This is a genomic window from Sagittula sp., from assembly GCF_052825245.1.
This window is the reverse complement of record NZ_JBRBWD010000029.1, coordinates 1-57,671: the sequence shown is the minus strand read 5'-3', so window position 1 is coordinate 57,671 and position 57,671 is coordinate 1. Positions and strand designations below refer to the sequence as shown.

Genomic DNA, 57,671 nt, shown 5'->3' with positions numbered 1-57,671 from the left:
GCGGCCATGGCCGTGAACCACATCACCAAGACCACCACGGCCGAAGTGCACGCCGCCACCGTCACCTCCGCCGCCTTCACGACCGAGGCGCTGTCGACCTCCGAGATCGACGCCTTTACCTTCGCCGTTTCGGGGTCGCTGTCGTCCGGCAGTGGCACGCTGGCCCTGTCCGGCGCCGGGTCGGGTTCCGGCAACGAGGTCACGTCCTCCGTGCTGGCCTCCGTCCGGCAGAGCAGCATCACCGCCACCGGTCCGGTCACGATCAACGCGGCCGAGGCGGGGCGCATCGACGCGACCACCGGCTCTCTCGGCATTGCGCTGAACGTGGGCAGCGGCACCGGTGCCAAGGTGGGCGTCGGCCTCGGGATCGCGGTCACGCTGAACGACGTGATGGCATCCGCCATAGCGGAATCCGAAGATACCTCGATCAACGCAGGCACGCAGGACGTGTCGATCACCGCGGACAACACCGCCTCCATCGACTCCACGGCCTTCGGCGTCTCGCTGAGTGTCTCGACCTCCCAGAGCGGCGCATCGGTCGGTGTGAGCGCTAACGTCGCGGTCTCCCTCAACGATATCAACCTGGAGACCCGCGCCCTCGTGACCGACACGGCCGGGGGAGACTCGGACTCCGTCCTGGCGGGCGACCTGACGGTCAGCGCCACGGACAGCGGCAACATCACGGCGGATGCGACATCGGTTGGCCTGGCCGTCTCGTCGTCGAGCAGCAGCGTTTCCGTCTCGGGCGCGGTGAACGTGTCGGTCGCCGACAACACCATCACCTCCACGACCGAAGCGCTGATCGACTCCGTCGATGCGACACTGAGCGGCGCGGTCGACATGGATGCGTCGTCCGAGAAGGTCATCACCGCGATCGTCACCGCGGCGTCGGTCGGTGTCAGCCTTGGCAGCGGCAGCGGGGCGTCGGCCTCCCTGACCGGGGCGGGCTCCCGATCCTACAACGAAACGACCAATTCCGTGTTGGCGGTGATCCGCAATGCCGACGTGACGGCCACAGGCGATGTCACGCTCGACGCCGTGGATTCGACCGAGATTTCCGCCACGCTGGTGGCGGTGGCAGCGTCGGTTTCCGTGGGCGGCGGCAGCGGCGCATCCGCCTCCCTGACCGTTGCGGTGAGCGACGCGCAGAACGTCATCCAGAACACCACGCGCGCGGTGATCGAGGGCGGCTCCGAAGTCCGGTCCACGGGCGGTGCGATGCGGCTCGACGCTTCTTCCGACGGGTCGATCACGGCAACCGCCGTTGCGGCCTCGCTCGGGGTCAGCACCGGCGGCGGCAGCGTGTCACTGAGCGGGGCGGGTGCCGGTGCCAACGCCGACAACAGCATCACCAACACGGTCGAGGCCGGCGTTCTGGGCGCGTCCGACGCCATCGTGGACGGTGCGCTGGACATCACTGCAACGGACGCGGCCAGCGTCACGGCGACCGTCGTCACGGCGGCAATTTCGGCCGACCTGGGCGGTTCCGGCTCCGCCAACATCACGCTGTCCGCCGCGGTGTCCCTTGCGGACAACAGCATCTCGAACACGGTGTCGGCGCATGTCGTCTCGTCCGGGATCGACGCGGGCGGTGCGGTGACGATCAAGGCGGACTCGACCAAGGCCATCGACGCGGTGCAGGTCGCCGCGGCCGTTGCGGTCTCCATCGGGTCGGGCACCGTGTCGTTTGCCGGGGCCTTCGGTGTCGCGCAGGCGCAGAACACGATCGGCGGATCGACCACCGCGGGCATTTTCGGCGCGGACATTGCCAGCATCGGCGGCGCGCTCGACATCGACGCGGACAGCGGCAGCACGATCAACGCCACGCTGGTGGCCGCGACGGCCTCCGTCTCGGCAGGGTCCGGCACGGTGTCGCTCGCCATGTCGGCGGCCATCGCGCTGGCCACGAACGAGATTTCCAGCGTCGTCCTTGCGGGCATCGACGACACCCCGGTGATGACAACCGGCGGCGCCGTGACGGTGGACGCCACCAACAGCAGCCAGATCGACGCGACCTCTGTCGGGGTGGCCATCGCGGTCAGCGCGACCAGCGGCAGCGTGTCGCTTGCGGCGGCGCTGGCGCTGGCACAGGCGAACAACACCATTCTCGGCAGCACCGATGCCATCGTCTCCGACAGCGGTGTGACGGCGGGCGGTGCGGTAGGCATCGGCCTGACCGACAGCGCGCAGATCAACGCGGACGTGATCGCGGCCTCGGTCTCCGTCTCCCTGAGCAGCGGCGGCGTGGCGGGCAGCCTTTCGGTTGCAGTGGCGCTGAGCGAGAACGTGATAGGCGGTACCGGCCGCGCGGCCATCGACACGGCGAGCGTCGTGGCGCAGAGCGGCGGCATCACGCTGGATGCCGTCAGCACGAAGTCGATCACCGCGACCGGCGTCGCGGCGGCAATCAGCGTATCGGGTAGCGGCAGCGTTGCGGTGTCCGGCGCAGGCGCGGGTGTCGATGTCAGCAACACCATCACCAACACCTTCGGCGCCGAGATCCTGAACGCGCCTCAGGTGCAGGCATCCGGTGCAATCGGCGTCACCGCTTCGGATACGTCGACGATCACGGCGACCATCGTATCGGGCGCGGCAGCCGTCGCGGTAGGCGGCTCGGCCTCCGTCGCGGGGGCCGTGGCGGTCACGCTGGCAGAGAACACCCTGTCCGGCGCGCTGGTGGCGCGGATCTCCGGATCCGATGTGGATGCGCTTGGCGGTGGCGTAAACGTGGCGGCCACGGCGAACAACACCATCGATGCGACCGCCGTCGCGGCCAGCCTGTCGGTGTCGGCGTCGGGCAGCTTCGGTGCCGCCGGTGCCGGGGCCGGGGCCAGTGCGACCAACACCATGACGAACAGCGTCAAGGCGCTGATCGAGAACGGCAGCGACGTGGATGCGGCGGGCGCGGTCACCGTCTCGGCCACCGACAGTTCGTCCATCGAGGCGGAGGTCGCTTCTGTCGCGGCGTCCATCTCGGGCAGCTCGACCGCCGCGATCTCCATCTCCATCGCGGTGCCGATTGCAACGAACTCGATTTCCACCGTCACGCTGGCCAGCATCGACGCCAGCGACGTGGATGCGACCAGCGTCTCCGTCACCTCTCTGCGCGACGGGTCGATCACCGCCGTCAGCGCGGCGGTCTCCGTATCGATCTCGGTCTCCGGCTCGTTCAGCCTGTCGGCGGCAGGTGCGGGCGCCGTGGCGGACAACTTCATCGGTGGCGGGGGCGAGGCGTCGATCCGCGGCAGCAACGTCACAACGACAGCGGGCGGCGTGACGGTCGAAGCCGACGACACCAATTCCATCAGCGCCACGCTGGTGGCCGCATCGGTCGGCGTCGCGGGCAGCGGTGGCGCATCCATCAGCCTCGCCATCGCGGCGACGGTCACGACCAACGAACTGACCGGCACGACGCTCGCCACCATCCAGGGATCCGACGTGGATGCGGCGGGTCAGATCACGGTCGACGCGCGCAATGAGAACACCATCGACGCGACAGCCGTGGCGGCGGCGATTTCCGTTGCGGGTGGCTACGTGGGCATTGCCGGGGCCGGGGCAGGGGCGAAGTCCGTCTCGTCCATGTCGAACACAGTCGAGGCGTCGATCATCGACTCGCCCGACGTGGATGCGGATACCGGCGTGACGATCAACGCCGAGGACGCCTCCACCATCACCAACGCCACCGCCGCAGCGGCAATGGCCGTGGGCGTCGGCGCGGGCGGCGGTGCGGTCTCTGTTGCCGTGACCCTTGTGGAGGTCAACTACGACACCGCCGTCAAGGCGCACATCGGCGGGTCCGACGTGCGCACCACAGGCGGCGACGTGACACTGACGGCCCTCGCATCGGGCACCATCGACGTGGAAGGCTACGGCATCGGCGTAGCAGTCTCCGGCGGTGCGGTCGGTATTTCCGGCGCGGGCACCGGCGTCGTGACGCGGGTCAACGCGGGCAGCCTGGTCGAGGCCTCGATCTTCGGCGGCTCCGATGTGCGGGCCCTGGGCGGCGCAGTGATCCTCGACGCGCAGGACCAGACCGGGATCGACGTGGACGCGCTTGGCGTCACGCTGGCGGCCTCCGGCGGCTCTGTCGCGCTGTCGATCTCGGCCACGGTGATCGTGGCAGAGACCGAGATCGAAGGCACCGTCCGCGCAGAGATCGACGACAGCAATGTGGTCGCCGGCAACGGCAATGTCGACGTTCTGGCCTCGTCCACCACCTCCTCCGACCTCGAGGCGACGGGCATCGCGCTTTCGGCTGCGGGCGGCACCTTCGGCGGCAGCATCGCGCTGGCGGCGGGCGTGGTCCACAACACCATCGCGCAGGTCGTCGAAGCGGTAATCGACAATGCCGATACCGCAGACGGCCAGGCGGTCACGGCCAGCGGCGCGGTCAACGTCTCGGCCGAGGACTCGGTCATGATGACGGCGATCTCGCGTGCGATTTCCATCGCAGTGTCGGGCGGTTACGTCGGTCTGGCGGTCTCTGTGTCTGCTGCCGTCGCGACCAACACGCTTGCCGGATCGACGATCGCCCGGGTTCAGAATTCGCGCGTCGACGCAAACGGCGGTCCCGTGACCGTCACCGCGCAGACGTCGAGCCAACTGGACACCCAGCCCATCGCCTTCGCCTTCTCGGCGTCGGTGGCCTTTGCCTCGCTGGCGGCCGCCGGTGCGGGGGCGTCAGGCATCAACACGGTCACACGCGAAGTGTCCTCCACCATCGAGGCGGCGTCCAACGTGACCGCCAACGGCGCGGTGACGGTCGAGGCGCATGATGTGCTGGAGGCCAACGCCCAGGTCGGTTCCGCCGCGGTCAGCCTTGGCCTTGTCGGTTTTGCGATCAGTGTCGCCATCGGCAAGAATCTGATCGCGACACAGGTGCTTGCGGCGATCGACGACAGCACCGTGACGGCGGAGGCGGGCAACATCCTCGTCGATGCCGACGCGACGCATGAGGACGGGGATATCGTCACCGAGGTCAGCATGGTCAGCGTCAACGGCGTGCTGGGCGGCGCCGGTGCGGGGGGCGAAGCCATCTCGCAATTGGAGACCGACGTGACCGCGCGGGTGCGCGGATCGCAACTGACGGCGCAGGGCGTTGGATCGACCGTGGACGTGGACGCGGACAGCATCGACTGGGCGCGGGCAGAGATCATCGGCGTGGCGGTGTCGCCCGTGGGGCTGGCGATCTCCGCGCTTGTCTCCACCGGCATCGTCGAGGGTGCGACGCGCGCCGTGGTCGATGGCAACACCCAGATCACCGCGGACGGGGCGCTGGACGTCACGGCGGACAGCGTGGCCAAGGGCCTGCCGGAAGGCGACGCCATCGCGGTCGGCGGCATCGGCGGCGCGATCACCATCATGGACGCGCAGGTGAACCGCGTGACCGAGGCCTATGTCGGCGGCCAGGTGGCACCAGGCACGCTTGTGGACACGCGGCTGGACCGCATTTCACTGCCCGGGCAGGATGTGTCCTTCGTGGATGGCGAGATCGTCACTTACAGTTCCAACGGTGGCACCGCCATCGGCGGGCTGGTGAGCGGCCAGCAGTATTACGTGCTGGCAGGTGAGACCGGGACCATCCAGCTTGCCGCGCTGCGGACCGGCGAGAGCCTTGTGAACCTCGGCGACAACACCATCCGCGTGGGCGATCAGTCAGAGCCGCTCGTGACCAATGACGAGGTGCGCTACCAGGCCAACGGCAACGATGTCATCGGTGGGCTGACCGACAACGCCACCTATTACGTCAACGTCCTGTCCGGCGGCCGCATCCAGCTGATGGACGCGCCGAACGGTAACGTGATCGACCTGACCTCCACCGGGGGTGCGGGCACGCACACCATCGAGCGTGTGAACCCGAGCGAGGCGGACATCAACTTCGACCCCATTACCGTGACGGAGGATCAGGATTTCCTGGCCCGCGAGGTGGTGGACCTGACCTCGACCGGAACCGGCGGCAACCACACCTTCACCCGTGACACGGTGGCAGGGATCACCGGCGTGGATACGGACGATACCGAGGATTCGCTGACCCTCGATACCGGCGGCATCGCGTTCGAGACCGGGGAAACCGTGGTCTACACCACCACCGGCAGCGCCATCGGCGGGCTGGTGAACGGCGGCACATACCTCGTGCAGGCCATCGACGACGGCACGGTGAAGCTGGCGGCGCTGGCCCCGACGGGTGCCGCGGTGAACACCGGCGGCGACACCATCTTCGTCGGCGACCCAGCGTCGCCCTTCTTCACCGGCGAGGTCGTTCAGTACGACAGCAACGGCAATGCCGCCATCGGCGGGCTGGTGGACGGCGCGTTCTACACCGTGATCGCGGGCGAGGACGGCACCATCCGCCTCGTGAACGACCTGGATGGCTATGTCGACACGACCAACGACACGATCAACGTAGGCACACCCGCAACCGCCTTCACCACCGGCGAGGAAGTCACCTACGTCAAGGGCTCGGGCAGCCTGATCGACGGGTTGAGCGACGGCGGCACCTACTACGTCATCGACATGGGCAGCGGGCTGATCCGCCTCGCGGATTCGCTGGCGAATGCCAACAACGGCATCGGGGTGGATCTGACGTCGGGCGGTTCCGGCTTCGGCCATGCGATCCAGCGGACGGGCGAGCCGGATGTGCTCTTCGATCCGGATCTGGACATCGTGAACCTGACCTCGGCCGGCGGCGGTGCGGAACACATCCTGCATCGTTCGACCAGCGATGACGTGATCATCGACATCACGCTGGACCTGCCGGAGGACTTCTACCTTCAGCGCGGCACCTTCATCGACCTGAGCAGCGCGGGCAGCGGCGTCCAGAGCCTGCAGCGGCAGGACATCGGCACCGTCAGCTTCGACCCCTCGGCCCTGACCGGGACGGCGGGCACGGCGCCTGCGGCGACGGTCCTGAACATCGGCGGCCACAAGCTGAACGTCGAGGCGACCTCTGCCTACGAGGCGACGGCGGACAGCGTTGCGGGCGGTTTCGGCCTGCTCGCCGGTGCCACGGTGACGAAGTCGGTGGCCAGCGTGGTCGGCGATACGCTGGCCTATGTGGGCGAGGGCACGCAGGTCGTGGCGGGTGCGCTGGACGTGATCGCAACGTCTAACGACGCAGCCAATTCGCTGAACGAGTTCTACGCCATCGGCGGTGCGCTCTCGGTGAATGTGACCATCGCGGATGCGACCATCGACAGCCGGACGGAGGCCTTTACCGGCACAATGGCAGGCGCCACCCCCACCGCGAACAGCGTGACATCCATCACGCTGACGCAGGGTGCCAATGGCAATGGCCGGGCCTTCATCGACGCGAACGGCAGCCAGACGGCAAACGCCGAGGCGGAGGGCATCGGTGCCTCCTTCGGCATCTCGGTCAACGTGCTGGTGCCGACGGCGGATGTCTCCGGGGCCGTGCGTGCCTACGTGGGCGAAACCACCGTGCTCGACGCGGACCGCCTGGACGTGACGGCGGACGGCGATGTCATGGACGCGACCGCCAAGGTCCGTTCCGGCACGATTTCGGGCTTTGCCTCGATCAGCGTGCTGCAATCCTCGGCGCTCGTCAGCGGTGAGGTCGAGGCCTTCATCGGCGCGCAGAACGACACGGGCTCCAGCCTGACCGCCGCTCCGCAGGTGACGATCACGCCCACCGGGGCCGATGTGGGCGACGGTGCCGTGGTCGTGGCAGCGGATGCCACCATGGACGCGGCCGCGGATACCGTGCTGGTCGGCGCAAGCTTCGGCCTGACGGTCAGCGCCGCGCGGCCCAAGGCCGAGGTCAGCGGTGCGACCCGTGCCTACGTCCGCGACGGCGTGGCGATGAGTGCGGCGACCCTCGACATCAATGCCGGCAACTCGGCGCTGGACGCGATCCAGTACAACGCCACGACGCAGACGATCCTCGCGAGCCTCGCAGGCCTTGCGTCGGTGTCCTACCTCGAAGGCGAGGCCACTGTGACGGGCGAGGTTTCCGCCTATCTCGGCGCGCCCTTCGACGGACCGGTGACGGGCGGTGCGGGCGTTGTCGACATCACGGGGGCGGTCACCATAGACGCATGGTCCGACATGAACGCCACCGCCGGTTTCGGTGACCTTGGCTTTACCGCGAACCTCGGCGGGCTTGCCGCGATCAGCATCTTCGACACCACGACGGACGTGGCGGGCACCACGCGCGCCTTCGTCGGGCAGGGCGGCACGCTGAACGCAGCCTCGCTCGCGGTGCATGCGCAGGGCGACTACGACGCGACCTCCACGACGCTCGGTGTGACGCTCTCGGGTGTCGTCGCCTTCACCGACATCACGGCGAACGCCACGGTGAGCGGCACGGTCGATGCGCATGTGGGCTCGGCCTACAACGCCACCCCGTCGAGCAACATCGGCATCGTCGACATCGACGGTGCCGTGACGATCACCGCCATCGGCAACATGTATGCGGCGCCGACCATCGGCAACCTGACCGCCTCCTCCATCGCCATCTCGCTGTTCGACCAGCGCGCGACGATCTCCGGCGCGGTGCGGGCCTATGTCGGGCAGGGCGTCGACCTTGAGGCCGACAGCCTGACGATCCTCGCCGACACGCCCTTCACGCAGGTCGGGGCCGCCGAAAACTACGGCGGGCACGAATACGGCATGGGGGCATATGCGCGCAGCGCCAGCCTGTCGCTCGGGCTGCTGGCCTCCGTCACCGACATCAAGTCGGTCGCGACGGTCAACGGCACGGTCGAAGCCTTCATCGGCGCGGGTCGTGCCCTGGTGGCCTCGGACGTGCAGACCGATGTGGACATTACCGGCGGCGCCGTCAGCGTCTCTGCCGACAGCGACATGCGGGCGGTGTCCGACATCGACTCCCTCAGCGCGAGCCTCGGGCTCAGCCTGAACCTGTTCCAGAATGACGCGAACGTCAGTGGCCGGACCTCCGCCTTTGTGCGCGACGGCGTCAACCTGACCGCCAGCTCGCTGGATGTGTCCGCCGGCAATGCCCTTGTCCCGAATGACAGGGTGATCAACCAGGCCGTTGCCCTCGCCTCCAGCTTCGGGATCGGCTTCATCGGCGAAGGCACGAGCCTGAAGCCCACCGCCACCGTCAGCAGCATCATCGAAGCCTTCGTGGGTGCGCCCGACGACGTGGCAGCGGGCGGCGCTCCGGGGGCGGTCGTCGCCGTCACCGGCGGCGTGGACTCCATGAATGTGACCGCCCTTGGCGACATCGACGCCATTTCCCGGACGGATTCCGTCTCGGCGGGCGGTCTTGTGCAGATCGGGAACTTCGAGCCGACCGCCATCGCAGGCGGCAAGACCCGCGCCTATGCGGGCAACGGCATCGAGCTTCACGTCAGCGACCTCAACCTGCTGGCGGACGGCGACGCTAAGGCGGATGCCGAACTTCTCAGTGTTGGCGTCACCGGCGGTGTGGCCGTGAACGGGCTGAAGCCCACGGCGATCACCTCGAACGACGTGGAGGCCTACGTGGGTCGCAACGACGACGCGACCGAGACGACGGACGTGGTGGTCAGGGTGCTGGGCCAGGATGGCGTGTCGCGCGGCACGGTGGATGCCGTGGCACTCGGTTCGACCATTGCCGATGCGGAGACGAGGGGCTTTGCCGCGGCGGGCATCGTCGGCGTCTCGCTGGCCACATCCGTCGCCGCGATGGAGGGCAAGACCCGCGCCTACGTCGGTCGCTACACCGACCTCACAGCAGGCGATGTGAACCTGACCGCGACCGAGGTCGCCGCCCAGGCGCTGTCCGAAGTCGCCAGCACCTCGGTCAGCGGTGCGGTGGACGTGGCCGTGCTGACCTCCGAAGCTTACGCGGCACGGATCACCGAAACCTTCGTCGGCGACCATTCGACCGTCAACCTCGGCGCCCACAACCTTACGGGTGTGGCCACCACCAAGGTTCTCGACAACGCCAACCAGCTTGTTCCCATGGCCAGCGCATCCATTGCATCTGTGGGCGGCGCGGGCCTCGTGGACGTGAACGACATGACCGTGATCGCGGTCGTGGGCCAGAAGGATCCCGCGAGCCAGGAATCCGCTACGCGGGCCTATGTCGGGTCCAACTCCGACGTGACGGCGAACAACGTGACCCTCGATGCCGTGTCCAGCACGACGGTCGAGGCGGACGCGTCGAACTTCAGCGCGGCGGGCCTTGTCGCGGTTTCGGTCTCGACCATCACGGCGCGCAACGCGCATGACGGGGCGGTATATATCGGCGACGATACCGACCTGACGCTGGACGGCACGCTGCATATGCTGGCGGACAACACCGTCACCGCCCGTCCGCAGTCGAAGAACACCGGGTTTGCGGGGGCGGTCTCCGTTGGCAGCGCCACGATCCGGACCGACCTCGACGCGGACACCGACGCGTGGATCGGCAAGAACGGCATCATCTCGGCGGACAGCATCGACGTTGAGGCCCGCGGCCTGCACACGGCAGAGGCCGCCGCGCTGAACACCGGCGTCGCCGGTCTGGTGGACGTGGCCCTGCTGGACGTGCAGGTGGTTGACAACGGTGGTGCCTCCGTCCGCATCGGTGCGGCCAACGGCGACGCCACACCGGGCACCACTTCGATCACCACCACCTCCGGCGGCATCGACCTCGACGCGGCGCTGACCTCGAACGTGACGGCCCTGACGTCCGCCACGTCGGTGTCCGGCCTCGGCTCCGGCATCGACACCGACACCAGCGCCATCAACAACGCGGCGGTGAAGGGGCATATCGGCAGCGGTGTGGACGTCGATGCGGCCACCGTCTTCCACATGCAGGGCAAGCTGCTGGGCAAGACCGACGCCTCCGCCACCTCCGTGCAACTGACCGGCGGCGTGTCGGTCAACGTCTCGGACACCGAATCCACCTTCAGCCCGGACGTGGTGATGACCACGGGGCAGGGCGGTTCCATCCACGCCGGGCAAAGCGTGACCGTCCTGGGTCTGCTGAACTACGACGAGGTCAACGACGAGTTCCTGCGGTTCTCTGATGGGTACGGCGCCTTCGGCAATGCCGAGGGAACCGGCGTCGCGTTGCTGGCCGCGGTGGATCACACCGTCATCGACGTGGACAACAACTCGCTGGTCGATGTGACCGTGGCAGAGAACATGTCGCTGACCTCCACCAGCGGTGACATCAACGTCGCCGCGCGGCATTCCAACGAGGCCTACGGCGCGGGCGCCACCGGCGGATTCGGCGGCTTTGCGCGGGTCGCGGACATCACCGCCGACATCAAGGCGACCGGGACGACCAACGTGTCCTTCCTCGGCGATGTGGGCGACGGCACCGCGGCTGCGGCCTCCGACATCAACTTCGACGCGGCGGCGCTGTCTGCGGCGACCTCGACCATGTCCTCGGGCGGCGGATCGATCTTCGGCGACTTTGCCGAGGGGCAGGCCAACGCCACCACCAACCACACCATCAACGCGACGTTCGGCGGCAGCGGCAGCACGATGAACGTGGCCAACAACATCAACGGCAAGGCCTTCCTGCTGGCCGACGCGGATGCAAGCGGCAGCACCAACGGCTTTGGCGGGTTCGTCAGCTCCGCCTCCGTCGGCACGGCTGCGGCGGCCACGGGCGTGGTGAACTTTACCGTCGGCGCCACCGACCACGTCGAAGCCGGCAACCTGATCGAGCTGGTGGCCGAGCAGGGCGGCGAAGGCAGCGACATCTCGGACGGCACCGTGCTGAACTCCAGCGCGGCCAACGACACCATCAACTTCGGCAACTTCCACAAGCTGAACGACGGCGCGACGATCACCTACAGCGGGACGACCGGCGGCGGCCTGACCTCGGGCAAGGACTATACCGTCGTCGTCTTCGACGACACGCAGATCCAGCTTGGCACCAGGTTCGCGCAGGGCAACGTCACGGTGAACCGCGACACGATCACCATTGCCAACCACGCCTTCGAGGACGGCGACCAGGTGATTTACAACTCGAACGGCGGCACGCCCATCACCGGGCTGTCGAACGGTTCGAAGTACCAGGTGAAGGTCGTCGACGAGAACACGATCAAGCTTCAGACCATCGGCTTCACCGAGGTCGAGGACAGCTTTACCCGCGCCATCGTGGACGCAGTCGACGACAAGATCCTCGACACCTCCACGCCATTCAACAACGGCGACGTGGTGACCTATCGCCCGGCAGAGCCGCGCATCTTCGTGTCGACCTTCGTGGATGCCATCGTCACGCTCGATAACGAGAACACGGAGGTCAACGAGTTCAGCAGCACGCAGGACGGCTCGAACGTCGGGCGCATCTTCCTGCCCGGCCACGGTTTCTCGAACGGCGACGCGGTGATCTATACCGCGCTGGACGGCTACGAGATCCCGGGCCTGAACAGCGGTCAGACCTACTATGTCGTCAACGGCGGCGCGGCGATCGGCGGCACGCCGCTCGGGGCGGCCTACCAGCCCGATGCCAACTTCATCCGGCTGGCTGCCAATCCGGAGGACGCCATCGGTCGCGATCTGGACCCCGATCCGGGCGTCTTCGATTACGATCCGGTGGCGATCATCAATCTGCCCTACCGTTCCGACAATGCAGACACCGGCTTCGGTTTCGAAGGCCATTCGCTGATCGGCGTCGGAGAAAGCCCGGTCGGCGACCTGAACCCGGGGCAGTCGTACTACGTGGTCGAAAAGGACGCCAACGGTTACAAGCTGGCGACCGATGCGGCGGGCACGAACATCGTCAACCTCTACCTCAGCGGAAACACCGAGGGTGGCTCGCACCGGTTCGTGCGTGAAGGCATCGACCTGCAATCCGCGGGGACCGGGTCCAACCAGACGCTGGTCTTCGACCTCACCTCGAACAGCCTGTCGGGCGTGTTCGACGGTGTGGGCGGTGCGGCGGGTTTTGCACTGCCGGAATCCGCAGACGGTATCGTGAACTCCTCGGCCGGCGGCTCGGGCGGCAGCCTCGGGTGGAGCAACCAGCGCGGCAAGACCTACGCCGCACAGGTGGCCAGCACGAACTTCACCATGGCGGCCAACGGGCACCTGAAGGCCGACGACATCACGATCCGGACCGACGGCGACGCGAACGCGGTCGCCAATGCGGATGGCGGCGGTGGCGGCAGCATCTCCATCGCCGGAGCCGAGGCCTACGCAACGGTGGTCAACACCAGCCTGATCGACATCGGCCAGAACGCCGTTCTGGACGCCTTCAACGACATCACCGTCAAGGGCATCCTGAAGTCCTACGCTGCCTCCGAGGCCGAAACCACCAGCGGCAGCCTTCTGGGCGCCGGTGCGGATGGCACAGCGGAGTCGCGGATCTATTACGGTGTCGACCAGCAGATCAACGGCGACCTGACCGCCGGTGACGCGATCCTGATCCAGAACCTCGTGGACAACAACGCGACCGCGAAGTCCGAAGCCTACGGCGGCGGCATCTTCGGGGTCAGCACCTCTGTCGACGCGGTGGCCGAGGTCCGCAAGGCCTCTCAACTCAACGCCAACAACGCCATCTGGGCCCGGCACAACGTCAGCCTGCTGGAAGACCCCGATGCCGCGGGCGACGCCGAGGCGCGCATCAACGCCTACTACGACCAGTTCCGCGGGGCCGAGATCACGCTGAACGGCGCGGCCGACCTCGTGGCGCAGACCATCACCATCACCTCGGACGTGACGCGCAACCGCGCGAACAGCAACACCAACACCGTGGCTGGCGCTGCCGGCGGGTCGGCCAAGTCCTACTCGACCTCGCGCATCGTGGCCGAGAACCGGGTGGTGCTGAACAACGGCTCCGAACTCACCGGCAACGCGTCGATCCTGGTCCAGGCGCAGAACCTGAACACCAACAACTTCGCCAAGTCCAAGGCGCGGCTTTACGCCATCGGCGGCTCGACCCGTGCCAATTCCACGAACGAGGTCACCAACGACGTCAAGATCGAAGGACACTGGGAATCCATCCTGCGCACCGCCGATCTGGACGTGAACGCCATAGACACCGGCGTGGACAACGACCGTTCGCGCAGCCCGGGCGGCGGCTACATCGGCCCGCGCCGTCGTGGCGGCGACAGCTCGACCGACCTGACGCGCGACATCTTCTGGGAAGCCCATGTCATCCTGCTGGGCGAGCCGAACCCCTACCTGCACATCGACCGCAACGGGGTCATCCAGTCGCTGTCCAACATCGACTTCCTCGGCGTGAACGCCGGCAAGACGGTGGGCGACACGCTCGACTTCATCAGCGCGAGCAACAAGCAGGTCGTGCTGGACGACATCATCTTCGACCAGGCGGGCAAGGCGACCTTCTACGCCAGCGCGGACTCGAGATACAATTCGCTTGGCCGCATCTGGGGCAACGAGGGCCTGATCGAAAGCCAGCGGAGCTGGGATTTCGTCACCCTCATCAATGAATCCGAATGGGATCTGGTCATCAACCACATCGACGCCATCGACGGCGGCGCGGTGGTCGACGTGATCGTGGACGACATCAAGTTCGACGGCTCGGGCGAGGGCAACAACACCTCGAACACCGCCGGGACAGTCGGCAATACCTTCGAGTTCCGCCTGAACCTGCTGTACCCGCAGACTGCGGTGCGCATCCTGAACATGGATCACGCGCTCGACAGCTTCGACTTCTACACCGGACCGGTGTTCGACAACACCGCACTGAACATCGCGGACAGCGACATCATCCTGCTGGGCGGGATCGAGAACACCTTCGGCCACACGCAGATCATCAACGAGCGCGGCAACATCCGCGCCGACCAGCCCGAACTGCGGATGAGCGATCCGAATGCGCCCTCCGTCGTGGTGACGCCGGTCTTCGAAGAGGCACTGATCCGCACCAACACTATCGAACTGGATGCCTCTGGCGACATCGGCAACCAGTCCGCGCTGACCGGCCGCAAGGCCGTGGCGGTGGAACTGCTGCGCATCGAACATGCCGTGGGCGAGGACGATCCGATCGAGCTGAAGGAAATCTCGCTGACCGCCGATGCCGGTGGCGATGCGGTGCTCGACATCACGCTGCACGACCGCACCACCGATGCCGGGCCGGTGACGGTCGAGATCGAGCGCATCCGGGCGGGTGACGACGTCGACGTCGTGATCAACGACAGCCTCGTGGGCAACGCGCCCTCGACGCTGACCGGCCTGTCTGTGCAGACCTTCAACCCGCCGGACCTTGTGACCACGCAGGCGCGCACCGGCAGCTACTTCCGTTACTGGAGCCCGGATGCGGACGGCGGCGCCTCTTACTACGACTTCATTGGCCGGTCGCTGAACACCACCGCCACCGAGGTCGATTCCACCTATGTCTTCGTCGAGGTGCGTGCCGGTGACGATATCGACATCGGCCATGTCACCACGAATGACGTCTACATCGATGGCGCGGGCAATCCGCTCCCGGGTGAGGAAAACCGCAGCTATCGCACGACCGACCTCTCCTACAGCCTGCCGAACCCGAACCCGCGGAAGATCACCGACATCGACGTAACACCCGCGGCGTCCTCGACCACCGTGAACTTCGTGGTCTTTAGCGACGCCGACTGGACCGGCGGCAGCAGCGACGACGGGGTCGAGCAGATCTGGCTGACGACCAACGGCAACATCCTTGCGCAGGAACTGTCCGGCGACATGCTGGTGGGCCACATCCATTCGACCGCCGGTGACGTGACCCTGTGGTCGGGCGGGCGGATCCTCGATGCGGACGGCACGGCGACGGTCGACGTGACCGCCGGGAATATCACGCTCTATTCCGGCGTGCCGACCGGCGCACAAAGCGGCAGCGCGGTGCTGACCCTGCTGCTGGGCCAGTCTGACGGCTTCACGGCTGGTGGCCTGACCGTGCTCAACGGCGTCGGATCGCCCGGCACCGGAGGCATCGGCGAAGGCGACGACTTCCTCGAGATCAACGTGGATCGCAACAACGCGGGCGGGGCGACCGGCCACAACCTCGACGCCTTCGACACCAACGCGGGCACCAACACCGGCATCTTCATCGACGAGATGACGGGCGACCTGCGCGTGGGCCAGGTGGAAACCGGCGGCGACGTGTCGCTCCGCACGGTGGCCGGGTCCATTGTCGACCGGCCCGAAGACGGCGCCGAGGACGTGACCGACGCGGATATCATCGCCCGCGCCGTCAACCTCGACGCCAACGGGCTGGGCGCCAGCATCGGCGAGATCGGCAACGACCTCGAGATCGACTCGCGCAACGGCAGCGCGGGCAGCGAGACCGTGGACGGCGTGTCGCTGGATGCGGCACAGGACGACGTGGCACTGGAGGCACTCCAGAACATCTTCGTCACCGAAACCGAGGGCGCGCTGCGTCTCGTCCTGGCGCACGCGCTCTACGGCACGATCCGCCTGACCGTCCGCGAAACCTCCGAGACCGAGGAGAACCTGCTGCTGGTCGACAGCGGCGTGGCGAACTTCGCGGAATCCGACGCCCGCTATCCGGGCCTGCAGGACGACCACAACCGCGTCGTGGCGCACGGCACGATCTTCGCCGAGCGCGGCGACGTGCTGCTGCTGGTCGCGGACGGTGTCGTGACGGATGCGAACTCCGACCTGCTTGCCGCCGGTGACATCACGATCTTCGGCGATGCCAACTATGTGGACGGCGTCGATCAGGCGAGCGATCCCGATGCAGGCTATGGCACGCGCATGACCCTGCGTGGCCGCATGATCGCCGGTGCGGACGTGACGCCGGGACAGGACGGCTTCAACGCCGGACAGCAGGGCGGGCCCGTCATGGGCTCGGCCATCGCGACCTTCACGACGCCGGTCTACGGCACGACCATCTTCGGCAACGACGACGTCGACCAGATCCAGTTCGGCGACACCAGTGGCGGCTCCGGCCAGACCACGCAGGGCAGCGACGGGTTCATCTACCTCGGCTCCCGCACGACGGTCTATGGCTCCGACACCGCGCCGACCGACGGCGCCGGCGTGAACGGCAAAGGGCTGAGCCTTGGCGATGACGGCGAGGACCGGTTCCGCGTCTATTTCCTGCAGGACACCGCGACGGTCACGTCGCCGTCGATGCTCGACGCGCTGCAGGCGCTGGGGCAGGCGGACGCGGGCCATACCCTGACGCTCGACGGGCAGGCCGACACGGACACCTACGAGATCTACCTGCTTGGCTCTGACGGGACGGACGAACGCAACTACGTCATCAACGCGCTGGACACCGGCGCCGAGGACGATGGCGTCGATGAGCTGCACGTGCTCGCGCCCTCCGCAACTCTGGCCGATCCCGATGGCACCGACGACATCTTCTTGATGCGGGCGATGCAGTACATCGGCGGCGAGGCGGCGGATCGTCCGGGCTTCGTGGCGCTGCTGCATGGCACGGTGTCCACCTACCAGGACGTGGTTCAGTTCAACGAGGACAGTGCCGAGGTCAGCCGCATCCAGTACGACAGCGGCATCAACGGCCGGATGATCGTCGAGGGCCGCGAGGGCGACGACCAGTTCTACTCCGACGACGTGACGGTCATCACGACGCTCGACGGCGGGGCAGGCGACGACACCTTCCAGGTCGGCCAGATCTTCGGGATGAACCGGACGCTCGACGCCAACATGCTGCCGACGGATATCTTCCCGGAACTGGTGGCGACCACGCGCGGCTGGCTCTCGCCGGGGTCAAGCGCGCCGCTGGTGGCACAGGGCGGCACGGGCAACGACACCTTCCGCGTCTACTCCAACCAGTCGGAACTGCGGCTGGAAGGCGATGACGACAACGACCTGTTCATCGTCCGCGCCTTCGCGCTGGCGGCGACCACCGACTTCGACTGGAACGGCGACAGCTACGACGCCGACCCGTCGCAGGGCGCCATCGACGTGGACGATCTGGAGGCAGGCGTGGCCGTGCTGGAGGCGCTGGAGACCCTGCGCACCACGAATGCCTGGACCGTCGCGCAGGCCATCGACAACCTGACCGATGCAGACGTCGCGGGCTTCGACATCTTCATCAACGCCGCATGGCGGACGGATCTGAAGGCGAAGATGGTGGTCAACGGCGCCACCTCCTTCAACATCAACGGCGACTTCGGGATCAACTTCCTCGACCTGCTGCTGACGCCCACCGTGACCGACGCCGTGATCGTTCTGGATGCGGACGGTGTGGCCTCGCCGCAGATCGGACTCGGCTTCTCGGTCGCACAGGCGCCCGACATCCGCGCCGGTGGCGGCCAGGACGAGGTGCGTTACAACGTCAATGCTCCGGTCTCCGTCGACGGCGGCGCGGGCTTCGACAAGATGGTGATCCTCGGGACGGAGTTCGCGGATGACATCGTGATCCGGGCCGACGGCATCTTCGGCGCGGGCCTGAACGTCCGTTACTCCACCATCGAGGCGATCGAGGTGGACGGCCTGGAAGGGGATGACGAGTTCTTCGTGCTCTCCACCGCCTTCGGCGTCAGCTACCGTGTGATCGGCGGCCTCGGCTCAGACGTGATCAACGTCGGCGGCGACGTGACCGAGGACATCGTGACCCGCGAGCTCGAAGGCGCGACCGGCACGGTGGACCACCTCGTGCGGTCCTCTGACGTGCTCTACGACGGCGTGGTCATCGACGGCTTCGACTACAACGTGGCGCGGGACGACTCCGGTCTCGTGGTCATCAACGAAGAGGCGGCGGGCGACACCTCTCAGGGCCGGACGGTCGTGGGTGAGGAGAACCTGCTCGCCGACCAGTACGCCGACTTCTACACGATCCGGCTCGCGCAGGCGCCGACCGACGTGGTCTACGTGACCGTCTCGGCGGCGCGCAGCTTCCAGGAAGAGCGCGACATCGACCCGATCACCGGTCAGCCCTACGACCTGAACCCCGACTTCCTGACCGACGCCCTGGGCGAGACGGTCTGGCTGTCTGCGGTCGATCCGACCGGCGGCGCGACCCCGGGCGGGGCAACAGTCACCGATCTGGACTTCCAGCGCACCGTCGTGATCAACGGCGTGACGGCCTACATCTCGCAGAACGCGATCACCTATGCCTTCACCGCGGCCAATTACGCCAACGAGGTCGGTGTCTACGTCTTCGCACCGGATGACGACCGCTCCGAAGGCGACCGCGTGACGGTCATCCAGCACAGCGTGGTGTCCGAGGACATCGCATACAACGGCATCGACGTGCGCAATGTCGAGGTCGAGGTGATCGACAACGATACGCCGGGCATCAAGGTGCGGGAAGTGGATGCCGCCGGCAACGATGACGGGCGCACCGTTGTCGTCGAGGGCACCGACACCAGCGAGCTGACCGACGAGGTCCGCCTGTCGCTGGCCCGCGATCCGGCCTTCGGCGAAACCGTCGTGGTCGACATCGTGGTCGACGTGGACAGCGACAATGCGCTCGAGTTCTCCAACATCGCGGGCGACAGCCGCCTGAACCTCTTTGCCTCGACCTCCGTCCGTCCGAGCGACGGCAAGGTCGTCATCGGCACCATGACCTTCACCAACAACGGCGCCCCGGGTTGGGATGACGAGATCCGGCTTGGCGTGGAGGCGCGCGACGACTTCGTCCGCGAGGACCTCGAAATTGCGGTGCTCGAGTTCGAGCGCAACGATGCAACGACCGACGCCAACTACATCTTCCCGAACCTGCGCTCCGGATTCCAGATGCTCGACGTGGAGGTGCATGACAACGAGACCTCGGGCGCGGTTGTGCTGGAGACTGGCGGCGACACGCTGCTGGTGCCCGACAACGCGGACACCGTGACGGATGAGACGGAGACGGACAGCTACCAGATCCGCCTGACGCGCCAGCCCGACGACAGCGTGACCGTCGCGGTGCTGACAGATGGCCTGGCCGATGTGACCTCGATCGAGGGCATCACGATCACGCCCGAGGACTACGCAGTGATCGGCGGGCTCCAGGCGACGCAACTGTTCTCCGGCAACCTCGTCTTCGGCACCGACGGTTCGGGCAACCTGACCGTCACGCGCGGCGAAGGGGCCGACCTGGGCAGCTTCCAGGACGAAGGGTTCTTCGGCGAAAGCCTCGAAGCCTCCGTGCGCTTCGACGGCACCGTGACCTTCGGCAACGACGGCACCAACCTGACGATCGGCGGGGCGGGTGTCGGCGGCAGCTTCTCGGCCGGGGACACGATCCGTGTCCGTGCCGGGTCTGCGGGTGGTTTCGACACGAACAATGACGACTATGTTGTGTCCTCCGTCAGTGCCAACCAGATCGTGCTGACGGCGCTTCTGGGCGATGGCGACTGGGATACGGCGGGCAGCGCGGACGACGTTCAGCTTTCCGACTTCGCCACCGTGCCGGGCGAGCGCATCCGCCTCGACGGGCTTTCCGGCGCGTTTGCGGCGAACAACGGCGATTACGTCGTCATGTCGGTCAGCGCGGATGGCCAGACCCTGACCCTGACCGCCACCACCGCTGACGTGCCCGGCTGGGCGCAGGGCGCCGCCGACACGGAGGCTGTACTGTCCGACCTGGCCGAGAACTTCATTTTCGAAGGCACGGTCGGCTTCGGCGAAGAGACCGATCCGCTGGCCTTCCCGGGCCAGTTCCTCGACATCGGCGTGGCCGGTGCACAGGAAGGCTGGCTGGCTGACGGGTTCCTCGAAGGCATGTGGGTCCGGATTTCCGACCTGAACGGTGGCAACCCGGCGGTCGAGGCCAAGATCCAGCTGATCCGCGGCGACAACGACAGCCAGGACGCCAAGCTGCAACTGATCCACGTCATCATCGACGGCACCGAAATGGCGCTGGCCGACACATGGCTGGGCGATGCGGCGGCGGACCAGGTGCAGGTGGTGCGGATCGCGCCCGAGGTGACCTTTACCGACGGCAACTGGTACGACCTGCAGACCGTCACGCTGACGGCGGACGCGGACTATGTCGTGCCGCCGACCCGCGATGGCGTGAAGATCTTCCCGGTCTCCACGCATCTGCTGTCCAAGCTGCGCGGCCCGCTTGCGGTCGAAGGCGGTCCCGCCGGGGCCGACCGGTCGCTGACCGCGGGCGTCAAGCTGCCGGGCGAGGCGGACGACTTCCTGATCGCCATCGGCGCACAGCCGCCGGAAAGCCAGCAGATCGACGTGCTGAATATCTTCAACGACTCGAGCCAGGCGGACACCTCCGGTGTGCTGACGCAGACCACGCTGCGCGGCTTCGGCATGGCCGACGACCTCGTGTTCGAGAACGTGTCCGGCCCGCTCTACGGCGAGGCGCCGGAAGGCTCGACCTCGATCACCGTTCCGGGCGGCATCAGCTTCGGCAAGATCAACTACGGATCGTTGAGCGTCGGCGCCGATAGCGCGCAGTCGACCATCGAGGTCCTGAACATCATGCTGGGGCAGGGCAACGACACGCTGGAGATCAACGGCACGCTCGATCCCGCGCCGTTCGTCTCGGCGCAGAACGTGTTCAGCTTCTCCGCACCCGGGCAGGACCCGGACCAGGAAGACGCCTTCGACACGTTCTACACCGTGCGCTCCGAGGACATCGACTGGAAGGCAGAGGGCTTCCTGCCGAACCAGACCGTGACCGTCGACGGCGTGCCGGGCGTGTTCTTCACCGTGGTCGAGGTGGCGGATGCCATCTACCTCGACGGCGAAGGCCAGCCGGTCCTGCAATCGGGCGCCTTCCTGCGTGATCCCAACGACAACTCCGTCCTCGTGCTGGAGGCCGTGGGCAGCCTGACGGCGGCGCAGCTCGACGATCTCGTGGCGGCCTTCGCGGGCGAAGTACGCCTCGTCGCGGTCGATGCGCTGGTGCTGGATCACTACACCTACGGTGTCGAGAGCACGCCCACCGGCGCCGTCCTGACCGGCATCGACTGGGAAAGTGAGGGTTTCCTTGAAGGGCACCTCATCAACATCGGTGGCGAGGACGGCAGCTTCGACACGGCGGTCCAGTACCGCGTGCTGTCGATCGAGGGCGACCGGATGGAGATCCTCGGCGACACGATCGAGGCGGCGGCTGCGGCCAGCAGCAACATCTGGGTGCAGGGTCCGCATGGCGGCCTGACGGTGGTGCACGGCGGCGGCAACCTGCCGGTGCAGACCTTCGGCGCCTACACGACCGAAACCATCTCCGACAGCAACTACCTGCTGCGTGACGATGGCCGCGACTGGGCGAACGACGGCTACACCGTCGGCCAGCTCATCTACATCGAGGGCGAGACCGACACGCGCGAGATCCTCGCGATCCTCGACGCGGGCGACGTGCCCTCCGCCACCACCGACTTCGACAAGCCGGACGGTGCCTCGGCGACCTGGGGCAACGGCTCCGTGCTGGTGCTCAGCGGCGATCCGATTGCGCCGGTGGACGAGAATGGCGACGGCTCCATCGACATCCACAAGTCCGTCGCGCTGAAGGTGGAGGTCACGACAACTGTGACACTGCTGGCCGATCAGCTTGGCCGCACCGACGGCGGCAGCTGGCTGGACGACGGTTTTGCACCGGGGCAGGTGATCTTCATCGAAGGCATCCCGGGCGGCTTCACCATCGACAACGTCACGGCCGAGACCATCACGCTGGCCGGGGCCGCAATCCACGAGTGCGTCATCGAGGAAGGCACGGAGATCACGGTCTACCGGATCGACCTATCGCGCGACGACGGTGCGCAGGTCGGCGGCGATCACTTCATCATCGGTCTGGACCTCGACGCGCTTGGCGTGGACGCCAGCGACGGCATTGACGCCGCCGAGCAGGCCATCCTCGACAACGCGGTTCTGGCCGGATCGGAAAGCCCGCTGGTGGTCTACGGCGACACGAGCCAGGACGGCGTGTGGTACGGCGGGCGGTCCTCCGACCGGCTGGGCCTGGAATTCGGTCCCAAGCCGTTCAACCCGTTCCCGGATCTGCCCGACGAGGAGAACGAGGACGACGAGTGGGTCTTCCCGCTGGCCAATCCGTTCGACTTCGCGGGCAACGACGTCATCGACGCCAGCGCGCTCTTCGCCTACCGCGATGCGCAGTCCGTGGGCTTCACAGCCTATGGCGGCGCGGGCAACGACTCCATCATCGGCTCGCAGGCCGGTGACCACCTTGCCGGCGGTTCGGGCGACGACACGATCCTCGGGCAGGACGGCACGGACCACATCTACGGCGACAGCGGCGTGAACGTGAACATCCTCACCCGCGCGCTGCACATCGTGACCTCCGACAACAGCCCGGCGCCGACCATCGACCCGACGCAGGGCGCCTCTGATCAGACGTTCAAGCCGGTGCGCGTGGCCGGCCCGATGCGCGACGACATGCAGGCCGGTGTCGACGTCCTCTACGGTGACGACAGCATCGCAGGCACGCCTGAGGATACGCCCAACATCATCTTCGGCGACCATGGCCAGGTGGTGATGTGGGTCGACGATCCGAACCTGCCGCCGGTGCTGCTGCAGCGCATCCAGACCACCGACATGGGCCTGGTGCTGGAGATCAACACGGTGGAGTTCCAGAACGGCGGCGATGACGTGATCTTCGGTTCCGCCATCGAGGACCTGCTTATCGGCGGCGCGGGCAACGACATGATCGACGGGCGCGAAGGCGACGACCTGATCTTCGGCGATCACGTCTCGCTGACCCAGCGCTTCCTCGACGCATTCGGCAACCGCGTGGATCATCCGACCGACATGCTCGACATGACCAGCCTGCGCTTCCAGGCGCTGGCGGGCGTGCTGATGTACTCGCGGACCGATCGCAACAGCGCGGCCCTCATGGGCGACGGCACCACTGCCGCGCGGACGCCGGAGTTCGCCTACGCCGCCACCGGCACGGACTCGCTGAATGAGTACAACTCGGGCCGCCTGCTGACCAACGGCATCGCCCAAATGTACCGTGACACGGACGGGCCGGACTGGTGGAGCGCGTTCGAGATCGACTATGCCCAGTTCCACACCTTCGCCATCAACGACGGTCTCGAGGGCGTGGGCTCCTTCGGCAACGACTACATCGCCGGGGGCGCGGGCAACGACCAGATCTTCGGCCAGCTCGGCCATGACGTGATCCAGGGCGACGGCTCCATCGACGACGCCGTGGCGGGCATCGCCCATGTCGGCGCGGCCCGTGTGCCGAACGTCGACGGCTTCGGCATCGACGATCCGGTCGGTCCGCTCACCGTGGTTGCCAGCTTCGAGGCCCTGACCGACGGTCAGGACTACATCGAGGGTGGCGGCGGTCGCGACGTAGTGTTCGGCGGCCTGGGCCAGGACGACATCGTCGGCGGCTCTTCGGACTTCTACAGCCTCGTGACCTCCGAGAACCGTCCCGACAGCGACGATTGGCTGTTCGGCGGTGCGGGTCTCCAGATCGACCGCAACAACGGCTTCGATCCGCTGGCCGACACCGACGGCAACCCGGAGACCTACGGCGAGGACGTCACAACGGCACTCGGCGTGGCCTATGCCGACAAGCATGGCCGCGACAGCGACGCCATTGTGGGCGACAACGGCGACATCATCCGCATCGTCGGTGTCAACGGTGTCGACATCAACCCGACCGGCGATCCGGCGAACGGGCCGAACTACGTCGAGTTCAACTACGACAACTACGGCGGCGAGAAGATCGTCGTGCGCGGTGTCCGGCTGATCGACTACACGCCCGGCGGACCCGACTTCGCGCCGGAGACCGAAGGGCAGGGCCGCCTGATGTGGTCCGAGACCTGCGATCCGAACGATGGCTTCTGGTCCACCGACATCGGTGGCCACGACGAGGTGCACGGCGAGACCGGGGATGACTTCATCTACCTGGGCGGCGGTTTCGACATTGCCTTCGGCGACGCGGACGACGACGACATCATCGGCGGCTGGGGTCATGACTGGATCTCCGGCGGGACCGGCGATGACGGTATCCTCGGCGACGACGGCCGGATCTTCACCAGCCGCAACACCAGCGCGGAGCGTGCCGGCGAATTGGGCCAGAACGAGACGCTGTACGGCATCGACTACCTGCTGAACCGCGATCCCGACACGCGCACCAGCCAGGGCAACGTCCTGAACGAGCTGATCCGCACCCCCGGCAACGTGCAGGTGGAGCTGATCAACGTCGCGGGCGAGCTGAAGAAGAGCGTCGACCTCACGCCCTTCGCGCTTGGCGAGACCTGGGTGATCGACGATCCGCTGGGTCAGAACCCGCGCTATGCCGACGACGTGATCTTCGGCGGTCTCGGGGTGGACTGGCTGCATGGCGGCGACGGCGACGACGCGATTTCCGGCGCAGAGGCGCTGGAGGACAGCTATGCGCCGCGCTTCGGCCAGCTGCGTGACGAGAACGGCGCGCTGATGTTCGACGAATTCGGCGAACCGGTGATCGGCATCGTCGGCCTTTACAAGTCGGACTTCAACAGCCCGTTCAACCCGGCGGACATCCTCGCCTTCGGCGACGACACCGACCCGTGGAACGATCCGAAGCCGATCCGGGCGCGCCTTGGCGAATTCTTCTTGTACGACGAGTACGACGCGCGCCGCACGATCCTGTTCGAACTGTCCGAGGACCACACCGGCACGACCGGCTACCACGGCCTCGTCTGGGGCGACGACGGATCGACCGTCTCCGACGACACCGACCCGACGCTGCTGCACTACTTCCTCAACTTCCACGATAACGAGGGCGTATCGGCGCTGGGTTACGTGGCCTTCGAGCCGAACGGCCAGACCCCGGACGAGGACGTCCCGGCAGAGTTCCGGCAGTCGGACGGCGACGACATGATCTTCGGCGACCTGGGCAACGACTGGATCGTCGGCGGCACGGGCCGGGACCGCATGTACGGCGGCTTCGGCAACGACCTGATGAACGCCGACGACGTGATGGGCGGGCCGGCGGTCTACCTGCGCGACGCGGAAGGCGGGCTGATCCTCGACGGCGGCGCACCTGTGAAGCTGTCGGACGTGTCGGTGCACGACGCCCATTCCGGCCTGAACGACGGCACGGACACCCACTGGCTGTACGAAGACCGTGCTTTCGGCGGGGCAGGGCTCGACATCCTGATCGGCAATACCAAGGGCGACCGACTGATCGACTGGGTGGGTGAGTTCAACAGCTACATCGTCCCGTTCGCGCCCTTCGGCATCGCCACGGTCAGCCGTCAGGTGCCGCCGCACCTGTTCGACTTCCTCTATGCGCAGGCCTTCGGCGACGGTGTCGACATCACCCGCACGGCGGACGGCAACGCGCCCAACCACAACGACCGCTATTCCAACGTGGCCCTGCTGCAGGGCGGGCTGCGTGGCGAGATCGGGCTGGTGACGCAGAAGGACCACGGTTACTGGCAGGACCAGACCGGCGGACCGAGCGATCCGCAGGCGGGCAACATCCCCGGCGGACGGCGCGACGTGCTGCGGACGTCGGACTTCAACAACAACTCCGGCGACATCTTCATCCGCGACACCGGCAACATGACGGTACAGGGCGGGGCGCTGACCCTCGCGGCCACCAGCACCACCTCGCAGGCGTCGGCGGTCTACAATCTGGATGAGTATCTGCCGGGCTACTACGAGATCCGCGCGCAGATCTCGACCGCGAAGCCCACGGGCGGGTCGAAGTCCAACGCCTACATCATCTTCGACTACAAGTCCGATATCGACTTCAAGTACGCGGGCATCAACATCTCGAACAACAAGATCGAGATGGGGTATCGCGACGCGTCGGGCTATCACGAGCTGGTCCAGTCCAACAAGCCGGTCCGGATCAAGCCCGACACGATGTACGACGTGCTGGTCGCGGTGAACGGCACCAACGTGACGGTGCAGGTCAACGGAGTGAACTGGTTTACCTACGACTACGTGCCGGAGATCGACATCGACGGCCAGCCGATCCCGCTCAACAAGGGCTTCGTCGGCTTCGCAACGGATGGCGGCACAGCCACGGTCGACAACTTCACCGTGCAGGTCCTGCCCCCCGACTGGACGATGGAGATGACCGACAGCTTCGAGGCTGCCCCGGCCCTCTTCATGCAGCCGGAATCGGGCGACTGGACGCTGGACACGGTGACTGCAGAGTATGCCGCGCTGGTGGGTGACGACTCCGTCGCCGTCAGCCTGATCGACCTCGGTGCGGATGTGTCCGCCTCCTCGGTCCTGGAGGTGGAGACGACGCTGGCGCAGGGCGATGTGGGCGGGCTGGTCTTCGACCATTACGACGACACCCGCTACAAGTTCGTGCTGGTGGATGCGCCCAACGACATGGTCCTCGTGGGTCACGTCGACGGGGCATCGGGTGTGGTCATCGACCAGACCTTCGCTGCGACACTCGACCCGGCGCAGACCCAGCACCTGAAACTGACGACCTCCGGCGCCTCTCTCAAGATCGGCGTGAACGGATCGAACGTGGGCAGCTTCGGGTTCAACTCCGTGTTGGTGGATGGCGACATCGGTCTGATGACCTTCGATGGCGCCGCCTTCCAGGACGTGACCGTGCGGTCGAACGACGCCGCCTTCGAGGTTGAGGACGGCCTGAAGGCCACCGACATCGGGCAGGGCGCCGAGACCGTGACCGAGGCCGAGGTTGCCGCGCTGAAGGACGCGGCCATCCGGATCATGGTCGAGCGTATGGGCCTGAGCGCCGAACAGGAAGAAATGCTCCGCTCAGTCGAGGTCACGGTTGCCGATCTGGAAGGGGCGCTGCTTGGCCAGGCCACCGGCCACGGCATCCACGTCGATGCCGATGCGGCGGGCCATGGCTGGTTCGTCGACCTGACACCGCTCTCAAACGAGGAATACCTCGCCGACGTGAATGGTGTCCTGCGGGCGCTGCCGGCGGCGGCCTCGGCCGGGCGGATCGACCTGCTCAGCGTGCTGACCCACGAACTGGATCACATGCTGGGGTCGGTGCACCTGTCCCATGCCGAGGACGGCGACCTGATGGGCGACATGTTGTCGACCGGAACGCGGCTGTCCTTCTTCGCCGATGGCGAAGATGCGCCCACCGGCGGCACGCTGATCTACGACGACACCACAGGCGGTTTCGTCACCGACGAGGGTCTGCGCCACATGACCTCGGCGCGGACACTCCGGCTGGATCTGGACGCCGGCACCGTTGCTGTCCCGGATGCGGATGTCAACGACGCCCCGTTCCTGCTGACCGATCCGATCCCCGGAACGGCCAGCCCGGACGTGCCGCGCGTGTCCGACACGCTGGTCGTCTGGACTGCGCCCGAAGAGACGGCTCCGCAGGACGGCGAGACTGCGTCCGGCAGCGGCAAGGCCGCATCCGACACCGGCAAGAAGGCCGGGGCGGATGTGACATGGAAGGCGCGCAGCGGTCTGCTTGATCGGCTGAGCGGCCTGTTCCACTGACGGGACGGGCGTATTGCAGGGAATGACCGACATATGACAACGGAAAGCCCGAACGATACGCCCGCCCGGCGCGATAGCACCGGACAGGTCAGCTACGCGATCTTCGACCAGGCCCTCTGGACCCGGTTTTCCGAGGCCGACTCCGTCGAGGGGTTCGTCGAAAGCTGGCTCGCCCTGCTGGCGCGGAACCTGACGGGCGTCACCTCTGCCGTGGCGCTGATCGGCGACCCGGACACCGGGCCCTTTGCCCCCGTCGCGCGCTGGCCGGAAGAGGCCGCGATCAGCCCCGCGCTCATGGCCGCCACGGAGCGGGCGCTCGGCAAACGCCAGCCGATCCTGACCCGGACGGAGGAAGGGCACGAGATCGCCCTGCCGTTCCTGATGGATGGACAGCTTTACGGCGCGGTGTCCGTCACCATGCAGGGGGAGGTGATGACCCCGGGCGAAGTGGTCCGCCATCTGCGCTGGGGCGCCGGCTGGATCGAGGTGCTGCTGCGCCGCGACCAGGGCCGATCCTTCGAACGTCTGCAGGCCCGCACAGCCAAGGCGCTGTCGATGCTGGCGACGGTTCTCGAACAGAAACGTTTCAATGCGGCGGCCAATGCGCTTGTCACCGAACTGGCGCGCAGTCTGAAGTGCGACCCCGTCAGCCTCGGGCTCATGAAACGCGGCAATGCCAAGGTCGTCGCGGTCAGTCACGCGTCCGGCTGGGGCAAGCGGATGAGCCTTATGCGCGACATCCGGGCCGCCATGAACGAGGCCGCCGACCAAGAGGCGGTGGTGCTTTATCCGCCGCCGCCCGGCTGGGACTATCGCGTGACGCTGGCGCACGAGGAACTGGTCCGCACCCACCGCGCCGACAGCGTGCTGAGTGTGCCGATCCAGTACGATGGCGACATCATCGGTGCGCTGACGCTGGAAAAGGCCGGGCCGGAGGGGTTCGACGAGGAGACCGTCGAACTGGTGGACGTGATCGCCACAGTCGTCGGCCCTGTGATCGAGGAGAAACGCCGCAACGACCGCATCCTGATCGTGAAGGTCTTCGAGGTCATCGGCAACCAGGTGAAGCGCCTGCTGGGACCTAGCCATTTCGGCCGCAAGCTGGCCACGCTGATCTTCGCCGGTCTGGTCTGGTATTTTGCCACGGCCACCACGACCTTTACCGTCACCGCCCCGGCCCAGTTGCAGGGCACCGTGCAGCGGACGGTCGTGGCGCCCTTCAACGGCTACATCGCGGACGAGCAGGTGCAGGCCGGCGCGGTCGTCACCGAAGGGCAGGTGTTGGCGCGGCTCGACGATCAGGACCTTGCGCTGGAGCAGCTGCGGCTGGTGACCTCGCGCGGTCAGAGGCAGGCGGAATACGCGCAGGCGCTGGCCGGCCGCCAGCGCGCCGAAGCCAACATCATCGAAAGCCAGATCCGCCAGATCGACAGCCAGATCGCGCTGGTCGAGGAACAGATCGCCCGGACCGAGATCCGCGCGCCCTTCGACGGCGTGGTCGTGTCGGGCGACCTGAGCCAGAAGATCGGCGCGACGGTGGAACGCGGCGAGGAACTGTTCAAGATCGCGCCGCCGGACGGCTGGCGCGTGGTGCTGGAGGTCGACGAGCGTGACCTGGCAGAGATTGCACCGGGACAGACCGGGCAGTTGCGCGTCTCCTCGCTGCCGGACCTGCCGTTGCTCTACACGATCGAGCGGATCACGCCGGTCTCGGACCAGCGCGAGGGGCGCAACTTCTTCCGGGTGGATGCCTCGCTTGAGGAGAACGATCCCCGGCTGCGGCCCTCGATGGAAGGGATCGCCCGCACCGAGATCGACGAACGGCTGCTGTTCGCGGTCTGGACCCGCCCGCTGGTGAACTGGGCCAAGCTGACCTTCTGGCGCTGGATGCCCTGAGCGATGGCCAAGGCATTCCTTTCGCAGAACTGGTATCGTGTCGCCAACCTGAAACCGCGCCTGCGCCGCCATGCGCGCCTGCACCGGACACGCTATCGCGGACAGTTGTGGTACGTCCTGCAGGACCGCACCTCCGGGCGGTTCCACCGGTTCTCGCCGTCGGGCTACCGGATGATTTCCATGCTGGACGGCACGCGGACGGTGCAGGAGGTCTGGGACACGACCTGCGACCAGCTCGACGACGAGACGCTGACCCAGGACGAGGTGATCCGCCTGCTCGGTCAGTTGCACGCGGCCGACGTTCTGCTCGGGGACATCCCGCCGGACATTGAGGAACTCTCCGACCGCGGCGAACGCCAGCGCAGCAAGAAGCTCATCATGAGCTTCATGAACCCGCTGGCGGTGCGCCTGCCGGTGCTGGACCCCGACGACCTGATCTCGGCCACCATGCCGCTGGTCCGGCCGCTCATCTCTTGGTTCGGCGCCCTGATCTGGCTGGCCGTGGTGGGCTACGGCGGCTTCCTCGCCCTGTCTCATTGGGACGAACTGACAGAGAACGTCATCGACCGCGTGCTGACGGCGGAGAACCTCGGCCTGCTGGCGCTGTGCTACATCGGCGTGAAGGCCGTGCACGAGCTGGGCCATGCCTACGTGGTGAAGCGATGGGGCGGCGACGTCCACGAGATCGGCCTGATGTTCCTCGTGTTCATGCCCGTGCCTTACGTCGATGCCTCGGACTCGATGCGCTTCCAGTCGAAGTGGCAACGCGCGTTGGTGGGGGCCGCGGGCATCCTGGTCGAGGCTTTCCTTGCCGCAATCGCGATGATCGTCTGGCTGAATGCCGAGGACGGGCTGGTGCGCGCCTTTGCCTTCAACGTGATGCTGATCGGCGGCGTCTCGACCCTGCTGTTCAACGGCAACCCGCTGCTGAAGTTCGACGGCTACTACGTGTTCTCCGACCTGCTCGAGATCCCCAACCTTGCCAACCGCTCGAAGGAGCACATCGGCTACCTGGTCAAGCGTTACGCCTTCGGCATGAAGGAGCAGGAGGGACCGGCGACCGCCCCGGGAGAGGCCTTCTGGTTCACCACCTACGCGCTGGCGGCGTTCGCCTACAGGGTCTTCATCACCTTCGTCATCGTGCTGTTCATCAGCACGCATTTCTTCTTCATCGGCATCATCATGGCGATCTGGTCGGTGACGCTGATGTTCGGCTGGCCGCTGATGAAACAGGCGTGGTACCTGCTGGCAAGCCCGGCGCTGCGCCACCACAGGGGCCGGGCGTTTGCCGTGACCGGCGGCACGCTGGCGGCCATTGCCGCCGTGCTGTTTGCCGTGCCCCTGCCGCACGCCACGGTGGCCGAGGGCGTGGTCTGGGTTTCAGGCGAACACATCGTCCACAGCGAGGCCGACGGCATCGTGACCGAACTGGCCGCAGCACCGGGAACCCACGTGGACACGGGCCAGGCGCTGGCGACGATCGACAATCCGCTGATGGCCGCGCGCGTCACCATGCTGGAGGACTACATCGTCGAACTGCGCCGCCGCCTTGCCGCACAGGACTTCGTCGACCGCTCCGCCGCGCGGGTGCTGCAGGAAGAACTGCGCGCCGCCGAAGCCGACCGGGACCTCACGCTGGAGCGCAGCCGGAGCCTCGTGATCCGCGCCGCATCGCCCGGCGAACTGGTGGTTCCGGCCGGTATGGACCTGATCGGGCGCTACCTCCAGAAAGGCGATGTCGTGGGCTATGTCACCGATTTCCGCGACCCGCTGGTGCGGGTCATCGTGCCCGAGGACCGGAGCGATCTTGTCCGCAGCGAGACCTACGGCGTGAAACTGCGATTCGCATCCACGCCCGACCGGATCCTGCCCGCCCGGATCGAACGGGAAATCCCCGCTTTGTCCGCCTCTCTGCCCTCGATGGCGCTGGCCACCGAGGGGGGCGGGCGCATCGCCCTCGAGCCCGGCGCCAGCGGGCCTTCGGGCCAGCGGCAGACCTTGTCCAACCTTCTGCATCTGGACGTGCGTCTGCCCCCGGGCACAACATATCGCAGCCTTGGCGAGCGGGTCTATGTGAGGTTCGAGCACGGGCAGGAACCAGTCGCCGCTCAACTTTACCGCGTCCTTCGACAGATCTTCCTGCGCAATTTTGACCTTTGATCACAATACCTGAGCTATCCGCTGTTTCACAAAACTGTTGTGCGATTCTCAGCAGTTGGTAACGTCAAGGTTGTTCCGTACCCGTTCTATTTTTCAAACTTGTTTTCTGGAGGATCCCATGACCCAATTGTTGTTCTACGAGAATGCCGTCCCTGTAAGTTCTGCACGGCACAAGAAGATGTCGGTGCGCACCGGCGCCGATTACAAGTTTGCCGAAAAGGTCAACTCTGTCCCGCTGACCGCCATCGAGTTCGGCCAGGCGGCCATCGAATACCCCATTGTCTTCACCGGCAATGCGGACACCGTCATGCCCTGCGCCATCCTCGGCGCGACCGCCACCAAGAACCTGTTCGTGAAGCCGGACGGGTCCTGGGGCGGCAAGTACGTACCCGCCTTCGTGCGCCGCTATCCTTTTGTCTTCGCGCAGGACGCAGGCGGCAAGCAGCTGATCCTCCACATCGACGAGAGCTTCGAGGGCTGCAACGAGAAGGACAGGGGCGAGCGGCTGTTCGACAGCGACGGCAACCAGACGCAATACCTGAAAAGCGTGCTGACCTTCCTGCAGGACTACCAGCAACGCTTCAACCGCACGCAGCTGTTCTGCAAGCGGCTGATGGAGCTGGACCTGCTGCGTCCGATGGAGGCGCAGTTCAGTCTGCCGTCCGGAGAGCGCCAGTCGCTGTCCGGCTTCCAGACCGTCGACCGCGAAAAGCTGAAGGCCGTCTCGAACGAGGACCTCGGAAAGATGATGCGCACCGACGAACTGGAGTGCATCTACCTGCACCTCGGATCGCTGCGCCACTTCGGGTCGCTGGCGGAACGCTTCTCGCTGGACGGCGACATGGGGGAGGAGCCCCAGATCATAACGGCCGAGACCGTCGAGGAGCCGACGGACGAGAATGCTTGATACCGGCCCTGTGGCCGCGGAAAAATCTGGCGTCGCCCCCGCGGGCGACGCTTTCCTCGCGCCTGCGCTGACGCTTTACCCCGAACGGGAAGAACCGCGCCACCACTGGCTCGACCCCGCCGAGAACGTCGCACGCTACCTCTACGGGCGCCTCATGGTGCCGGTCCTGCGTCTGCGCCTGCGCGTGTTGCTCCTGCGGACGGTCTGGCGGGCGCGGGGCATCGCGGCGCTGGATGACGCCGGCCTTGACGCGCGCATCGAACGGGTGCGCCGGAAGGCCCGGACCGATGGCTTGACGGACGCCAATCTGGTCGAGGCATTCGCGCTGATCCGCGAAACCTCCCGCCGTATCCTCGGGCTTTATCACCACAAGGTGCAGCTCCTGGGGGCGCTCGCCATGGCGCGCGGGGCGGTCGCCGAGATGGAGACAGGCGAGGGCAAGACGCTGACCGCGACACTGACCGTGGGTGCCGCGGGGCTTGCCGGCATCCCTGTTCACGTGGTGACGGTCAACGACTACCTGGCCGAGCGGGATGCCGCGACGATGCAGCCGCTGTTCGACCGCCTGGGGCTGAGCGTCGGCGTGCTGAAACACGGGATACCGCCGCCGGAACGCCGGCGCATCTACCGGCGCGACATCGTCTATGCGTCGAACAAGGAGATCACCTTCGACTATCTCCGTGACCGGGTGAAGCTGGGCGGCCCCCCACAAAATGCCGCCCTGAAGCTGCGTCAGTTCCTCGACCCGATGGGGCAGGGCGAACTGCCGGTCATGCGGGGCCTGCATTTCGCCATCGTCGACGAAGCCGACAGCGTCCTGATCGACGAGGCCCGCACGCCGCTGATCATGTCGCGCGAAACCGACGCGGAGTCCGAACGCATCTGGGCGGAAACCGCGTGGTTGCTGGCGCGCCAGATGTTCGAGGGGCGTCACTACAAGCTGCACCGCCGGGAGCGCCGCATCGAACTGACGGACCGCGGCAAGGCGCGGCTGGAGACGCTCGGCCTGCAACGCGGCGGCATCTGGGCGAACCGGATCCGGCGGGAACAGGCGGTCACGCAGGCGCTGACCGCCCGGTATCTCTTTACCAGGGGCGACCAGTACATCGTGTCGGACGGCAAGGTGGTGATCGTCGATGAGTACACCGGCCGCATCATGGAGGAGCGCTCCTGGAACGACGGCATGCACCAGCTGGTCGAGGCCAAGGAAGGGGTGGAGATCACGCCGCGCAAGGACGTCCTGGCCCGTATCACCTACCAGCGCTTCTTCCGCCGCTACCGTCACCTTGCGGGCATGACCGGCACCGCGCGCGAGGTGGCGTCGGAACTGTCCACCGTCTACCGGCTGAACGTGGTTTCCATCCCGACCAACGCGCGGTCGAAGCGGCGCTTTCAACGCATGCAGCTTTTCCCGACAGCCGCCGCCCGCTGGCGTGCCGTGGCGGAGCGGGCGCTTGCCCTCTCACGCGCAGGGCGCCCGGTCCTGATCGGAACACGCTCTGTCGAGGCATCGGAACAGGCCTCGGAGCACCTGCACGAGCTTGGCGTAGAGCACGACCTCCTGAACGCCCGCAACGAAGCCGAAGAGGCCGAAATCATTGCCCGGGCCGGTGAGGCGGGGCGCGTCACGGTGGCTACCAACATGGCCGGGCGCGGCGTCGACATTGCGCTGGGTGAAGGTGTGGCCGAACGCGGCGGCCTGCATGTCATCCTGACCGAGCGGCACGATTCCAAGCGCATCGACCGCCAGCTGGTGGGGCGCACGGCACGGCGCGGCGAACCGGGTTCGAGCCAGCCGATGCTGTCGCTGCAGGACGGTATCCTCGAACACACCTCTGCCGGCAAGGGCTGGTTGGCGACACTGGCCCGCATGCCCGGCGGCATCGGCCGCCTTGCGGCCCGCATCCTCTTCCGCCGCGCACAGAAACGCGCCGAACGAAACCACGCACGTGCCCGCCGCATCCTGCTGGACCAGGACCGCCGGCTTGGCACGATGCTTGCCTTCAGTGGAAAACCGGAATGACACGTATGTTGCCCGTCCCCAGCGTCCTCAAGACCTGCTTCGCCTTGATGCTCGCCGCGCCCGCGACAGCCGAGACCTTCGACTGCGTGATCACCCCTGCGGTCACCATCGACGTCGGCTCGCCCGTGTCGGGGCTGCTGGACAAGGTCCTGGTGGATCAGGGCGACACGGTGGAAAGCGGCCAGGTCATCGCCCGCCTGCATTCGGAGGTCGAGGCCAAGGCCGTCGAACTCCTGCAGCTTCAGGCCCGCAGCACCGCCGGGATCGAGGCGCAGGAAAGCCGCCTGGCACTTGCGCAGAAGCAGCTGGACCGGGCACGCGACCTGATGGAACGGCGGGTCGGCACGCTCGAACGGCTCGAAGCGGCAGAGGCCGAGGTGGAGGTCATCACCCGCGAACGTGCCATGGCGCAGCTCCAGCACGAGGTGACGGGGCTCGAACTGGAACGCGCACAGGCGCAACTGGAACAGCGCGTGATCCGCAGCCCGCTGGACGGCATCGTGGTGGCCCGTCACTTGTTCGACGGCGAATTCCTCGGGACCGAAAACAGCGTGGTGTCTCTGGCTCAGGTCGATCCGCTGCACGTCGAGGCGTTCCTGCCGGTCACCGCCCACCCGATGCTGAGCCCCGGCATGACGCTGACCGTCACCCCCGAAGCGCCGCTGTCAGGCACGTTTTCGGCGCGGGTGGACGTGATCGACCGGGTGTTTGACGCGGCCTCCGGCACGTTCGGCATCCGGCTGACCCTGCCGAACCCGGGCAACGCGATCCCGGCGGGCCATCGCTGCGAGGTCGAAGTGCCATTGCCCGGCCAGTGAACTCGGGTTTCATGGGCGATCCGTCTCCCCGTGCATTGTGAAGGGACGGTCTGACCATTCGCGGCGACAAGCACGACTTTGGATAATCCGAACCAGAGAAGATGAAATCCGTAATTTTCCCGAACCGGGTTCATGCTTAAGGTGACGGGACGCACCGGGCCGGATGACACGCCCGGCATCGGGACAAGGGGACACCGCATGACCGTTGAAACCGTCGACACGCTGGTCATCGGCGCAGGACAGGCCGGAGTTGCCATGAGCGAACACCTGTCGCGTCACGGTATCGGCCATGTCGTGCTCGAAAAGGACCGGATCGCCGAACGCTGGCGGACGGGCCGCTGGGACTCGCTCGTCGCGAACGGTCCGGCGTGGCACGACCGGTTTCCCGGCCTGACCTTCGACGAGGGCGGAGAGGCATTCGTCCACAAGGACAGCGTGGCCGATTATTTCGAACGCTACGCCGCCCGCATCGATGCGCCGATCCGCTGCGGAGTCGAGGTTCGTCGTGTCTCGCGTCTGCAGGGCCGACCGGGCTTCCGGGTCGAAACGTCGGCAGGTGAGTTCCGGGCGCAGTCTGTCGTCAGCGCCACGGGTCCGTTCCAAGTGCCGGTGATCCCGGCGGTCATCCCGCCCGAGACGCCCGTGCAGCAGATCCACTCCGCCGACTACCGCAACCCCGACGCCCTGCCGCAAGGCGCCGTCCTTGTCGTGGGCGCCGGATCGTCTGGCGTGCAGATCGCAGACGAGCTGAACAGGGCAGGGCGCAAGGTCTACCTCTCGGTCGGACCGCACGACCGCCCGCCACGTCGGTACCGCGGCCGCGACTTCGTCTGGTGGCTGGGCGTGCTTGGCAAGTGGGACATGGCCGCGCCCGCGCCCGGCACCGCGCATGTGACGATTGCCGTCAGCGGCGCGCGGGGCGGCGAGACGGTGGATTTCCGCAGGCTGGCGCATGAGGGGCTGACCCTCGTGGGGCGGACGGAACGCTGCGAGAACGGCATCCTTTACTTCGCGCCCGACTTGGCGACGAACGTCGCGCGCGGCGATGCCAACCTGCTCTCGCTGCTCGACGAGGCAGATGCCTACGTGGCGGCAAACGGGCTCGACCTGCCGGAAGAGCCCGAGGCCCGCATCTTCCCCGATGACCCGGACTGCATGACCCATCCGCTGGCTGAGCTCGACCTGGCACAAGCGGGGATCGGCACGGTGATCTGGGCGACGGGTTATGCGCTCGATTATGGCTGGCTGGACGTGGATGTGCTGGACGAGACCGGCAAGCCCCGCCACCAGCGCGGCGTTTCCCCGGTGCGGGGGCTGTACTTTGTCGGGCTGCCGTGGCTGTCCCGGCGCGGATCGAGCTTTATCTGGGGCGTCTGGCACGACGCGGCGCATGTGGCCGACCAGATCGCGATCCAGAAGACATACGAAACCTATGACGCGCAGGCCGGTGGCCTTGGCGCGGCGGCAGAATGAGAAGGACCCGCAAGGTGGCCCATACCCGCATACGCAAGTTCAACACGCGCGACACCTACCTCGAGCAGTCGCTGGACAACGACCTCTGTCAGGCTGTTGTCACACGGGGCGGCCGGACGGTCTGGCTGCGCGGCCAGTGTCCGCAGGACCTCGACACGGCAAAGAACATCGACAGCCACGACCCGGTCGAACAGACCCACAAGGTCATGCAGAACATCCGCCAGCTGATCGAGGAGGCGGGTGGCGAGATGGCGCACCTCGTTAAGGTGGTCGTCTACATCACCGATGTGCGGCACCGCGAAGCAGTCTATCGCACGATGGGCGAATACCTGAAGGGGGTGCATCCGGTGTCCACCGGCCTCGTGGTGCAGGCGCTTGCCCGGCCCGAGTGGCTGGTCGAGATCGACGGCACCGCAGTCATTCCCGACGAGTACGAGGGGTGAGGTCATGACGTTTTCCCTTGTGGCCCGCTGCGCCGAGACCGGCATGTTCGGCGTCGTGATCTCTTCGTCCTCGCCGGCCGTGGCGGCGCGATGTTCCTACGCCCGGGCGGGCGTGGGCGCCGTGGCATCGCAGAACATCACCGACCCGACCCTCGGCCCGCTGGCGCTGGAGCTTATGGCGTCGGGTGAAAGCGCGGCCCAGGCCATCGAAGCCCTGCGCCGCGACGGGTCGTTCATGGACTACCGGCAGGTTCTGGCGGTGGATGCCAGCGGCGGGACCGCGATCCATTCGGGCGCAAAGGCGCTCGGGATCTGGATGGAGGTGCAGGGGCTGGACGCGGCCTCAGGCGGCAACCTTCTTGCAAACGAAGGCGTGCCGCAGGCGATGGTGGATGCCTACGCCGCCGCAACGGGTCACATCGGCGACCGGCTGATAGCGGCCCTTCGCGCCGGTCTGGCTGCGGGTGGAGAGGCCGGCCCGGTGCATTCCGCCGGGCTGAAGATCGTCGACAAGGTGGCCTGGCCGGTGGCAGACCTGCGCTGCGACTGGACCGAGGATTGCCCGATCGAGGCCGTCGCCACCGCCTGGGAGGTCTACAAGCCGCAGCTCGACGCCTATGTCCAAAGGGCGCTCGACCCGCGCGAGGCCCCGTCCTACGGGGTTCCCGGCGACCAGTAGCCGTTGCCGTTGCCGAGCAGGGGGACGCGGGAAGGTTATCCGGGTGTGGCCGCCAGGCTTTCCTTGCAGAAGGCCGCCGCGACACGCTCCAGGAACCGGCGGCATTCCGCAAGTTGCTCTGTCTCGATAAACTCGTCTGGCTGGTGGCCCTGAGCCATGTCACCGGGGCCGCACACGACCACAGGCACGTCAAGACGTTCCGCGAAAAGCCCGCCTTCCGTGCCGAAACTCAGCCAGCAGGGACGCGCGGTCTCCGGCAGGCAGCCGGTCATCCTCTGGACTGCCGGAGCCGCGGCATCGGTGGTCAGGCCGGGATAGGAAAGCAATTCCTTCACAGTCAACCTGCATCCGTCGGGAAGCGCATCGTCCAGTTCCTGCGCCATGGTGCGGATGCGGGCGTCGAGGGCCGCGGCGTCCTCCGACGCGGGAAAGCGGGTCTCGAACAGCATGGTCGCCTCTGACGGCACCACGTTCACGGCAGTGCCGCCTGACAGGACCCCGACATGCACACTCGAATACGGGACGGAGTAGCCGTCCTCGCGGACGCCGTCCCGCGCAAGATCCTCCTGCATCCGGCGCAGACCGGCCATCAGGTCGCCCAGGGCGTGCAGCGCGTTCACCGCTAGCGGCGCCTCGGCACTGTGACGCGCGATCCCGCGCGACCGGGCACGGTAGGCCGTCTTCCCCTTGTGCCCGAGGCCGATGTTCATCGAGGTCGGCTCTCCGACCAGCACCAGATCCGGGTGGATGCCGCGTTCGGCGATGGCGGCCAGCATGGGACGCACCCCGACGCAACCGACCTCCTCGTCGTAAGAGAGCGCGATCCACAAGGGCTTTGCCAGGTCCTGCACAATCTCCGGTGTTTCGATCAGGTCCATGACGCAGGCCACAAAGCCCTTCATGTCTGTGGTGCCGCGCCCATGCAGCCGTTCGCCCCGCCAGGTCAGTTCGAAAGGCGGCACCGTCCAGTCCTGGCCCTCCACCGGGACCACGTCGAGGTGCGCAGACAGCATCAGACCGCCCGGCATATCGGGTCCGAAGCGGGCGAGCAGGGCGGCCTTGTTGCCCGTCTCATCGGGAAACGTCTCGACCACGGCCCCGGCGGCCGAGAGCGCATCCACAAGCCCGTGCACCAGGTCAAGGTTGCCTGCGCTGCTGATCGTCGGATGGGAGACGAGATGTTCCAGCCAATCTATCGCTCTCAAAACCGCGCCTCCGCTATCCTGCCCCTGAGTTGCAGGGCGACCATGAACCACCTGAACCCGGCAGAGCCTTCCCGGTCGACCCTGTGGCCCATGCGCGAAGCTGTAGCGCAGGCCACGATCAAACGCAAAACGCCTGCGGAGCTCGCGTCGTATGCAGAAGCAGGGCATGGGCGCCCGTCAAACCGGTCCAAAGCCGCCGGTCTGGTGACCGACCGAGGTGTCAACTTGGCGCGGAGAGTGGCGCCTCCATCCCGGGGACGTTTCCATCGGAGATCAGCGTTCGGCAGTGGTCACAGAAGGTCGAGACAAGCCGCGTCGGCTGTCGGCGTGCAACCCTCAGTAGCCCGATCTGCATCGGTTGAGGGTTTCCTTCGATCCGCAGGAGCGACACATCCCGCCCGTCCATCGCCCGGGTCGACCGCGGACGGACATTGGCGATCGCATAGCCGAAATCGTTGGCGGCCATGGTCCGGATGACGTCGGAATGGGGAATGCGCGCAGCGATGCGCGGCGCAAGCCCCTCCCGCGCGAAGAGCCCGAGGAAATAGTCACGCGACAAGGGCAGGTCGAGGAGGATGAGCCCGTACCGGGACAGTTCCTCCAGCGTGGTTGCCGTCCGTGCCGCCAGCGGATGGCCCTGTGCCACGATGGCGTAGGGAGGCAGTTCCGCCAGAGGTTCGAATTCGAATTCGTCCGGAACCATCAGATCGTAGCCGAGCGCCACGTCCAGTTCGGCGCTTGCCAGCCTGTTCAGCAGGGCTTCCTGGTCGGCCACTTCCGGCAAGACCTTCGCACCGGGATATTGCGCCGCAAAACTCTGGGACACCTCCGGCAGGATCATCGGCGCAAGTGTGACGAGACACCCGAGCGCCAGCGTGCCGCGCACCGTCTCGCTGGCCTCCGACGCCGTCTGATACAGCCGGTTCGCCTGGTCCAGAAGCAGCTTCGCCTCCGCCAGCAATTGCCGCCCGACGGGTGTCAGAGACAGTCCCTGCGCGTGCCTGCGGAGGAATAGCTGCGCGCCCAGTTCGCTTTCCAAATGGGAGATGGCAGTGGAGATCGACGGCTGCGAGATGTTGATCCGTTCCGACGCCAGCTTGATCGAACCGGATTCGGCGGCCGCGATGAAATACTCGATCTGGCGAAAGGTGAACCTCATGGCGCCTCCGGTGGCGGAACCGCACGTCGCGAGGCGCGGTCTAGACGCATGACTGATAGGATCATGCGTTGGGAGTTGTCACCCGGAAACCCGACTTTCGGTGGAAGGCTGCTTGCGCCAGCTATGTGTGTGCGTTCTTTCTTCGGCACCGACGTGCTGATGGGCGGAAAGAGGACGTATCATAGAGATACAGTACGCCTGTCAGTGAGTTATGGCCTGTACTGGAACGCGTGCAACCTGAAGGCTCACCCATGCGGAAGGGTTTCCCAGACCGGGTTTCTGGCTGCACAGAGCAAAGTCTCGCAGCCCGAGGTGTTAGCCCAAATCTTGAAGATTTTGGCTCCGGCGGTAGGGATCGAACCTACGACCAATTGATTAACAGTCAACTGCTCTACCGCTGAGCTACGCCGGAACACGTGGGCCGTATAGCAATGGCGATTCAGGTCGTCCAGAGGGTTTCGCCACTTTTTTCGGAAAACATGCCAACCGATTGTCAGAGCCGGGAAAACCTGGCTTCGGCCCGCAGTTCTCCGACCGGTCTCACGGCGCTTCTTTCAACGAGATCAATGAGATGCGCCAGGACATTGCGGGTGGCCGCAGGCAAGAGAGGCGGGGGGGTGTCGACGTAGATGAGGGACGCGAGCTCTGTCGCGGTGGCGGGGCCGTCGGAGAGCGCAGCGAGGATGGAGGTTTCCCGGCCTTCGCGATGCGACAGCAGGTCAGCGATGCGTGCGGCAGGTTGTGACACCGCGTCTCCGTGCCCGGGCAGGAAGCGTGACCATGCCCGTCCGGCCAGCCGGCGGAGCGAGGTCATGAAGGCCGTCAGGTCGCCGTCCGGCGGCGAGACCAGCGAGGTGGCCCAGCCCATGACGAGGTCGCCGGAAAACAGCGTGCCGTCCAGAGCGAAGGACAGGTGATTGGCCATGTGACCCGGGGTGTGCAGCGCCTCCAGCGCCCAGCCGTCGCCGGTCACGGTGTCTCCGTCAGTGAGGCGGTGGTCCGGAGCAAATGCCATGTCCACGCCCTCGCCGCCGCCGACAAGACCGCCCTCGGCCAGCCGGGTCATCACCGCGCTACGGCCCGCTTTTGCGTCGCCGAATGCGAACACCGGGGCACCCGTCACGTCGGAAAGCCTGCGCGCCAGCGGCGAGTGGTCGAGATGGGCGTGCGTCACGAGGATATGGCTGATGTGCTGATCCGGTCCGACTGCGGCCAGGAGCGCCTCGAGATGCGCGTCCATATCCGGCCCCGGGTCGATCACCGCCAGCCCACGCGTTCCAACGAGATAGCTGTTGGTGCCACGATACGTCATCGGCGACGGGTTCGGTGCCACCACCCGGCGCACGCCCGGCAGCAATTCATCCGGCTTTCCGGGAACCGGCTGGAAGTCCGGCTGTGGGTCCTGCATCATGCCTCTCCAACGACGCCGCACATGCGGCTTGTCCGGAGGGCAGAATGTCATTCCAATGGCTCAAACGCTATATGCCGCGCAGTCTTTTCGGGCGCGCCGCGCTGATCCTCGTCCTGCCGGTGGTCACGCTGCAACTGGTCGTGTCGGTGGTCTTCGTCCAGCGGCACTTCGAGGACGTCACGGAACAACTGAGCCGGGAGCTTTCGCGCGCGGTGAACCTGGCCATGGACGAAACGGTGGACAACCGGGTCGACGGCCTGCTGGGGATCTTTCCGCAGCGTGTCGATGACTCGGCGGAGCCAGCCGAAAACCTGCGCAGGTGGTACGACTTCACCGGCCTCATAGTGATCCGGACGCTGGAGGCACGGGTGCGGGGCCTGGAGAAGGTCGACCTGCCGGACGACAAAAGCGTGAACCTGTACATCCGGCGCAACGGCCAGCTCTGGCTGGTTTCGGTGGACCGGACGCGCAGCTCGGCGACCAATGCGCACCAGCTCTTCGTCAATACGTTGTTCTTCGGCTTCCTGATGACGCTGATCGCCTTCCTGTACCTGCGCAACCAGTTGCGGCCGATCACCCGCATGGCCGAGGCGGCGGAGGCCTTCGGTAAGGGGCGCATCGTGCGATACTCGCCATCCGGCGCGACCGAGGTACGGGCGGCGGGCCGGGCCTTCGTCGACATGCGGAGCCGGATCGAGCGGCACATCGAGCAGCGTACCATGATGCTGTCGGGGGTCAGCCACGACCTGAGGACGCCGATCACCCGGTTGCGGCTGGGCTTGTCGTTGCTCGATGACGAGGACCGGGAACCGCTTGAACGGGACGTGGAAGAGATGCAGCGCCTGATCGACACCTTCCTCGACTTTGCGCGGGGCGATGCGCAGGCCGGCCCTCCGGAGCCGGTCGACCCGATGGCCCTGATCACCTCCATCGTCGAGGATGCGCAGCGGGCGGGGCAGAACGTCAGCCTGGGCGCACTGGAAGGGCAGGGGGAGGCGGCGCTGAGGCCGCGGTCCCTGCGCCGTGCGGTCGAGAACCTGATCGGCAATGCCACGCGTTACGGCACGCAATGCCGGGTGTCGGCCAACATGACGGAGCGGTCCCTGCGCATACGCGTCGAGGACGACGGGCCGGGCATCCCCCCCGAGGATCGCGAGAGCGCGCTGAAACCCTTCGTGCGGCTCGATCCGGCGCGCAATCAGGACAAGGGTTCCGGCGTAGGCCTGGGGCTTGCCATCGCCGCCGACATCACTCGGTCGCACGGCGGCGTCCTGAGGCTGGGTGAAAGCGACGACCTGGGCGGCCTGCGGGCCGACATCGTGATCGCGCTTTAATGTCGCTGCACAGGCCGTTGTAAAGACGACATTTACATTCAAATGCGACGCTTGGGACACGGATTTGCCGCCTTCCGTCCACCTGTCTGTCGCGCATCGGGGGGAATGTCCGGCCAGCGCGCCAGCTGCGCCACAGATCAACCCTGAGGGAGATATCGCCAAATGGCCTTCACCGCATTCGCCGCAGCAACGCTGGGGCTGGCATCGCTGACCGCATCCGAGGCAGAGACACCCAAGCAGATGATCCTCGCGCAGGCACAGCCGTACCTCGCGCAGAATTACGTCGTGCCGCAGGGTGGCGACTACATGACCACTCCCGAAGGGTGTACTTATCGCCGCACGCAGGCGCCGGGTTATCCGCCCCGCTGGATCCTCGTGCTGAACCCGCATCACGTGGGCAAGGGCGTCGCACGCGGGAAATGCAGCGGGATGCGCTGACCGGCTGGTTTGGCCTGCTGCGAACCGGGTGAAAATGGGTTAATAGCGGGCCAAGCATAGGGGCGTAGTTGGGGCGTGGCGCCCCGGGCGTCAGTTCATCTCCCGCGCAACCTCTTCGAGGAACCGGCCCAGCTTGTGCCGGTCGAGCGGCTTGGCCAGCAGTTCGATTCCGAGCGCCTTGCAGTCCTGCCGCAACTGGGGTGAGCGATCTGCCGAGATCACAGCGCAGGGCAGGGGTCGTGCGACCCCGTCGTTGATGGCGTGGTACAGGCCAATGCCGTTTGCCCCCGGCCCAAGCTGGTAGTCCAAGAGCAGGACATCCGGGCGCAGTTGCAGGTCGTCCAGCAACGACAGGGCAGAGGCGGCGTCTTCCGCCTCGATCACGTTCACGCCCCAGCTTTCCAGCATGATCGACAGGGCGCGGCGGAGGGTCGGGTCGTTCTCGACCATCAACGCGATCAGGCCGGCATGGGACAACTTCACCGGCCGGGCGCTGCGCGGACGGGCATCGGCCGTCCCGGGCGCGTGGCCCGCAATCGGCACGTTGACCATGAAGCAACTGCCACGCCCCACCTCGGACCAAAGACCCAGCGGATGGCCCAGCCGCGCGCAGGCGCGTTCCACGATAGCAAGGCCCAGCCCGAGCCCCTCGTTGGTGGAGGCCTTGGTGTCGAGACGTCGGAATTCCTCGTAGATGGCGTTCTGATCCTCTTCGGCGATGCCGGGTCCGGTGTCCCAGACCTCGATCCGGGCCGAGCCGCCGTTGCGCCGCACGCCGACCAGCACCTTGCCGTCCATGGTGTAGCGAATGGCGTTGCCCAGCAGGTTCTGCACGATACGGCGCAGGTAGGTCGGGTCGCTCTCGACGATCAGGTTGCTGTCGACGATGGTCAGCTCCAGCCCCTTGCGCTCGGCCAGAACGCTCATCTCGTCGTTCAGGGGGCGCAGGATCTCGGACATCCTGACGGGACGCACGTTGAAGTGGATGCCGTCCGAGTCGAGCTTGGAGATGTCCAGAAGCGCGTCGATGATCTGTTCGGCAGAGGTGAGCGCCGATTCCGCCTTTTCCAAAACGGCATGTTCGGCGGTGCCCTGACAGCGATCTGCAAGGGAGGACACGTAGAGCTTCGCCGCCGACAAGGGTTGCAGAAGGTCATGAGAGGCTGCCGCCACGAACCGAGACTTCGACGCGTTCGCCCGCTCCGCCGCCGACAGTGCATCCTCCAGCTCAAGCGTCCGTTCCATCACGCGTTGTTCGAGGATCTCGTTCATCTCGAACAGGCGCCGCGCCGCTTCGCGCTCGGACGTCACGTCCGTGACCGAGACCACGAAACCGCCGTCCGGCATGCCGCGGCCAAAGACCTGCAGGACCGTCCGCTCGCCACGCGTGACCTCGAAGGAGATCGGCGCGCGGTGATCGCGGCTCATGGCCCACCGCTGGAACCCGTCCCGGTCGATGCCCTGCGTGAACCGCACGTCGAGCGCCAGCCGCTCGATCAGCCCCGCGAAGGAGGCCCCGATCTGCAGCCGCCGTGCGTCCAGTGCCAGAAGCGCCCCCAGCTTGCCGTTCCAGCCCACGAGCCGCCCCTGATCGTCGAAGATGCCGACGCCCTGGTTAAGGTGGTCCAGCGTCGCGCGGACCATTACCGCCTGCTTGTCGCGCAGCCGGTCCCGTTCGGCCCGCTCGATCCGGACGAGGTCCGTCACGTCGGTCTGAAGGACAACCGTGCCGCCGTTGGTCGTGCGATGCTCCGACACCTGCAGCCAGCGGCCGGGCCGCACCTGCACGTTGAACATGACGTGCCGGTCCTGGTGCCGCCTGATGCGCCGCGCCGACCAGCTTTCAGGGGTCTCGCCGTCGGGCAGAACAAGGTAGGCAGACCGGCTGACACGCGCCACATAGCCTTCGAAGGCCAAGCCCGGTGACAGATCGCGCGTGGTGTCCCGGAAGTTCATGCAGAACCGCGTGTTGCACATCACCAGCCGCTCGTCGGCATCGAAGAGGGCGAACCCCTCCGACACCGCCTCGATCGCGTCGGCGAGGTTGCGACGGGCGGCTTCCGCCTGCGCGTTCGCCTCGGACAGCTGTGCGTTCGACTCGTGCAGCAGATTGAGCGTGCGCTCCAGTTCGAGGGTCCGTTCGCGCACCCGCTTTTCCAGAAGGGCCGCGCGTTCGAACTGCGCATAGGCCGCGCCGGTTTGTTCGGCGCCGTATTCGACGCGCTTCATAAGCGCCTGTGCGATCTGCAACAGTTTCTCGTTCTGCCGTTCGAGACTGTCGTTCGGATTGACCAACGACATGGGCGCTACGCCGGAGCGTCGTCCGGCGGGTAGATGGCCACGCCGGTCAGGGTCTGGTTCACGTGCAGGCCTCCGATCTGTTCACCGTAGGTGGAAAATCCCACCACCCGGTGTTGCCGCAGAAGCGAGGAGATTTCCCGCGTTTTCTGCACCTGACCCGCCGCAATGCGACGCAGGAGGCAGTCGAAGCCCAGAATATGATCGGGGGCACCGTCCTCGGCCATGGCTTCCAGACCGGCTTCGAGGTGTTTCGCAATGTCCTGGTCGCTGGCCAGCGTCAGGACCATGCCTTCGTTGATCGCGGAAAAGAACACGAGGTCCCCGTTGTCACTGACCCTCTGGATGGCGCGGACGTGGTGGCTGTCGCCAAGGCGGACCACCACCGGATGCGCGGCAAACGTGAACGGGCCGAGCTGGTTCGGGTCCTTGCCCAAGAGCCGCGCGTATTCCTGGGCCGCGGGTTCGGCGTTGATCTCGTGAACCACGCGCGCCTCGGGCGTCGCAGATGTCACCACCATGCGGACGCCCGTGGGGATCAGGTGGTCGAGGCTGAACACCTTTATCGGGCAGCGGGTGCGGACCATGGCGACGAGTGCGGCATTCTGCAGGACCATGCCGTTGCGCGACAGGAAGGTGGCGGCGAAATTGGTGCCGTCCCCCGACGATCCGCCGAACAGCGGTACAGGCCCCAGCCCGGTGGCCAGCACGGCGGTCAGTTGTTCTTCCCGCAGGGACAGACCGTCGACCAGCGTGAAGGCGAATTCGGAGCCCATCTCGGGCGCCCGGCGTGTCAGTTCCAGCCGGTCGGAGATGAGGCGATCGATCAGCCCCTGTTCGTCGAAGCGGTCGAGCGTCTCGACAGCGCAGGTGATGACCTCGAAATGGGACTTCGGAAACCCGATGGCGACGATCTGGCCGTCTTCGTAGCCTGCGCTGCCCAGTTCGCCGGCGGTGGTGCAGGCCAGCACATCGGCACCGCCGAAGGCGTCGGCGGCGTCCCGCGTCAAGGCGGCGAAATCCGCGTCAGGCGAAGCGAACAGGCAGACCAGCGCCAGGGGAGCGTCCCCAAGGGCCTGTGCCAGTTCCGTGACCGAGTCGTCGTCCAGGCAGTGCACCTGTGCGGTGCGCAGCGCCGTCGACCCGGTCCTTTCCTCCCGCGCGGAACGTTCTTGCGCTCCGTCCACTCCAAGTGTTCCTTATGGTCGCCTCTTGGCGCGACACCCGAGGATTATGTATTCACATTCCGGTTGGCAAGTCCTTCCGGAAACCGCTGTCGGCAGCATTGGAGAACCGCGCCTCCTGCGCGACCAGTACCGCCTGCGTGCGGCTGTGTACCCCCAGCTTGCGCATGATTGCCGTCACATGGGCCTTCACCGTGGTCTCGGCGATGGAGAGGTCGAAGGCGATCTGCTTGTTCAGCTTGCCCTCGCAGATCAGGTAGAGGATGCGCGCCTGCTGGTTGGTCAGGGAGGCCAGCCGCGCCAGCGCATCGTCGGGTTCAGAGGACTGCCCGCCGGTCGGGTCGATGAAGCCGTCCGGCACGAAGGACCGGCCCGAGGTCACGGCCTCAAACGCGCGGCGGAAGACCGACCGTTGGGAATGCTTGGGTACGAACCCGTCCGCACCGGCCTTGAGCGCGTGGCTGATCATCCCGTTGTCGGCCATGGAGGAGGCGACGAGGATCGCCGCCCGGGGCGCGGCGTTGCGCAACCGCACGAGGCCGTCCAGCCCGTTCACATCCGGCAGGTTGAGGTCCAGCACGATCAGCCCGATGGCCGAATCCTGCGCCATGACCTCGAGCGCCTGTTCCAGTGTGCCGGCGGTCCGGATCTCCTGGAAATCGGCGATGGACTGGAGGGTCAGCGTCAGCGCGTCACAGAAGAGCGGGTGATCGTCGACCACCAGCGCCTTTTCCGGGCCGCGCACCTGTGCTTCAGCGGGCATACTCATCTTGTCCGTGCCTTCTTGATGACGCGACCAGAATAGGCGCTGCGGCGTCGCGGGTCTCTTGGCGAAAGGTCTCATAGCGCGGTGCGTCGCGCTCAGGATACCACATTCCGCCCCGTGGCGCAGGGCCCCGCTGCAATGCGCAGACAAATCGGGAGTCAGAGCATTATGCACGCACGCTAATATGCCCGGCAGAATGGATCAGCCGGGGCAGGGGCAAGGCACGCCCCGCTTCAGATATGGAAAGGACGGTCCGGGGTAGGGTCGGTTCTCAGAACCAGCTCTGCACGGTGCGTGCGCCGCCCGAAATGTCGTGGCCCAGCCCTTCGACCGTAGCACAGCCCGCCAGCCCCGCGGCCAGCGCCAGTATCAGGATCGTTCTCATGGAGACCTCGCTTTATGTTGCCTGTTTCATTGCCTCGTCGGCCCCGCCGGTCATTTCGCCGGTTTGAGGGGCAGGAATGGGCCCCGAGGGGCCCGCTCCGATCACTCTTCCCACCACCACACATCAGGCTGGAAGCCCAGCCAATCGCCATAAACGGGCAGCTTCGCGGGGTAATGCAGTTCCTTCGCATGGGCGATGCGGCTCAGGTCGTAGCGGTACATGATCGGGATCACGTAGCGCCCGGTCGTCAGAACCCGGTCCAGCGCGCGAACAGCCGAGACGAAATCCTCGTGGGTGTCGGCAGTCAGCATCTCGCCGATCATCGCCTCTGCCGCGGGGCTGTTCATGCCCATCCAGTTGCCGGTTCCCGGCGTGTCGACACCAGCAGCGCCCCAGTAGAGGTACTGCTCGTTGCCGGGGCTAAGGGACAGGCCGCGTTCGTAGTACGCCATGTCGAAGTCGTAGGACTTCGTGCGGTCCTCGAACTGGGCGGAGTCCACCATGACCACCGTCGCATCGATGCCGAGCCGTTTGAGCGAGGTCGAGAAGATCTCGGCGATTGAGACGTTGTCGGTCTGGCCCTGGCGGATCAGGATCTCGAAGGTCACGGGCTGCCCCTCGGGCGAGGTCATGACGCCGTCCTCGATCGTGTAACCAGCCTCCGCCATCAGGTCGAGCGCCTGTGCCGTGTTCGCCCGGTTGCGCACCGTGCCGTCGGCCACCGGCAGGCTGTAGCCTTCCAGCGCGCCGGGCAGAAGTTCGTCGGCGAAGGGTTCAAGCAGCTCACGCACCTTGCCCTCGGCCGGACCGTCCTGCATCCCCAGCTCGGAGTTCGAGTAGTAGGACGTGATCCGCGGCTGCACGCCGCCGGTCTGCACGTCGTTGATGTACTCGAAGTTGAAGACGTGCATCATGGCATCACGCACGCGCCAGTCGTCGAACAGGTCGCGGCGGGAGTTCATGACGAAACCGTAAATCCCGGTGGGACGCTCGTGCCCGATTTCCGATTTCACCACGTCGCCATTCTGCACAGCGGGGAAATCGTATTGCGAATTCCAGGTCTCGACATTCGTTTCGCGCAGCGAGGTGATTTCGCCGGCCTTGAATGCCTCGAAATGCGCGGTGGCATCGGCAAAGAACTCCATCCGGATCGTGTCGAGATTGTCGGTGCCGACCTTGAAGGGCACGTCCTTGCCCCAGTAGTCCGGATCGCGGGTCAGCTCGACAAAGCGGCCGGGTTCGTAATCGGTGATCTGGTAGGGCGCGGAGGTGATCGGGATCACGTCGAGGCCGGAATTCTCGAAATCCACGCCATCCCATTGGGCTTTCTTCAGAACCGGGCGCATTCCCGCCAGCAGGGCCAGCTCGCGGTTCTCCTCGTTGAAGGTGAAGCGGACGGAGCGTTCGCCGGTCTGCTCCATGCTCTCGACCTTGGCCCAGAAACCGCGATACCGGCCGTGGCCCTTCGTGCCGAGCGTCTCATAGGACCACATGACGTCCTCAACCGTCACCGGGCTGCCGTCGGAGAATTTCGCCTCGGGTCGGAGGGTGAATTCAACCCAGTCGCGTTTCGGTCCGACCTCAATCGATTCGGCCAGAACGCCGTAAAGTGTGAACGGTTCGTCGTAACTCCGGCCCATAAGGCTTTCATACGCAAGAAAACGCAGCTGCCACGGTGGCGTGCCTTTCAGGATATGCGGGTTGAGGCTGTCGAAGCTGCCGACCTCGCCCAGAACGATCTTGCCGCCCTTGGGCGCATCCGGGTTGGCGTAGGGCAGGGACACAAAATCAGGTGGGAGCGCAGGCTCCCCATACATAGCTATGCCGTGCTGCGGTTCGGCCATCAGTGCCGAGGCACAGAGAATCGCGCTCGCGGTAACTCCGATCCGGTTCCGAAACCGGCCCGAAATCCGGAAAGATTTTATGTTCATTTCGGCTACAATCCCTGTCTGCCCTTGTTTTCTTGACGCTGACCGTACCGCCGCTTTTACGCCTTTTCAAACTTTTAGCTTGGACTCACGCGGCGAATTGCTTATACAGGGGGCACTGCTCGATAGGTTTCTTGCCTGTATGAAACCTGCCTCAATGACTGAACCCCGGCTTCGGCCGGGGTTTTTTTCTGTCCATTGACCGGGTGGCTCTGACCTGTCTGACGATACGGAAACCTGCAGCGCGATCCCGAAGCGCGGATCGAACGATGGTGTGCCGTAGAATGCCCGCGGACTCCGGTCAATGCCGACCTTCAAGGGTCCGGTGCCACCGGCGTCTTCCAGCCGGTTCTGCCGGTCCGGCGCAGGGTCGCTTCGGAAAATCTTGCCCCCCGAGACGGATTGCCCCTGTCGCTTCAGCCCGCGAGGATTAGGATGCTGCAGGACAGCATGAACTCGCACGGAGACAGACACATGACCCTCAAGGGCAAGACGGCGGTGATCACAGGTTCCAATTCCGGCATCGGGCTCGGCATCGCGCACGAGATGGCGAAGGCCGGCGCAAACGTGGTCATCAACTCCTTCACGGACCGCGACGAGGACCACGCCCTCGCGAAGGAGATCGCGGACAAGCACGGCGTCGAGGTCCGCTACATCAAGGCCGACATGTCGAAGGGGGACGAGTGCCGCGCCCTGATCGAGAAGGCCGGTGCCTGCGACATCCTGGTGAACAACGCCGGCATCCAGCACGTCGCCCCCATCGACGAGTTCCCGGTGGACAAGTGGGACGCGATCATCGCGATCAACCTGTCCTCGGCCTATCACACGACCGCTGCAGCACTGCCGCTGATGCGCAAGGCGGGCTGGGGCAGGGTGGTCAACATCGCCTCCGCTCACGGGTTGACCGCATCGCCCTACAAGAGCGCCTACGTGGCCGCCAAGCACGGCATCGTCGGCATGACCAAGGTCGTGGCGCTGGAGACCGCGAAAGAGCCGATCACCGCCAATGCGATCTGCCCGGGCTACGTGCTGACCCCGCTGGTCGAGGCGCAGATCCCCGACACCATGAAGAAGTACGATATGGGCCGCGACGAGGTGATCGAGAAGGTCATGCTCGAACGCCAGCCGTCGAAGGAATTCGCCACGGTCGAGCAACTGGGCGGCACCGCCGTGTTCCTTTGCTCGGACGCGGCGAGCCAGATCACCGGCACGACGATTTCCGTCGACGGCGGCTGGACGGCGCTCTGAGCCATCCGGCCTGCCGGGCCGGACGCCATTGCGCCGGCCCGGCGACGTGTTTTCGAAGCGACTGCACAGATATTGGGGAACGGCTATTTCCATGAAGAAACGGATCAATGTTGCCCTGCAGGGCGGCGGGGCCCACGGTGCCTTCACCTGGGGCGTGCTCGACCGGCTGCTGGAAGAGCCGGAGCTGGAGATCGCTGGCGTATCCGGCACCTCCGCCGGCGCCCTGAACGGTGCGGCACTTAAGGCCGGGATGGTCGTCGGCGGCGCGGAGATGGCGCGCGCCAACCTCGACTGGGTTTGGGGAGAGGTCGGCGCACTCGACACCACCATGTTGCCCGACTGGTTTTCGTCCTGGTTTCCGGATCCCGGGCATGTGTCCAAGACCATCGAGTATTCCTTGCCCTACATGGTGGGGGACACCGTCAGCCGGATGATGTCGCCCTACTCCTGGGGGCCGCTCTACCGCAATCCGCTGGCGGCGATCGTTGCGCGGCTCGACTTCGACTCGGTCTGCGCCGACGCGTCGCCGGAATTCTTCGTCTGCGCCACGCTGGTCCGCACAGGCAAGATCCGCATCTTCGAAGGCGACAGGATCGACTCCAATGCCATCCTCGCCTCCGCCTGCCTGCCGACGATGTACCAGGCGGTTGAGATGGACGACCCGGAGACCGGTGTGTCCGAGGCGTTCTGGGACGGCGGCTATACCGGCAACCCGGCGCTCTTTCCGTTCTTCAAGGCGGCGCTGCCAGACGACATCGTGGTCATCAACATCAACCCGCTGGTGCGGGAGAAGGTGCCGGTGACGCCGCCCGAGATCCAGAACCGGATCAATGAGATCAGCTTCAACTCGTCGCTGCTGCGCGAACTCCGGGCCATCGACTTCGTCCAGCGTCTGCTGGCGTCGGGGGTGCTGGCGCCGGGCACGATGAAGGATGTTCGGGTGCACATGATCTCGGACGATGCGCTGATGAATGCGCTCTCTGTCGCGACGAAAACTGTGGCCGTGCCCTCGCTGCTGGTGCAGCTGAAGGAGGCGGGGCGTCGCGCGGCCGGTGCCTTCCTCGCGGATCACATCGACGATGTCGGCAAACGCCAGACGGCGGACCTGCGGGCGATGTTCGAGTGAGGCGTCCTCAGGACGCCTTCGCCCATTCCTCCACCGCCTGCTTGGCCTCCTGCCCGTTGGGGTAGACCAGCCCCGCCGAGATCACCAGCTTGGCGGCGTCCTCGATGGTCATGTCCAGTTCGATCACGTCCTCGACGGGGAAGAACAGCAGGAAGCCCGACGTCGGGTTCGGCGTGGTCGGCACGAAGACCGAGGTCAGCCCGGCGGATGTTGGGGTCCGGCGCGCGATTTCGCCCTTGGCGTCGGTCGAGATGAAGCCGATGGCCCAGATCCCCTTGCGCGGGTATTCGATCAGGCAGGCCTTCTCGAAACTGCGTTCGGACTGCGCAAAGACCGTCTCGGCCAGTTGCTTGATGCCGGAATAGATCGACCGGACGACCGGCGTGCGGTCCACGAGGCTTTCGGCGAAGTTAATCATCGAGCGGCCGATCAGCCCCTTGGCGATCCAGCCGACGATGATGGTGAACAGCAGGAAGACGACCACGCCCAGACCGCGGACGTTGACCTCGAGTATCCCATCGTTGTTGCTGTCGAGAAACTCGAACAGCCACGGGATGCGCGGGTCACCCGAGGCATCGACCATCCAGCGGTTGAGCAGGGCATTGGGCTGCAGACGGTCGGGCACGAAGGGCCAGACCACGCCGTCGACCCAGCCCACGACGGTCCAGATCAGCCAGACGGTCAGGCCAACGGGCGCGATCACGACGATGCCCGTCAGGAAAGAGTTCCGAAGGTTCGCCAGGAGGCGTCCGCGTTTCTTCGGCTCTGGATCGAAAGGCATGTTCATTGACGTCCGTCTGAAAAGGTTTCCGACGAAAGTATGCACTCCGCCGCGGCGCCACAATGGGGCGCCGTGCGTTGGGATGAAAAGTCAGGCTATTCTGCCGAGTTCCTGGGCGATGCCCGCTGCAAGACGGGCATTATTGAGGACAAGGGCGATATTGGCTTGCAGCGAGCGACCTTCCGTCAGTTCGAAAATCCGCTGCAGCAGGTAAGGTGTAACCGCCTTGCCGGTGATTCCGTGCTTTGCCGCGTCTTGCGTCGCGCGGGCGATGATCGGCGCCAGCGTGTCGGCCGCGATCTCGTCACCGACAGGGATCGGGTTGGCGACGAGCTGTCCGCCCGGAATACCGAGGTCCCGGCGCATCTTGTGGGCCCGGGCGATGCCCTCTGCAGTGTCGATCCGCAGCGGGGCCTTCATGCCGGAATTGCGCGACCAGAAAGCCGGCAACTGGTCCTGGCCGACCGCGATCACCGGCACGCCCAGCGTTTCCAGCACTTCCAGCGTCTTGGGCAGGTCGAGGATCGCCTTTGCGCCCGCTGCCACCACCGTCACCGGCGTCTGCGCGAGTTCCTGAAGGTCGGCGGAGATGTCGAAGCTTTCCTCGGCGCCCTTGTGCACGCCGCCTATACCGCCCGTTGCGAAGACGTCGATGCCTGCCCGGTTGGCGGCGATCATCGTCGCCGCAACCGTGGTCGCCCCGGTGCCGCCGCTGGCAAGGCAGGCGGCCAGATCGGCGCGCGACAGCTTTGCCACATTCTTTGCCTGCGCCAGGCTTTCCAGTTGTTCGTCGGTCAGCCCCACATGGATCCGGCCGTCGAGGATCGCGATGGTGGCGGGAACGGCACCTGCATTGCGCACCTCGGCCTCGACCCGGCGAGCGGTTTCGAGGTTCTGCGGATAGGGCATTCCGTGCGTGATAATGGTCGATTCAAGTGCAACCAGCGGCGCCTTGGCGTCCTTCGCGGCCTGAACTTCGGGCGAAAGGGTAATCATGAGGGCATGTCTCCGGATACGTAGGCGGCAGCCGCCTTGAGGGCCTGCGAAAGAGAGGTTGGCCGATCTTCGCCGGCGCGCTCTGCCGCGATATGGGCTGCCATGAATGTGTCGCCCGCACCGGTGATCCGCGTCACGAGGACCTTGGGCGGGCAGGCGCGGATCACGCCGTCGGACGTACCGTCGGCGCATGTCTCTCCGCCATGCGTGACGATGGCGCGGGACGCTCCGCGCGCCAGAAGCGCCGCGGCGGCATCGGGTGCGTTGGTGAAGGTCCGCTGGCACAGCAGCCCGGCCTCTTCGAGGTTCACGTAAAGCGTTCCCCGACCGGCGCGCAGGAAGGGCATCAGCCGCAGCGCCTTGCCGGGGCTGGCGGGTGCGATCCGCAGGTCGGCGGAGGCAAAGGCCGGTGCACCGGCGATCTCGGACAGCAGCGACTCGGTCAGGTTGCCGTCGAGCGCAATGGCGCCGGGGTAGGGGGCGTCGGCAGTCCCGAGCGGCCCGTCGATGAGCGGACGCAGGATCTTCTTCCCGGCGGCTTCCAGCGAGTGCGCATCCGCGATGGCAGCGATCAGCCCGTTCACGCCTTCGATCGCCATGTAACGGTCGGTCGGCAGGTCCTCGGACAGGTAGACGTGTTCGGTGTCCAGCCCCAGCGCGCGGCACTCGGCCAGCAGTTCGTCACCTTGGCTGTCACGTCCAACCGAGGACAGGAGCGCCGGGCGAAGGCCGAACCGCGCGAGCGTCATGGCGATGTTCAGCGCAACGCCTCCGGGAATGCGGGTGATGCGCCCCGGTACGTCGGACCCGACCGTCATGTGCAGGTTGGCGCGGCCGATCACGTCCCAGAGGACGGAGCCGATGCAAAGGATATCCGGGTCGCGCGTCATGGCCGCCTTTTGGCGGGTTCGTTCGCGCGGCGCAAGGGGAGCCATGATGCACCTGACGCCAGCCGATTTCTGCCGCCGCGGCGATACGGTCAACCCGTTTGATCAAATCCTGCCAGACAGGGGTTTCAGCCTCCGCCGGAACGCGTATGATTTGCCCAAATTCCGGAGGGGACCATGAACGAAATGAAGGATGTGAAACCAGCGCTGAAGGCCAAGGACGCCCCCGATCTCGGGGCGTTCGACTGGGAGGATCCCTTCCGGCTGACGGACCAGTTGTCGGAAGAGGAACGCATGCTGGCCGAGGGCGCGCGCGCCTTCGCCGCCGAGAAGCTCGCGCCGCGGGTGACCAAGGCATTCCTGGAGGAGACCGTCGCGCCCGACATCTTTGCCGAGATGGGCGGCATGGGCCTGCTTGGCATCACGGTGCCCGAGGAATACGGCGGCCTGGGCTCGTCCTACGTGTCCTATGGACTTGTGGCGCGCGAGATCGAGCGCGTCGATTCCGGCTACCGCTCGATGATGTCGGTGCAGTCGTCGCTGGTGATGTACCCGATCTACGCCTACGGATCGGAAGAGCAGCGCCGGAAGTACCTGCCGAAACTGGCCACCGGCGAATGGATCGGCTGCTTTGGCCTGACGGAGCCTGACGCGGGCTCCGACCCCGGCGGCATGAAGACGCGTGCGGTCAAGACCGACGGCGGCTACCGGCTGAACGGCTCCAAGATGTGGATCTCCAACAGCCCCATCGCGGATGTCTTCGTGATCTGGGCGAAGTCCGAGGCGCATGACGGCAAGATCCGCGGATTCGTGCTGGAGAAGGGCGCCAAGGGCCTCTCTGCGCCGAAGATCGAGAACAAGCTGAGCCTGCGCGCCTCCGTCACTGGCGAGGTGGTGCTGGACAACGTGGAGGTCGGGGAAGAGGCGCTGCTGCCGAATGTGCAGGGTCTGAAGGGTCCGTTCGGGTGTCTGAACCGTGCGCGCTATGGCATCAGCTGGGGCGTTCTGGGCGCGGCAGAAGCCTGCTGGCACGCGGCCCGTGCCTATGGTCTCGACCGCAAGCAGTTCGACAAGCCCATCGCGGGCACCCAGCTTTTCCAGAAGAAACTGGCGGACATGCAGACGGAGATCGCTTTCGGGCTGCAAGGCTGCCTGCGCGTCGGACGGCTGATGGACGAGGCCCGCGGCGCGCCCGAGATGATCTCCATCCTCAAGCGCAACAATTGCGGCAAGGCGCTGGACATCGCCCGGATGGCCCGCGACATGCACGGCGGCAACGGCATCTCTGCCGAGTTCCAGGTGATCCGCCACATGATGAACCTCGAGACGGTGAACACCTACGAGGGCACACATGACGTGCACGCGCTGATTCTCGGCCGGGCGCAGACGGGCCTGCAGGCGTTCTACTGACATAAGAGGCGGCGTGCGACTGTAAGGTCAGTCGCCGCCGCCGGTTTAGTGAATGCCGACACCAGCGCCTTCGATCTGGTGCCGATGGCAAACGTGAGCTTCACCAAGCTTTGGAGCATTGGACAGCAAGTCCCGAGTATTGCGTCCAAAAAGCGAAGCCCCAGCGCGGTCACACCGAGGTGCCGGTTTCTGGTCCAACACCGATGAGCGACCTGTTTTGGCAACGACCTTGGGAGTTCGTGCCGACACAGCGACAAGTGTAAGGAGGGTCGCTTCCGGGCCTGACAGAGCCGTCTTGTTCTGCATGTCTTTATCAGCGGGATTGGGCGGTGCATGAAACCAGACAGGGACCGTTCCAAACCCGACACGTTGTTGCAACCAAGTTGAAATGTCTCTTGTTCCGCAAAGTAGAAATGTCCCACCTGGGCGCTGAGGGAAGCAAAGCCTGACAGGGCGGAGACCTCATGTATCGCAGCCCTGGCTGGCTTTGCGGGCCTCCTTGGAGCGGCG

At 66.2% G+C, this 57,671-nt stretch carries 25 protein-coding genes and 1 tRNA gene (1 of these 26 running past the window's edge); 14 read left to right on the top strand and 12 right to left on the bottom strand.

Going from position 1 to position 57,671, the window contains the following annotated elements; all coding sequences use genetic code 11:
- The 9 genes from ACU0DV_RS10175 to ACU0DV_RS10135 all read left to right on the top strand — a co-directional run.
- Positions 1–28,206, top strand: the 3' portion of a protein-coding gene (locus ACU0DV_RS10175; RefSeq protein WP_446241706.1) for an LEPR-XLL domain-containing protein. It extends 10,887 nt beyond the left edge of the window; only the last 28,206 of its 39,093 coding nucleotides appear in the window; its start codon lies beyond the left edge, outside the window; it ends in the stop codon at positions 28,204–28,206.
- A 33-nt stretch (positions 28,207–28,239) separates the two neighbouring features.
- Positions 28,240–30,102, top strand: a complete 1,863-nt coding sequence (locus ACU0DV_RS10170; RefSeq protein ID WP_446241705.1) for an HlyD family efflux transporter periplasmic adaptor subunit — start codon at positions 28,240–28,242, stop codon at positions 30,100–30,102.
- A 3-nt stretch (positions 30,103–30,105) separates the two neighbouring features.
- A complete protein-coding gene (locus ACU0DV_RS10165; protein WP_446241704.1) occupies positions 30,106–32,262 on the top strand; it encodes a PqqD family peptide modification chaperone in 2,157 nt (718 codons plus the stop codon).
- A gap of 118 nt (positions 32,263–32,380) precedes the next feature.
- The gene (locus ACU0DV_RS10160) at positions 32,381–33,169 is read left to right on the top strand and encodes a SapC family protein (RefSeq protein ID WP_283983302.1); all 789 of its coding nucleotides are present in this window, start codon (positions 32,381–32,383) and stop codon (positions 33,167–33,169) included.
- Complete coding sequence (locus ACU0DV_RS10155; protein ID WP_446241703.1) at positions 33,162–35,192, top strand: preprotein translocase subunit SecA; 2,031 nt, start codon at positions 33,162–33,164, stop codon at positions 35,190–35,192. Before ACU0DV_RS10160 ends, ACU0DV_RS10155 begins: the two co-directional genes overlap by 8 nt.
- Entirely contained in the window at positions 35,189–36,010 is an 822-nt protein-coding gene (locus ACU0DV_RS10150) for an efflux RND transporter periplasmic adaptor subunit (RefSeq protein WP_283983300.1), read from the top strand. Before ACU0DV_RS10155 ends, ACU0DV_RS10150 begins: the two co-directional genes overlap by 4 nt.
- A 198-nt stretch (positions 36,011–36,208) precedes the next feature.
- Positions 36,209–37,483, top strand: a complete 1,275-nt coding sequence (locus ACU0DV_RS10145; protein ID WP_446241702.1) for a flavin-containing monooxygenase — start codon at positions 36,209–36,211, stop codon at positions 37,481–37,483.
- Between the two features lie 14 nt (positions 37,484–37,497).
- Positions 37,498–37,926 carry a RidA family protein gene (locus ACU0DV_RS10140; protein WP_446241701.1) on the top strand — a complete coding sequence of 143 codons (429 nt, stop codon included), beginning with the start codon at positions 37,498–37,500 and terminating at the stop codon, positions 37,924–37,926.
- 4 nt (positions 37,927–37,930) lie between these two features.
- Positions 37,931–38,605 (top strand): DUF1028 domain-containing protein, encoded by a 675-nt coding sequence (locus ACU0DV_RS10135; RefSeq protein ID WP_446241700.1) that lies wholly within the window; start codon positions 37,931–37,933, stop codon positions 38,603–38,605.
- A 35-nt stretch (positions 38,606–38,640) separates the two neighbouring features.
- Here the strand turns inward: ACU0DV_RS10135 and ACU0DV_RS10130 are convergent, their stop codons facing one another.
- The 4 genes from ACU0DV_RS10130 to ACU0DV_RS10115 all read right to left on the bottom strand — a co-directional run bounded on the left by ACU0DV_RS10130 (position 38,641) and on the right by ACU0DV_RS10115 (position 42,377).
- Positions 38,641–39,810, bottom strand: coding sequence for an acetylornithine deacetylase (locus ACU0DV_RS10130; RefSeq protein ID WP_446241699.1), 1,170 nt, complete (start codon positions 39,808–39,810; stop codon positions 38,641–38,643).
- 220 nt (positions 39,811–40,030) lie between these two features.
- Positions 40,031–40,969 (bottom strand): LysR substrate-binding domain-containing protein, encoded by a 939-nt coding sequence (locus ACU0DV_RS10125; RefSeq protein ID WP_446241698.1) that lies wholly within the window; start codon positions 40,967–40,969, stop codon positions 40,031–40,033.
- A 337-nt stretch (positions 40,970–41,306) separates the two neighbouring features.
- A tRNA-Asn gene (locus tag ACU0DV_RS10120) sits at positions 41,307–41,381 on the bottom strand.
- 81 nt (positions 41,382–41,462) lie between these two features.
- Positions 41,463–42,377: an MBL fold metallo-hydrolase gene (locus tag ACU0DV_RS10115; RefSeq protein WP_446241697.1), complete on the bottom strand. Its 915-nt coding sequence runs from the start codon at positions 42,375–42,377 to the stop codon at positions 41,463–41,465.
- A gap of 47 nt (positions 42,378–42,424) precedes the next feature.
- Between ACU0DV_RS10115 and ACU0DV_RS10110 the strand changes: the two genes are divergently transcribed.
- A complete protein-coding gene (locus tag ACU0DV_RS10110; protein WP_446241696.1) occupies positions 42,425–43,714 on the top strand; it encodes an ATP-binding protein in 1,290 nt (429 codons plus the stop codon).
- A gap of 162 nt (positions 43,715–43,876) precedes the next feature.
- The gene (locus ACU0DV_RS10105) at positions 43,877–44,152 is read left to right on the top strand and encodes a hypothetical protein (protein WP_100930616.1); all 276 of its coding nucleotides are present in this window, start codon (positions 43,877–43,879) and stop codon (positions 44,150–44,152) included.
- A gap of 90 nt (positions 44,153–44,242) precedes the next feature.
- On the opposite strand, the gene ACU0DV_RS10100 is transcribed toward ACU0DV_RS10105, so the two are convergent.
- The 5 genes from ACU0DV_RS10100 to ACU0DV_RS10080 form a co-directional block, all read right to left on the bottom strand.
- The gene (locus tag ACU0DV_RS10100) at positions 44,243–46,453 is read right to left on the bottom strand and encodes a PAS-domain containing protein (protein WP_446241695.1); all 2,211 of its coding nucleotides are present in this window, start codon (positions 46,451–46,453) and stop codon (positions 44,243–44,245) included.
- A gap of 5 nt (positions 46,454–46,458) precedes the next feature.
- Positions 46,459–47,637 carry an FIST N-terminal domain-containing protein gene (locus ACU0DV_RS10095; protein WP_446241694.1) on the bottom strand — a complete coding sequence of 393 codons (1,179 nt, stop codon included), beginning with the start codon at positions 47,635–47,637 and terminating at the stop codon, positions 46,459–46,461.
- Between the two features lie 52 nt (positions 47,638–47,689).
- Entirely contained in the window at positions 47,690–48,397 is a 708-nt protein-coding gene (locus ACU0DV_RS10090) for a response regulator (RefSeq protein WP_100930619.1), read from the bottom strand.
- A gap of 274 nt (positions 48,398–48,671) precedes the next feature.
- Positions 48,672–48,785, bottom strand: a complete 114-nt coding sequence (locus ACU0DV_RS10085) for an entericidin EcnA/B family protein (RefSeq protein ID WP_100930620.1) — start codon at positions 48,783–48,785, stop codon at positions 48,672–48,674.
- A gap of 101 nt (positions 48,786–48,886) precedes the next feature.
- Entirely contained in the window at positions 48,887–50,716 is a 1,830-nt protein-coding gene (locus ACU0DV_RS10080; protein ID WP_446241693.1) for an extracellular solute-binding protein, read from the bottom strand.
- A gap of 471 nt (positions 50,717–51,187) precedes the next feature.
- Between ACU0DV_RS10080 and ACU0DV_RS10075 the strand changes: the two genes are divergently transcribed.
- Positions 51,188–51,961 (top strand): 3-hydroxybutyrate dehydrogenase, encoded by a 774-nt coding sequence (locus ACU0DV_RS10075; protein ID WP_100931070.1) that lies wholly within the window; start codon positions 51,188–51,190, stop codon positions 51,959–51,961.
- Positions 51,962–52,052: 91 nt separating this feature from the next.
- Positions 52,053–53,087, top strand: coding sequence for a patatin-like phospholipase family protein (locus ACU0DV_RS10070; protein WP_283983277.1), 1,035 nt, complete (start codon positions 52,053–52,055; stop codon positions 53,085–53,087).
- A gap of 7 nt (positions 53,088–53,094) precedes the next feature.
- On the opposite strand, the gene ACU0DV_RS10065 is transcribed toward ACU0DV_RS10070, so the two are convergent.
- The 3 genes from ACU0DV_RS10065 to ACU0DV_RS10055 form a co-directional block, all read right to left on the bottom strand.
- Positions 53,095–53,874: a DUF502 domain-containing protein gene (locus ACU0DV_RS10065; RefSeq protein WP_370313653.1), complete on the bottom strand. Its 780-nt coding sequence runs from the start codon at positions 53,872–53,874 to the stop codon at positions 53,095–53,097.
- Between the two features lie 84 nt (positions 53,875–53,958).
- Positions 53,959–54,864, bottom strand: coding sequence for a pseudouridine-5'-phosphate glycosidase (locus ACU0DV_RS10060; RefSeq protein ID WP_283983275.1), 906 nt, complete (start codon positions 54,862–54,864; stop codon positions 53,959–53,961).
- Positions 54,861–55,754: a PfkB family carbohydrate kinase gene (locus ACU0DV_RS10055; protein ID WP_370313655.1), complete on the bottom strand. Its 894-nt coding sequence runs from the start codon at positions 55,752–55,754 to the stop codon at positions 54,861–54,863. Before ACU0DV_RS10055 ends, ACU0DV_RS10060 begins: the two co-directional genes overlap by 4 nt.
- A 183-nt stretch (positions 55,755–55,937) precedes the next feature.
- Here ACU0DV_RS10055 and ACU0DV_RS10050 point away from each other — a divergent pair, with 183 nt between their 5' ends.
- Positions 55,938–57,161: an acyl-CoA dehydrogenase gene (locus ACU0DV_RS10050; protein WP_100931071.1), complete on the top strand. Its 1,224-nt coding sequence runs from the start codon at positions 55,938–55,940 to the stop codon at positions 57,159–57,161.
- Positions 57,162–57,671: the final 510 nt, after the last annotated feature.

Coding starts and splice junctions, on each gene's coding strand:
- ACU0DV_RS10170 (WP_446241705.1), top strand. CDS start 28,240: ATGACAACGGAAAGCCCGAACGATACGCCCGCCCGGCGCGATAGCACC.
- ACU0DV_RS10165 (WP_446241704.1), top strand. CDS start 30,106: ATGGCCAAGGCATTCCTTTCGCAGAACTGGTATCGTGTCGCCAACCTG.
- ACU0DV_RS10160 (WP_283983302.1), top strand. CDS start 32,381: ATGACCCAATTGTTGTTCTACGAGAATGCCGTCCCTGTAAGTTCTGCA.
- ACU0DV_RS10155 (WP_446241703.1), top strand. CDS start 33,162: ATGCTTGATACCGGCCCTGTGGCCGCGGAAAAATCTGGCGTCGCCCCC.
- ACU0DV_RS10150 (WP_283983300.1), top strand. CDS start 35,189: ATGACACGTATGTTGCCCGTCCCCAGCGTCCTCAAGACCTGCTTCGCC.
- ACU0DV_RS10145 (WP_446241702.1), top strand. CDS start 36,209: ATGACCGTTGAAACCGTCGACACGCTGGTCATCGGCGCAGGACAGGCC.
- ACU0DV_RS10135 (WP_446241700.1), top strand. CDS start 37,931: ATGACGTTTTCCCTTGTGGCCCGCTGCGCCGAGACCGGCATGTTCGGC.
- ACU0DV_RS10125 (WP_446241698.1), bottom strand. CDS start 40,969: ATGAGGTTCACCTTTCGCCAGATCGAGTATTTCATCGCGGCCGCCGAA.
- ACU0DV_RS10115 (WP_446241697.1), bottom strand. CDS start 42,377: ATGCAGGACCCACAGCCGGACTTCCAGCCGGTTCCCGGAAAGCCGGAT.
- ACU0DV_RS10110 (WP_446241696.1), top strand. CDS start 42,425: ATGTCATTCCAATGGCTCAAACGCTATATGCCGCGCAGTCTTTTCGGG.
- ACU0DV_RS10105 (WP_100930616.1), top strand. CDS start 43,877: ATGGCCTTCACCGCATTCGCCGCAGCAACGCTGGGGCTGGCATCGCTG.
- ACU0DV_RS10100 (WP_446241695.1), bottom strand. CDS start 46,453: ATGTCGTTGGTCAATCCGAACGACAGTCTCGAACGGCAGAACGAGAAA.
- ACU0DV_RS10090 (WP_100930619.1), bottom strand. CDS start 48,397: ATGCCCGCTGAAGCACAGGTGCGCGGCCCGGAAAAGGCGCTGGTGGTC.
- ACU0DV_RS10085 (WP_100930620.1), bottom strand. CDS start 48,785: ATGAGAACGATCCTGATACTGGCGCTGGCCGCGGGGCTGGCGGGCTGT.
- ACU0DV_RS10080 (WP_446241693.1), bottom strand. CDS start 50,716: ATGAACATAAAATCTTTCCGGATTTCGGGCCGGTTTCGGAACCGGATC.
- ACU0DV_RS10075 (WP_100931070.1), top strand. CDS start 51,188: ATGACCCTCAAGGGCAAGACGGCGGTGATCACAGGTTCCAATTCCGGC.
- ACU0DV_RS10070 (WP_283983277.1), top strand. CDS start 52,053: ATGAAGAAACGGATCAATGTTGCCCTGCAGGGCGGCGGGGCCCACGGT.
- ACU0DV_RS10065 (WP_370313653.1), bottom strand. CDS start 53,874: ATGAACATGCCTTTCGATCCAGAGCCGAAGAAACGCGGACGCCTCCTG.
- ACU0DV_RS10060 (WP_283983275.1), bottom strand. CDS start 54,864: ATGATTACCCTTTCGCCCGAAGTTCAGGCCGCGAAGGACGCCAAGGCG.
- ACU0DV_RS10055 (WP_370313655.1), bottom strand. CDS start 55,754: ATGACGCGCGACCCGGATATCCTTTGCATCGGCTCCGTCCTCTGGGAC.
- ACU0DV_RS10050 (WP_100931071.1), top strand. CDS start 55,938: ATGAAGGATGTGAAACCAGCGCTGAAGGCCAAGGACGCCCCCGATCTC.